The organism is Citrobacter sp. Igbk 17 (assembly GCF_028069775.1).
Lineage (GTDB): Bacteria > Pseudomonadota > Gammaproteobacteria > Enterobacterales > Enterobacteriaceae > Citrobacter.
The window spans coordinates 1-57,249 of the sequence record NZ_JANEWI010000034.1; the positions used below are offsets into that span (position 1 = coordinate 1).

General features: G+C 51.2%; 48 protein-coding genes, 3 tRNA genes and 2 pseudogenes. 20 read left to right on the forward strand and 33 right to left on the reverse strand.

Going from position 1 to position 57,249, the window contains the following annotated elements; translation table 11 throughout:
• Nucleotides 1-43 precede the first annotated feature (43 nt).
• Together NNO08_RS17980 and dkgB are read left to right on the forward strand one after the other, a co-directional pair.
• A tRNA-Asp gene (locus NNO08_RS17980) sits at nt 44-120 on the forward strand.
• A gap of 164 nt (nt 121-284) precedes the next feature.
• Nucleotides 285-1,088 (forward strand): 2,5-didehydrogluconate reductase DkgB, encoded by an 804-nt coding sequence (gene dkgB / locus NNO08_RS17985; protein WP_271442052.1) that lies wholly within the window; start codon nt 285-287, stop codon nt 1,086-1,088.
• Nucleotides 1,089-1,108: 20 nt separating this feature from the next.
• Here dkgB and yafC read toward each other — a convergent pair whose 3' ends face one another.
• Complete coding sequence (yafC, locus tag NNO08_RS17990) at nt 1,109-2,023, reverse strand: DNA-binding transcriptional regulator YafC (RefSeq protein ID WP_271457243.1); 915 nt, start codon at nt 2,021-2,023, stop codon at nt 1,109-1,111.
• A 104-nt stretch (nt 2,024-2,127) separates the two neighbouring features.
• Here yafC and NNO08_RS17995 point away from each other — a divergent pair, with 104 nt between their 5' ends.
• The 3 genes from NNO08_RS17995 (at nt 2,128) to NNO08_RS18005 (ending at nt 5,082) form a co-directional block, all read left to right on the forward strand.
• The gene (locus NNO08_RS17995) at nt 2,128-3,303 is read left to right on the forward strand and encodes an MFS transporter (protein WP_271457244.1); all 1,176 of its coding nucleotides are present in this window, start codon (nt 2,128-2,130) and stop codon (nt 3,301-3,303) included.
• A 131-nt stretch (nt 3,304-3,434) separates the two neighbouring features.
• Nucleotides 3,435-4,235, forward strand: a complete 801-nt coding sequence (locus NNO08_RS18000; RefSeq protein WP_008783770.1) for an endonuclease/exonuclease/phosphatase family protein — start codon at nt 3,435-3,437, stop codon at nt 4,233-4,235.
• Nucleotides 4,236-4,311: 76 nt separating this feature from the next.
• Nucleotides 4,312-5,082: a class I SAM-dependent methyltransferase gene (locus tag NNO08_RS18005; RefSeq protein ID WP_271450284.1), complete on the forward strand. Its 771-nt coding sequence runs from the start codon at nt 4,312-4,314 to the stop codon at nt 5,080-5,082.
• 49 nt (nt 5,083-5,131) lie between these two features.
• On the opposite strand, the gene mltD is transcribed toward NNO08_RS18005, so the two are convergent.
• Both mltD and gloB read right to left on the reverse strand, forming a co-directional pair.
• Nucleotides 5,132-6,490, reverse strand: a complete 1,359-nt coding sequence (mltD, locus tag NNO08_RS18010; protein WP_271450285.1) for a murein transglycosylase D — start codon at nt 6,488-6,490, stop codon at nt 5,132-5,134.
• Nucleotides 6,491-6,561: 71 nt separating this feature from the next.
• On the reverse strand, nt 6,562-7,317 hold the full coding sequence (gene gloB, locus NNO08_RS18015) for a hydroxyacylglutathione hydrolase (RefSeq protein WP_271457245.1): 756 nt from the start codon (nt 7,315-7,317) through the stop codon (nt 6,562-6,564).
• Between the two features lie 33 nt (nt 7,318-7,350).
• Between gloB and NNO08_RS18020 the strand changes: the two genes are divergently transcribed.
• On the forward strand, nt 7,351-8,073 hold the full coding sequence (locus NNO08_RS18020) for a class I SAM-dependent methyltransferase (RefSeq protein WP_271450287.1): 723 nt from the start codon (nt 7,351-7,353) through the stop codon (nt 8,071-8,073).
• Here NNO08_RS18020 and rnhA read toward each other — a convergent pair.
• A pseudogene (rnhA, locus tag NNO08_RS18025) lies at nt 8,070-8,648 on the reverse strand (ribonuclease HI). The gene NNO08_RS18020 and the pseudogene rnhA overlap by 4 nt on opposite strands.
• Here rnhA and dnaQ point away from each other — a divergent pair.
• Nucleotides 8,602-9,330, forward strand: a complete 729-nt coding sequence (gene dnaQ, locus NNO08_RS18030) for a DNA polymerase III subunit epsilon (protein ID WP_170974423.1) — start codon at nt 8,602-8,604, stop codon at nt 9,328-9,330. The pseudogene rnhA and the gene dnaQ overlap by 47 nt on opposite strands.
• A 134-nt stretch (nt 9,331-9,464) precedes the next feature.
• Nucleotides 9,465-9,541: transfer RNA gene (locus NNO08_RS18035), tRNA-Asp, on the forward strand.
• 99 nt (nt 9,542-9,640) lie between these two features.
• On the opposite strand, the gene NNO08_RS18040 is transcribed toward NNO08_RS18035, so the two are convergent.
• The 3 genes from NNO08_RS18040 to fadE form a co-directional block, all read right to left on the reverse strand.
• Nucleotides 9,641-10,051 carry a Spy/CpxP family protein refolding chaperone gene (locus NNO08_RS18040; protein ID WP_271442047.1) on the reverse strand — a complete coding sequence of 137 codons (411 nt, stop codon included), beginning with the start codon at nt 10,049-10,051 and terminating at the stop codon, nt 9,641-9,643.
• A 179-nt stretch (nt 10,052-10,230) separates the two neighbouring features.
• On the reverse strand, nt 10,231-10,998 hold the full coding sequence (locus tag NNO08_RS18045; RefSeq protein ID WP_271450288.1) for an amidohydrolase: 768 nt from the start codon (nt 10,996-10,998) through the stop codon (nt 10,231-10,233).
• A 109-nt stretch (nt 10,999-11,107) separates the two neighbouring features.
• Nucleotides 11,108-13,552, reverse strand: a complete 2,445-nt coding sequence (fadE, locus tag NNO08_RS18050; RefSeq protein WP_137384394.1) for an acyl-CoA dehydrogenase FadE — start codon at nt 13,550-13,552, stop codon at nt 11,108-11,110.
• A 239-nt stretch (nt 13,553-13,791) separates the two neighbouring features.
• On the opposite strand from fadE, the gene lpcA reads away from it, so the two are divergent.
• Together lpcA and NNO08_RS18060 are read left to right on the forward strand one after the other, a co-directional pair.
• Entirely contained in the window at nt 13,792-14,370 is a 579-nt protein-coding gene (lpcA, locus tag NNO08_RS18055; RefSeq protein WP_016151815.1) for a D-sedoheptulose 7-phosphate isomerase, read from the forward strand.
• A 163-nt stretch (nt 14,371-14,533) separates the two neighbouring features.
• Nucleotides 14,534-15,301 (forward strand): class II glutamine amidotransferase, encoded by a 768-nt coding sequence (locus tag NNO08_RS18060; RefSeq protein WP_069323846.1) that lies wholly within the window; start codon nt 14,534-14,536, stop codon nt 15,299-15,301.
• Here NNO08_RS18060 and dpaA read toward each other — a convergent pair.
• Entirely contained in the window at nt 15,272-16,012 is a 741-nt protein-coding gene (gene dpaA, locus NNO08_RS18065; RefSeq protein ID WP_271442044.1) for a peptidoglycan meso-diaminopimelic acid protein amidase, read from the reverse strand. The genes NNO08_RS18060 and dpaA overlap by 30 nt on opposite strands.
• 347 nt (nt 16,013-16,359) lie before the next feature.
• On the opposite strand from dpaA, the gene NNO08_RS18070 reads away from it, so the two are divergent.
• Nucleotides 16,360-17,121 carry a C40 family peptidase gene (locus NNO08_RS18070; protein ID WP_271457246.1) on the forward strand — a complete coding sequence of 254 codons (762 nt, stop codon included), beginning with the start codon at nt 16,360-16,362 and terminating at the stop codon, nt 17,119-17,121.
• Here NNO08_RS18070 and NNO08_RS18075 read toward each other — a convergent pair.
• The gene (locus tag NNO08_RS18075) at nt 17,118-17,369 is read right to left on the reverse strand and encodes a hypothetical protein (RefSeq protein WP_271450290.1); all 252 of its coding nucleotides are present in this window, start codon (nt 17,367-17,369) and stop codon (nt 17,118-17,120) included. The two genes, NNO08_RS18070 and NNO08_RS18075, sit on opposite strands and share 4 nt — an antisense overlap.
• A 113-nt stretch (nt 17,370-17,482) precedes the next feature.
• A pseudogene (locus tag NNO08_RS18080) lies at nt 17,483-19,201 on the reverse strand (flagellar biosynthesis protein FlhA); the annotation flags it as partial.
• On the opposite strand from NNO08_RS18080, the gene lafU reads away from it, so the two are divergent.
• Both lafU and dinB read left to right on the forward strand, forming a co-directional pair.
• Nucleotides 19,113-20,033, forward strand: coding sequence for a putative lateral flagellar export/assembly protein LafU (gene lafU, locus NNO08_RS18085; RefSeq protein ID WP_271455832.1), 921 nt, complete (start codon nt 19,113-19,115; stop codon nt 20,031-20,033). The pseudogene NNO08_RS18080 and the gene lafU sit on opposite strands and share 89 nt — an antisense overlap.
• Nucleotides 20,034-20,171: 138 nt before the next feature.
• Nucleotides 20,172-21,227, forward strand: coding sequence for a DNA polymerase IV (gene dinB, locus NNO08_RS18090; RefSeq protein ID WP_202039388.1), 1,056 nt, complete (start codon nt 20,172-20,174; stop codon nt 21,225-21,227).
• Between the two features lie 151 nt (nt 21,228-21,378).
• Here the strand turns inward: dinB and pepD are convergent, their stop codons facing one another.
• The gene (gene pepD / locus NNO08_RS18095) at nt 21,379-22,836 is read right to left on the reverse strand and encodes a cytosol nonspecific dipeptidase (RefSeq protein ID WP_271442039.1); all 1,458 of its coding nucleotides are present in this window, start codon (nt 22,834-22,836) and stop codon (nt 21,379-21,381) included.
• 261 nt (nt 22,837-23,097) lie between these two features.
• On the opposite strand from pepD, the gene gpt reads away from it, so the two are divergent.
• The 3 genes from gpt (at nt 23,098) to crl (ending at nt 25,358) form a co-directional block, all read left to right on the forward strand.
• On the forward strand, nt 23,098-23,556 hold the full coding sequence (gene gpt, locus NNO08_RS18100) for a xanthine phosphoribosyltransferase (RefSeq protein ID WP_048212530.1): 459 nt from the start codon (nt 23,098-23,100) through the stop codon (nt 23,554-23,556).
• A 98-nt stretch (nt 23,557-23,654) separates the two neighbouring features.
• Complete coding sequence (gene frsA / locus NNO08_RS18105; protein WP_271457247.1) at nt 23,655-24,899, forward strand: esterase FrsA; 1,245 nt, start codon at nt 23,655-23,657, stop codon at nt 24,897-24,899.
• Nucleotides 24,900-24,956: 57 nt separating this feature from the next.
• Nucleotides 24,957-25,358 carry a sigma factor-binding protein Crl gene (gene crl / locus NNO08_RS18110; protein ID WP_005133595.1) on the forward strand — a complete coding sequence of 134 codons (402 nt, stop codon included), beginning with the start codon at nt 24,957-24,959 and terminating at the stop codon, nt 25,356-25,358.
• A 57-nt stretch (nt 25,359-25,415) separates the two neighbouring features.
• Here crl and phoE read toward each other — a convergent pair whose 3' ends face one another.
• Nucleotides 25,416-26,471: a phosphoporin PhoE gene (gene phoE / locus NNO08_RS18115; protein ID WP_137384434.1), complete on the reverse strand. Its 1,056-nt coding sequence runs from the start codon at nt 26,469-26,471 to the stop codon at nt 25,416-25,418.
• Between the two features lie 289 nt (nt 26,472-26,760).
• On the opposite strand from phoE, the gene proB reads away from it, so the two are divergent.
• From proB to NNO08_RS18130, 3 genes are all read left to right on the forward strand, one after another.
• Nucleotides 26,761-27,864, forward strand: a complete 1,104-nt coding sequence (proB, locus tag NNO08_RS18120; protein ID WP_202039385.1) for a glutamate 5-kinase — start codon at nt 26,761-26,763, stop codon at nt 27,862-27,864.
• An 11-nt stretch (nt 27,865-27,875) separates the two neighbouring features.
• The gene (gene proA, locus NNO08_RS18125; protein WP_271457248.1) at nt 27,876-29,129 is read left to right on the forward strand and encodes a glutamate-5-semialdehyde dehydrogenase; all 1,254 of its coding nucleotides are present in this window, start codon (nt 27,876-27,878) and stop codon (nt 29,127-29,129) included.
• Between the two features lie 114 nt (nt 29,130-29,243).
• Nucleotides 29,244-29,319, forward strand: a tRNA-Thr gene (locus tag NNO08_RS18130).
• A gap of 166 nt (nt 29,320-29,485) precedes the next feature.
• Here the strand turns inward: NNO08_RS18130 and NNO08_RS18135 are convergent.
• The 7 genes from NNO08_RS18135 to NNO08_RS18165 form a co-directional block, all read right to left on the reverse strand.
• Nucleotides 29,486-30,556: an ABC transporter ATP-binding protein gene (locus NNO08_RS18135; RefSeq protein WP_271441882.1), complete on the reverse strand. Its 1,071-nt coding sequence runs from the start codon at nt 30,554-30,556 to the stop codon at nt 29,486-29,488.
• The gene (locus NNO08_RS18140) at nt 30,549-32,318 is read right to left on the reverse strand and encodes an ABC transporter permease (protein ID WP_005133551.1); all 1,770 of its coding nucleotides are present in this window, start codon (nt 32,316-32,318) and stop codon (nt 30,549-30,551) included. Before NNO08_RS18140 ends, NNO08_RS18135 begins: the two co-directional genes overlap by 8 nt.
• Before the next feature lie 76 nt (nt 32,319-32,394).
• Entirely contained in the window at nt 32,395-33,483 is a 1,089-nt protein-coding gene (locus tag NNO08_RS18145) for an ABC transporter substrate-binding protein (protein ID WP_202039381.1), read from the reverse strand.
• 220 nt (nt 33,484-33,703) lie between these two features.
• Nucleotides 33,704-34,402 (reverse strand): response regulator, encoded by a 699-nt coding sequence (locus NNO08_RS18150; protein WP_271441880.1) that lies wholly within the window; start codon nt 34,400-34,402, stop codon nt 33,704-33,706.
• The gene (locus NNO08_RS18155; RefSeq protein WP_271457261.1) at nt 34,395-36,047 is read right to left on the reverse strand and encodes an ATP-binding protein; all 1,653 of its coding nucleotides are present in this window, start codon (nt 36,045-36,047) and stop codon (nt 34,395-34,397) included. The genes NNO08_RS18150 and NNO08_RS18155 overlap by 8 nt, the downstream gene beginning before the upstream one ends.
• A gap of 208 nt (nt 36,048-36,255) precedes the next feature.
• Complete coding sequence (locus tag NNO08_RS18160) at nt 36,256-36,786, reverse strand: tetratricopeptide repeat protein (RefSeq protein WP_413595932.1); 531 nt, start codon at nt 36,784-36,786, stop codon at nt 36,256-36,258.
• A 588-nt stretch (nt 36,787-37,374) separates the two neighbouring features.
• A complete protein-coding gene (locus tag NNO08_RS18165) occupies nt 37,375-37,839 on the reverse strand; it encodes a hypothetical protein (protein ID WP_271450303.1) in 465 nt (154 codons plus the stop codon).
• Between the two features lie 223 nt (nt 37,840-38,062).
• On the opposite strand from NNO08_RS18165, the gene NNO08_RS18170 reads away from it, so the two are divergent.
• Nucleotides 38,063-38,515, forward strand: a complete 453-nt coding sequence (locus tag NNO08_RS18170) for an IrmA family protein (RefSeq protein ID WP_271457249.1) — start codon at nt 38,063-38,065, stop codon at nt 38,513-38,515.
• Nucleotides 38,516-38,577: 62 nt separating this feature from the next.
• Here the strand turns inward: NNO08_RS18170 and NNO08_RS18175 are convergent, their stop codons facing one another.
• The 14 genes from NNO08_RS18175 to NNO08_RS18240 form a co-directional block, all read right to left on the reverse strand.
• On the reverse strand, nt 38,578-39,078 hold the full coding sequence (locus tag NNO08_RS18175; RefSeq protein WP_271450527.1) for a hypothetical protein: 501 nt from the start codon (nt 39,076-39,078) through the stop codon (nt 38,578-38,580).
• Between the two features lie 46 nt (nt 39,079-39,124).
• A complete protein-coding gene (locus tag NNO08_RS18180; RefSeq protein WP_271457250.1) occupies nt 39,125-40,693 on the reverse strand; it encodes a formylglycine-generating enzyme family protein in 1,569 nt (522 codons plus the stop codon).
• Nucleotides 40,694-40,741: 48 nt separating this feature from the next.
• Nucleotides 40,742-41,956, reverse strand: a complete 1,215-nt coding sequence (locus NNO08_RS18185) for an ABC transporter permease (protein WP_271457251.1) — start codon at nt 41,954-41,956, stop codon at nt 40,742-40,744.
• Complete coding sequence (locus NNO08_RS18190) at nt 41,946-42,671, reverse strand: ABC transporter ATP-binding protein (RefSeq protein WP_271457252.1); 726 nt, start codon at nt 42,669-42,671, stop codon at nt 41,946-41,948. The genes NNO08_RS18185 and NNO08_RS18190 overlap by 11 nt, the downstream gene beginning before the upstream one ends.
• Nucleotides 42,671-44,632, reverse strand: coding sequence for a vWA domain-containing protein (locus NNO08_RS18195; protein ID WP_271457253.1), 1,962 nt, complete (start codon nt 44,630-44,632; stop codon nt 42,671-42,673). The genes NNO08_RS18190 and NNO08_RS18195 overlap by 1 nt, the downstream gene beginning before the upstream one ends.
• The gene (locus NNO08_RS18200) at nt 44,629-45,642 is read right to left on the reverse strand and encodes a hypothetical protein (protein ID WP_271457254.1); all 1,014 of its coding nucleotides are present in this window, start codon (nt 45,640-45,642) and stop codon (nt 44,629-44,631) included. Before NNO08_RS18200 ends, NNO08_RS18195 begins: the two co-directional genes overlap by 4 nt.
• Nucleotides 45,636-48,350, reverse strand: coding sequence for a virulence factor SrfC family protein (locus tag NNO08_RS18205; protein ID WP_271457255.1), 2,715 nt, complete (start codon nt 48,348-48,350; stop codon nt 45,636-45,638). The genes NNO08_RS18200 and NNO08_RS18205 overlap by 7 nt, the downstream gene beginning before the upstream one ends.
• The gene (locus NNO08_RS18210) at nt 48,350-51,418 is read right to left on the reverse strand and encodes a virulence factor SrfB (RefSeq protein WP_271457256.1); all 3,069 of its coding nucleotides are present in this window, start codon (nt 51,416-51,418) and stop codon (nt 48,350-48,352) included. Before NNO08_RS18210 ends, NNO08_RS18205 begins: the two co-directional genes overlap by 1 nt.
• 17 nt (nt 51,419-51,435) lie before the next feature.
• On the reverse strand, nt 51,436-52,905 hold the full coding sequence (locus NNO08_RS18215; protein WP_271457257.1) for an SrfA family protein: 1,470 nt from the start codon (nt 52,903-52,905) through the stop codon (nt 51,436-51,438).
• 50 nt (nt 52,906-52,955) lie between these two features.
• Complete coding sequence (locus NNO08_RS18220) at nt 52,956-54,101, reverse strand: tellurite resistance domain protein (RefSeq protein ID WP_271457258.1); 1,146 nt, start codon at nt 54,099-54,101, stop codon at nt 52,956-52,958.
• A 127-nt stretch (nt 54,102-54,228) separates the two neighbouring features.
• Nucleotides 54,229-54,711 carry a hypothetical protein gene (locus NNO08_RS18225; protein WP_271450519.1) on the reverse strand — a complete coding sequence of 161 codons (483 nt, stop codon included), beginning with the start codon at nt 54,709-54,711 and terminating at the stop codon, nt 54,229-54,231.
• 88 nt (nt 54,712-54,799) lie between these two features.
• Nucleotides 54,800-55,537, reverse strand: coding sequence for a hypothetical protein (locus NNO08_RS18230; RefSeq protein ID WP_271450518.1), 738 nt, complete (start codon nt 55,535-55,537; stop codon nt 54,800-54,802).
• A gap of 877 nt (nt 55,538-56,414) precedes the next feature.
• Nucleotides 56,415-56,669, reverse strand: coding sequence for an agmatine deiminase family protein (locus tag NNO08_RS18235; protein ID WP_271457259.1), 255 nt, complete (start codon nt 56,667-56,669; stop codon nt 56,415-56,417).
• 16 nt (nt 56,670-56,685) lie between these two features.
• A complete protein-coding gene (locus NNO08_RS18240; protein ID WP_271457260.1) occupies nt 56,686-56,949 on the reverse strand; it encodes an agmatine deiminase family protein in 264 nt (87 codons plus the stop codon).
• Between the last annotated feature and the right edge of the window lie 300 nt (nt 56,950-57,249).

Sequence of the window (57,249 nt, forward strand, 5' to 3'; positions counted from 1 at the left end):
TAAACCGGGATGAATAATCCGGGTGGTGACAAAGAAATTCGGTGGAGCGGTAGTTCAGTTGGTTAGAATACCTGCCTGTCACGCAGGGGGTCGCGGGTTCGAGTCCCGTCCGTTCCGCCACTTATTAAGAGCCCTGAGCATTTGCTCAGGGCTTTTTCTTTGCCTGTAACTTTATTATTGCTAAATTCGCAAAAATCCTCTGCGTTTTTCGCTCTTTTTCTATAAAGAGCAGAAGGTCATAATCCCCTCAGTTAACGAACATTGTGATTAAAAAGAGGAATTCTATGACTATCCCTGCATTTGGTTTAGGTACTTTCCGCCTGAAAGACGACGTGGTTATCGCTTCTGTTAAAACAGCTCTGGAGCTGGGTTACCGCGCAGTCGACACTGCACAAATCTATGATAATGAAGCGGCTGTTGGCCAGGCGATTGCCGAAAGTGGCGTACCGCGTAATGAGTTGTACATCACAACTAAGATCTGGATTGAGAATCTTGGTAAAGACAAGCTGATCCCAAGCCTGAAAGAGAGCCTGAAAAAACTGCGCACAGATTATGTTGATCTGACGCTGATCCACTGGCCATCACCAAATGATGCTGTCTCTGTTGAAGAGTTTATGCAGGCATTGCTCGAAGCCAAAGAGCAAGGGCTGACTCGTGAAATTGGTATCTCTAACTTCACTATCCCATTGATGGAAAAAGCTATTGCTGCTGTGGGTGCAGAGAATATTGCGACTAACCAGATTGAGTTATCTCCGTATCTGCAAAGCCGTAAGGTTGTTGACTGGGCGAAAGAGCACGGTATCCACATCACCTCATACATGACACTGGCCTACGGTAAGGCGCTGAAAGATGAAGTGATTGCTCGCATTGCCGCTAAACATAACGCGACGCCGGCCCAGGTGATTCTGGCATGGGCGATGGGGGAAGGTTACTCTGTGATCCCTTCTTCTACTAAGCGTGAAAACCTGGCAAGCAACCTGCTGGCACTGGAACTGCACCTTGATGCGGAAGACAAAGCGGCAATCGCTGCTCTGGATTGCAACGATCGCCTGGTTAGCCCGGAAGGTCTGGCGCCTGAGTGGGATTAATCGCCTGACCCTCTGTGCCTTTAACCCTCTTTTACAGCTCCTTCGGGAGCTGTTCTTATATATTCACTTAAAAAATCGATAAATGCCCGAATACGGGTACTGACGGCACGATCGCTGTAATACACCGCGCTGAAAGGCATCTCGACTGGCAGCCGTTTATCCGCCATCAATTCGACCAGCTTACCCTGAGCGATCTCTTTATCAATCATATAATCTGAAAGACAAGCAATACCGTTGCCGCTCAGGCAAAGCTGCTTCAGCGTTTCGCCACTGTTCGAAGATAGACCGCAATCAACCTCATGCAATTGTCCGTCACTGCAGGCTATGGGCCAGGTATTGAGCGAAATGGGTTCAGAAAACCCCAGACACAGGTGCTGCTTAAACTCTTCAACAGTCTCTGGTTTACCGAAACGGGCAATATAGTCGGGCGAAGCAATAATCTTACGGTAGCTGGTAAAGAGTGGACGTGCGCGCAGACTTGAGTCAGTTAAGGTACCGGCACGTATCGCAACATCCACTTTTCGTTCAATAAGATTGATAAATGTCTCTGAGGAAACCAGCGACAACGTCATCTCGGGATAGCGCTCACGGAAAGGTTTGATCAGTGGCATCAGGAAATGCAACATCACCGGTGTTGCGGCATCGATACGCAGCAAACCGCGCGGTGTATTACGCGACTCCATGATTTCGGTTTCCGCCGCAGCCATATCCTGCAGTATCTGTTGTACACGCCTGAAGTAGCGTTCACCTTCTTCTGTCAGACTGAGCTGCCGGGTTGTTCGATTGAGCAAACTAACGCCCAGCTTCATCTCCAGCTTCTTTACTGCCCGACTGACCGCGGAATTGGCCTGCCCAAGCTGCTCTGCGGCCCGGCTAAAGCTACCGCTTTCCACGACCGCGACAAAAATTGCCAGTTCTTCGGAGGTTGCTTTCATTTTTGCACCTGAAGCAAAATTATATTGAGATTTTGAATATTTTTGTTATTAAAACATCCCGGCATACTGCCTGTCATCTGATTACTGATGATATGGAGCTATTTATGCCTCTCGCTTTATTTGCACTGACAATAAGTGCCTTCGCTATTGGTACGACTGAATTTGTGATTGTCGGCCTGGTGCCGACCATTGCTGAACAACTGGCGATCTCTTTACCTTCTGCCGGGATGCTGGTTTCAATCTATGCGCTGGGTGTCGCGATCGGAGCGCCAGTATTGACAGCCCTGACCGGACGTCTGCCACGTAAGCAACTGTTGGTGGCGCTGATGGTCCTGTTTACGGCCGGTAACTTGTTGGCATGGCAGGCACCTGGTTATACGACATTAATTGTCGCCCGCCTGCTGACAGGCCTGGCACACGGTGTCTTCTTCTCAATTGGTTCTACGATTGCGACAGGCCTGGTGCCAAAAGAGAAAGCCGCTTCTGCCATCGCTATCATGTTTGGTGGTTTAACGGTTGCACTGGTGACGGGAGTACCGCTGGGTACATTTATCGGACAACATTTTGGCTGGCGTGAGACTTTCCTTGCCGTATCACTGTTGGGTGTGATTGCACTGATTAGCAGCCAACTGCTGATCCCTGCGAATATTCCGGGTCGGGCGGCTGCCAGCATTCGTGATCAGGTAAAAGTGTTAACCCACCCACGCCTGTTGCTTATCTACGCGGTTACGGCGTTGGGGTACGGTGGTGTCTTCACTGCGTTCACCTTCCTGGCACCTATGATGCAGGACCTGGCAGGCTTCTCGCCGGCAGCGGTAAGCTGGATCTTACTGGGCTATGGCGTATCGGTCGCTATCGGTAATATTTGGGGAGGTAAGCTGGCGGATAAACATGGTGCTGTCCCGGCGCTGAAATTTATCTTCGCGGCGCTGTTTGTCCTGCTGATGGTCTTTCAACTGACGGCCTCTACGCAATACGCTGCGTTAGTGACGATTCTGGTGATGGGGATCTTCGCCTTTGGCAATGTTCCAGGTTTGCAGGTTTACGTGGTACAGAAAGCGGAACAATTTACCCCCAATGCGGTGGATGTGGCATCCGGTCTGAACATTGCTGCGTTTAATATTGGTATTGCGCTTGGCTCTGTGATTGGCGGACAAACGGTAGAGCATTATGGTTTAGCACAGACTCCGTGGATTGGTGCGCTGATTGTTCTGGTTGCTTTTTTACTGATGGGTATCAGCGGTCGCCTGGATAAACCGGCGCGGGTAGTATTGGGATAAATCATTGATGTAAGTACCCACTTACAAAACAAACTGCAATTGTTCGTTGAAAGTGAGTGCTAAAGTCCCTATAACAGAAGAACCAGTCCGGCTGCGGACTGGTTGACGTTATAGAGGTTTGAAAGTCTAAAGTGCGAAAAAACACCTATGCCATGCGCTATGTTGCCGGACAGCCCGCTGAGCGGATTTTACCGCCAGGGTCATTTGCGCATATCGGCCAGGCATTACCTGCAGGCGTGCCGTTAAGCAGTGAAGATCGCATTCGCGTGCTGGTATGGAATATTTTTAAACAGCAGCGCGCAGAATGGCAGTCGGTGCTGAAGAATTTTGGCAAAGACGCGCATCTGGTGTTATTGCAGGAAGCACAAACCACGCCTGAACTGGTGCAGTTTGCGACCGCTAACTATCTTGCCGCCGATCAGGTTCCCGCTTTCGTGTTGCCTCAGCATCCTTCTGGCGTCATGACGCTTTCTGCTGCACATCCGGTCTACTGCTGTCCATTGCGCGAGCGTGAGCCAATTTTACGCCTGGCAAAATCGGCTCTGGTCACAGTGTACCCGCTGCCTGACTCGCGTTTATTGATGGTGGTGAATATCCACGCGGTAAACTTCAGCCTCGGCGTCGATGTCTATAGTAAGCAGTTACTTCCCATTGGGGATCAAATCGCCCATCACAGTGGTCCGGTGATTATGGCCGGTGATTTCAATGCCTGGAGCCGCCGACGAATGAATGCGCTGTACCGCTTTGCGCGTGAAATGTCGCTGCGCCAGGTTCGCTTTACCGACGATCAACGCCGGCGTGCGTTTGGTCGCCCACTCGACTTTGTGTTTTATCGTGGTTTGAACGTGAGTGAGGCCTCTGTGCTGGTCACTCGCGCCTCCGACCACAATCCACTACTCGTTGAATTCAGTCCCGGCAAGCCTGAGCAATAAAGGTATGTCAGGTCTGCCGTAGGGCAGGCCTGTGATGGTTGCCCTTCATATTTCACAACAACCGAAGGACAACACAATGACAACACGCTCCCACCATGACAACGTCGAAAAGCAGTTTGGCTCTCAGGCTAACGCCTATTTAACCAGCACCGTACATGCTACTGGTCGTGATTTACAACGACTGGCGGAAAGGCTGTCTGCTTTTCCACAGGCACGGGTACTGGATATGGGATGTGGAGCAGGACACGCCAGCTTTGTGGCTGCGCAAAACGTTCAACAGGTTGTGGCTTATGATTTATCGTCTCAAATGCTTGAGGTGGTCGCAGAGGCTGCAAAAGAGAAGGGCCTGGACAGCATCACCACGCAACAGGGATATGCAGAGAGCCTGCCGTTCGGCGATTGCGCTTTTGATGTAGTGATTAGCCGCTATTCGGCGCATCACTGGCATGATGTCGGACGTGCGCTGCGTGAAGTCAATCGTGTACTGAAACCCGGTGGTGTGGCGATCGTAATGGATGTGATGTCGCCAGGACATCCGGTCCGTGATATCTGGTTGCAAACTGTCGAAGCGTTACGCGACACCTCGCATGTCCGCAATTATTCCAGCGGTGAATGGCTGTCTTTAATCAACGATGCCGGTTTGATTACCAATACCGTGTTGACCGATCGCCTGCCGCTGGAGTTCAGTTCGTGGGTGGCGCGGATGCGTACACCTGCCGCGTTGACAGAAGCGATTCGTTTATATCAGGAGAGCGCATCTGCTGAAGTGAAAGCCTACTTCGCGTTACAGGAGGATGGTTCATTCACCAGTGATACGATAATGGTTGAGGCACATAAAGCGGGATAAATAAAAAAGGCACTGGGGGGAAACCAGTGCCTTCATTTTTACAATGCTATCAGGAGTCAGGCATGCCGTTGTTTTTGACAAACAACGTGAGCTGATCGCCCGGTTGCAGATTGTCCGTATCGCTGTTCCAGCGCATTACATCCTTGATGTTAACCCCGTGGCGTTTGGCAATGCTCGACAGAGAGTCGCCTTTACGCACACGATAGGTGATGCTATCGCTGTTGTTAGCCAGTCGCTGCGCGCTGTTGCCAGCACCTACGGTCAGGCTTTGGCCCACTTTCAGTGATGATCCACGCAGATTATTCCACTGCTGCAGATCCTTCGTGCTCACGCCAAGACGTGCAGCGACGCCAGAAAGCGTATCGCCAGAGCGAACTTTGTAACTACGGCTGTTCAGCGGCGTGTTATCAGCCACCAACGTTGACTGTACGGCTGCAATTTCGCCGGAAGCCAAAGACTCACGCAGCTTCTCTGCATGCTTCTTTGGTACCATCACGTATTGCGGACCGCTGGCACCCAACGTGGAGCCTTTCACACCTGCATTGAAGGTCTTCAGTTTGCTGACGGAAATACCCGCCATATCGGCAACCTGAGCCATCTCAACCGGGCTGTTCAGGCGAACACGTGCCAACGCACGGCTTTCGTCTGTGGTAGGCAGACGCACGCCATAGCGTTTGCTGTTTTTGAGAATATCACTCAATGCCAGCATTTTGGGCACATACTGCTTCGTTTCCTGAGGCAAAGGGAGCGACCAGAAATCGGTGGATTTACCCCGAGATTTGTTCGCTTTGATTGCCTTCATCACGCGACCTTCACCGCTATTATACGCGGCAACGGTCAGCAGCCAGTCGCCATCAAACATCTTGTTCAGACGCTGCATCATGTCCAGCGCGGCAGTGGTGGAAGCCACAATGTCGCGACGTGCATCATAATTGCGGGTCTGTTTTAAACCATAATTGCGCCCCGTGCTCGGAATGATCTGCCAAATACCTGCGGCATTGGCGCCAGACGTTGCGTGAGGATCAAAAGCGCTCTCCACTATGGGTAGTAGTACCAGTTCCATAGGCATGTTACGTTTCTTAACTTGCCCGGCTATCCAGTACATATACGGCTCTGCCCGTAAAGTTACATCGTGGAGATAGCTCTTATTGCGTAAATACTTCTGTTTTTGTTCGCGAATCCGGTTGTTTTCCGGAATTCCCATCTTTAGCTCGTCACCAATGAAAGCCCACAAATCCTGATCAGCAGCGATAGATGTTCCATCGTCCATCCATCGCGCCTGACTTGTAAACTTTCCTGCTTCCCCTTGACCAGCTGCAGAAAGGCTCTGTGCGTGCTGTTGGACGTTACCAGTATTCTGGCACCCAACAAGCAGGACAGAGGCGAGTAATATCGCTTTTGCCTTCATGTGTGTGTCAATAGTTGCTTAAAAGACGACCGATCATAACGGCGAAGTTTTCAAAAGGCAACCCGGAATTGTCAGAACGTATCTTTCTTTGACCTTAACCAGGCAAAACGCTCTTCAGGTTGTTGCAATATTGTTTCTTTGTTTATTTCATTAATTAAATCAATATCTTCCGTTCTTAAAAAAAGATTATTTCGCCGCTCATTTTTCAGAATTACGGGTAGTGTCATTTGTTTTTTTACGCGTAACTCATTAACTTTACGATAATATTCATTTATGCACGAATCGTGCGGCAGAATGCTTAAGGCAAACTTCATGTTTGCTAATGTGTACTCATGAGCGCAGCAGATCAATGTATCATCAGGAAGCGCACTTAATTTATTAAGTGATTGATACATCTGTGAAGCTGTACCTTCAAATAGTCTGCCACAACCGCCTGAAAAGAGTGTATCTCCGCAAAATAGATAAGGTTGGCTAAAGTAACAGATATGTCCTAAAGTGTGACCCGGCGTAGCAATTACCTTAAATTCATGCCCTAAAACGAGTGCAATATCGCCATCTTTGACTATATGGGTCGTTCCCTTATCTTGCGTTTCAGCCGGCCCGTAAACCACTAATTGTGGGAAATGTTGCAAAAGTTCTTTCACACCGCCAACATGATCATGGTGGTGATGGGTCAGGAGAATGGCCTCCGGCACCCAGTGATGTTCTGCAATCGCTTTCAGGACGGGAGCGGCTTCGCCCGGATCAACAATCAGGCAACGGTTTTCATTATTTGTCAGGACCCAGATGTAATTGTCCTGAAATGCGGGAATACTGTTAAGATTCATAAATTACCTCTCAATGCGTAACGGAAGGTTGTGATGAAACCGGCAAGGATCCCTCAAACTGTCGTAGCGCCCGTTAGCTGGGATGATTTACCCTGGGGTGAGCACTATCGTGAGGCGCTGGAACATCAGCTTAACCCGTGGTTCGCAAAAATGTACGGATTTCATCTGCTTAAGATTGGTAATTTAAGCGCAGAAATCAATTCCGAAGCGTGCGCGGTTTCTCATCAGGTAAATGTTTCTTTGCAAGGTTCGCCCATGCAGGTTACGGCCGATCCTTTACACCTTCCTTTTGCCGATAAATCCGTGGATGTCTGTCTGCTGGCTCATACACTACCGTGGTGCGCCGATCCGCATCGTTTATTGCGTGAAGCCGACCGGGTACTGATTGATGATGGCTGGTTAATACTAAGCGGGTTTAACCCGGTTAGCCTGATGGGATTGCGTAAGCTGGTGCCAGTGCTACGTAAAACACCGCCTTACAACAGCCGGATGTTTACCCTGATGCGCCAATTGGATTGGCTCTCTTTGCTGAATTTTGAGGTGCTGCACTATAGCCGGTTCCACGTGCTGCCCTGGGCGAAGCAAGGCGGTAAAATGTTAAGTGCGCATATTCCGGCACTGGGTTGTCTTCAGTTGGTTGTCGCGCGCAAGCGAACCATTCCGCTTACGCTCAATCCGATGAAACAAAGTAAAAGTAAGGCACGCATCCGCCAGGCTGTTGGGGCAACCCGACAATACCGCAAGCCAGACGCTTAAGACTCTGCCTGATACCCAACATCATCCTGGGTGGGACTCATTGCCGCAGCACGTGCAAGTTCATCACAGCGTTCATTTTCCGGATGACCCGCATGCCCTTTAACCCATTCCCATTTGATTTGGTGCGGCCCAAGTGCGGCATCCAGACGTTTCCACAGATCGACGTTCTTCACTGGCTTTTTATCTGCGGTTTTCCAGCCGCGTTTTTTCCAGTTGTGGATCCACTGTGTAATGCCCTGGCGCACGTACTGGCTGTCGGTGCTGAGTACCACTTCACATGGCTCTTTAAGTGCTTCCAGCGCGACGATTGCCGCCATCAACTCCATACGGTTATTGGTGGTGAGGTTGTACCCTTCGGCAAAGGTTTTTTCGCGCCCGCGATAGCGTAAGATAGCCCCATAACCGCCAGGACCTGGGTTTCCCAGGCAAGAACCATCGGTGAAAATTTCTACCTGTTTAAGCATCTCTGGTAGACTTCCTGTTTTAGCAAATCGAAATCAAACGATAAGTCTGACATAAATGACCGCTATGAGCACTGGAATTACACGGCAGATAGTCCTCGATACCGAAACCACCGGTATGAACCAGATTGGTGCCCACTACGAAGGCCATAAGATTATTGAGATCGGCGCGGTTGAAGTGGTTAACCGCCGTTTGACCGGAAATAACTTCCACGTCTACCTGAAGCCGGACCGGCTGGTGGACCCGGAAGCATTTGGCGTACACGGAATCGCCGATGAGTTCTTGCTTGATAAACCCACGTTCGCCGATGTCGCCGATGAGTTTCTTGACTATATCCGTGGCGCGGAGCTGGTCATCCATAACGCATCGTTTGATATCGGCTTTATGGATTACGAGTTCGCGAAACTCAATCGCGATATCCCGAAGACGAACACCTTCTGTAAAGTGACCGACAGTCTGGCGTTGGCGAGGAAAATGTTTCCTGGCAAGCGTAACAGCCTTGACGCGTTATGCTCGCGCTATGAGATAGACAACAGCAAGCGTACTCTGCATGGCGCATTGCTCGATGCCCAGATTCTGGCCGACGTTTATCTGATGATGACCGGCGGGCAGACCACCATGGCATTCTCTATGGAAGGTGACAGCCAGCAGCAGAATGATACGGGGATCCAGCGCATTGTGCGTCAGTCCAGTAAATTACGCGTTGTTTTCGCTACTGATGAAGAGCTGGCAGCCCATGAGTCGCGCCTTGACCTGGTACAGAAGAAGGGCGGAAGTTGCCTCTGGCGGGCCTAGTTCTGGTATTTACAGTACAGAAATGGTCATTCGGGTGATTTTTGCAGCAAACGATTAAAAAACGTGAGAAAAAGCGTTGACGAGGCGCGAGGCAATCCGTAATATTCGCTTCGTTCCCAAGCGGAACACAACGCGGAGTGGTAGTTCAGTTGGTTAGAATACCTGCCTGTCACGCAGGGGGTCGCGGGTTCGAGTCCCGTCCATTCCGCCACTATTCAGAAAGCCTGAATCAGAAATGATTCAGGCTTTCGTCGTTTTAATCCACCCAAAATAAAAGCCTGCAATAATGTTTCATTGCAGGCCGCCGTTGTTACTCGCTCAGCGTCTGGGCGATATCTTTTTGTACCTGTTGGCGCTGCTCTGGGGTGAGCACTTTGCTCAGATCAAAGTAGTATTTCACGCGATAATAACGCGCCTGTTGTTCGATGTTGCTGAACGCGGCAAGCTGTTTCTTAACGGCGGCATCATCCCATTTCCCGGACTTGATGACGTCAATCAGCGCGCCGTCTTTAACATCTTTCACTGAAATCTGGTCAACGTTGTTTTCCAGCTGTTGGTGCAGTTTTTTAATCTGCGCCACCTGGTCGTTGGTCAACTTAAGGTGTTGAACGACCGGATCCTGAGCCGGCGCGGGAACGTTGGATACGTTTGCTGCAAGCGTGCTAAAAGAGGCGCCAGCCAGAGTGGCAGCCAGCAAGGTCATACGTACGAAGTTCTTCATTTAGACATCCTGATAAGGGAATTATTGAAAGTGTAGATCACCCGTTAATGACGCGTGATTATCCCTTGCAGAATACGTTGCCCGATGCATGTCGCCACGCGAATTTGTTTTGCGGTTGGTTACGGAGTGAAACAATCCCGCCGTGGATACCAGGTCCGTGGCGGGAGGGAAGGCGATCTCTACAGGGTGAAAGCGTCAGCATCCTGCCAGGCAGGAAATTTCTCGCGGTACTCGCGTAGCGCCGAAAGCGACAGCTCAGTATCAATTCGCGTTGCCTGATGCGGCTCGGCGGTGGCAATGACTTCACCCTGTGGGTTGATGACCCGGCTGTCACCGCGATAATGATGGCCGTTACCATCGGTTCCCACACGGTTACATCCTGCTACATACGCCTGATTTTCAATTGCCCGTGCGGTGAGCAGAACCTGCCAGTGCAGCGAGCGCGGTGCGGGCCAGTTGGCAACATACAAGGCGAGGTCGTAGTCATTACGGTTACGTGACCACACCGGAAAACGCAGGTCATAACAGACCAGCGGCAGAATACGCCAACCACGCCATTCAAAGATGATGCGTTCTTCACCGGCCTGATAATGCTGATGTTCGTCTGCCATGCGGAACAGATGGCGTTTGTCATAGAGATGCACGGTGCCTTCGGGTTCAACCAGCAAAAAACGATTCACGGGGCCCCGTTCAGACTGTATCGCCGCGCTACCTGCTATCAGGGCATTCGTCTGCTGCGCTTTGCTACGCATCCAGCTTACAACTTCCTCTTGCGGCAACGATTTGTTTGCCGCTTCCATCGCAAATCCACTGGTAAACATCTCAGGCAACACAATAACGTCACGCCCGGTGACGGTTTCCAGTTGTCTGTCGAAATGGCGCAGGTTGGCTGGGCCATCCATCCAGATCAGTGGTTGTTGCAGCAGAGTAATTTTTAAACCTGGCACGGTCGAGGCTCCTCGTTGAACAGCATTTTGACACTGTAGCATGAGCATTAACGAAAATGTGGCAATAAAAAGCCCCGCATTTAGCGGGGCTGAACGTTGTGCGTTAGCGTTATGCTGCTTCGACCTTACGCACTTTCTCTGGCAACTTTACCGGCTGAGTCGCCAGCGCCTCGGGTTCAAAATCATCAACATTGATACTGCGCAGACGGCTTGCTTCGGCTTTCACCAGAATCGCCGCTTCGTCTTTATCAATCAGTCCTTTGGCCAACGCGTTATGTGCCAGCTCGTCCAGGCGGGTAAACGGTAGATTTTTACCCAACTCTTTGCAGATCCGCTGGTGGATTGGGTCGGCTGCAATGACATCCAGCAACGCCTCTTCCAGTAAGCCAACCGGGTTGTGTTCGCTTGGCGTCAGGTACTGACCGCGGCCAAGACGAGAACGGGTGGCGCTTGGAACCTGCAGAATCTTCGCGACTTTATGATCCAGCTTGTCAGACGGTGCATGGTAGTGGCGACCGGTAGGGAAGATGACCACATTCAGCAACCCGGCAACCAGGCGGTTCGGGAAGTTTTTCAGCAAGTCGTCCATCGCCTGTTCAGCTTTGTACAACGCATCCTGTACGCCCCAGTGAACCAGCGGCAGGTCGGCTTCATTTCGGCCTTCATCGTCATAACGCTTCAGCACAGCGGAGGCCAGATACAGCTGACTTAACACATCACCCAGTCGAGCAGAGATACGTTCACGACGCTTCAGGCTACCACCCAATACGGCCATGGACACATCTGAAAGTAATGCCAGGTTGGCACTCAAACGGTTCAGGTGCTGGTAGTAACGCTTGGTGGCATCACCGGTTGGCGTGCTGCTGGTTAACCCGCGAGTCAAACCAAGCCAGAAGCTGCGCACTTTATTACTGCCTACGTGACCAATATGTTTAAACAGCAGTTTGTCGAACGCATTCACGTCGTTATTCTGCGCCGCAGCCATCTCTTCAAGTACATATGGATGGCAGCGAATTGCGCCCTGACCGAAGATCATCATGCTACGCGTCAGGATGTTGGCGCCTTCGACGGTAATGGCGATCGGTGCACCCTGATAAGCACGGGCCAGGAAGTTACTTTCGCCAAGCATGATGCCTTTGCCGCCAGTAATATCCATTGCATCGATGATTGACTGCTGTCCACGGTGAGTACAGTGATATTTCACGATAGCCGACAGCACCGCTGGTTTCTCACCCAGCATAATGCCGTAGGTTATCAGCGACGCTGCGGCATCCATCACATAGGCGTTACCGGCGATACGTGCCAACGGTTCTTCAATACCTTCCATCTTGCCGATAGAGATTTTGAACTGGCGACGGATATGCGCATATGCGCCAGTCGCCATGGCGACGGATTTAACGCCGCCCGTCGAGTTAGACGGCAGGGTAATGCCGCGTCCTACTGACAGACATTCCACCAGCATACGCCAGCCCTGGCCGGCCATTTTCGGGCCACCAATAATGTAATCAATCGGAACGAAGACATCTTTACCCAGCGTAGGTCCGTTCTGGAACGGCACGTTCAGCGGGAAGTGACGACGGCCAATTTGTACGCCCGGTGTTGAGGTTGGGATCAGCGCACAGGTAATGCCGAGATCTTCTTCACCACCCAGCAGTTTTTCCGGGTCAGAGAGTTTAAACGCCAGACCCAGAACGGTAGCAATAGGAGCCAGCGTGATATAGCGTTTGTTCCAGGTCAGGCGCATACCCAGCACCTGCTGGCCCTGCCAGTCGCCCATACAAACCACGCCGGTATCAGGGATCGCACCGGCATCGGAGCCGGCTTCCGGGCTGGTCAGTGCAAAGCACGGGATTTCCTGACCACGTGCCAGACGCGGCAGATAGTGGTTTTTCTGTTCTTCGGTGCCGTAATGCTGCAGCAGTTCACCAGGGCCTAATGAGTTAGGTACGCCGACGGTGATCGCCAGGATCCCAGAAACACCGGAGAGCTTTTGCAGTACTCGAGCCTGAGCATACGCAGAGAATTCCAGTCCGCCGTACTCTTTCTTAATGATCATCGCGAAGAAGCGGTGTTCTTTCAGATACGCCCACAGTTCCGGCGGCAGATCCGCGAGTTCATGGGTTATCTGGAAGTCGTTCGCCATGCGGCACGCTTCTTCCACCGGGCCGTCAATAAACGCTTGTTCTTCAGCAGTCAGATGCGGCTGCGGATAGTTATGCAGTTTTTTCCAGTCAGGTTTGCCCTGGAACAGGTCACCTTCCCACCAGGTTGTACCGGCATCGATCGCTTCTTTTTCAGTACGCGACATTGGCGGCATGACTTTACGGAAACCGCGGAACACGGGAGCGGAAATCATGGATTTACGCATCGGGGTAAAGTTAAACGGTACGAGAATAATGGCCAGAGGAACCAGCAGCCAGACTGACCACAGGCCAGCCACGCCGAGCGCAGCCGTCCAGGCGAGCAAAATTAAGCTGCTGAGGAATAAGCTCACGCGGTGATAAAACAGAACGCTGAGCAGAACAACCGTAGCGATAATACTCAAAATCATCATAACGAAAAGCTCCCTTGCTTGTAGGAGGTCTGACCACTTGTGATGATATGGTTGTAGTGTATGTAAATTCTTTTAGCAATGTGTTTACAAAATAATTACAACAAAGCTCACATTGTTGTTGTTTTAACCGGCACAAAAAATCAAAAGCAGCAGCCATTCCTGTGGCTTGTACTTCTCGCTGGTAGCGCTATCCGGTACACTGCATCTTGTCATTTACATTCATGCTGAAGGATATCCTCATGTACCAGGATCTTATTCGTAACGAACTGAGCGAAGCGGCGGAAACGCTGGCTAATTTTCTTAAAGATGACGCCAATATTCACGCCATTCAACGCGCGGCGGTCCTGTTGGCAGATAGCTTCAAAGCCGGTGGGAAGGTACTTTCCTGTGGTAATGGCGGCTCCCATTGCGATGCGATGCATTTCGCCGAAGAGCTGACTGGACGCTATCGTGAAAACCGCCCGGGCTACCCGGCTATCGCTATCTCTGACGTCAGCCACATCTCCTGCGTCAGCAACGATTTTGGTTACGATTATGTATTCTCCCGCTACGTTGAAGCGGTTGGCCGTGAAGGCGATGTCCTGTTAGGCATCTCGACTTCGGGTAACTCCGGTAACGTGATTAAAGCGATTGCTGCGGCGCGTGAGAAGGGAATGAAAGTCATCACCCTGACCGGCAAAGATGGCGGTAAAATGGCCGGTAGCGCAGATATTGAAATTCGCGTGCCGCACTTTGGCTATGCCGACCGTATCCAGGAAATTCATATCAAAGTGATCCATATCCTGATCCAGTTGATCGAAAAAGAGATGGTTAAGTAAGCGGGTAATTTTTGCTGGTCTTATCGGGCCTGGAACGTGTAGGCCCGATAAGCGCAGCGCCATCGGGCATTGTGCCGGATGGCGACGCAAGCGTCTTATCCGGCCTACGAGCTGTGCTTTGCTGGTCTTATCAGGCAATTAACCGTTTTAAGGTAGGTGATGTATGTGCGAACTGCTCGGGATGAGCGCCAATGTGCCAACCGATATTTGCTTTAGCTTCACCGGGCTGGTTCAGCGCGGCGGAGGTACCGGGCCGCACAAAGACGGCTGGGGTATTACATTTTACGAGGGTAAGGGCTGCCGTACGTTTAAAGATCCGCAACCCAGCTTTAATTCGCCTATCGCCAAACTGGTTCAAGACTATCCCATTAAATCCTGTTCCGTGATTGCCCATATTCGTCAGGCGAATCGGGGTGAAGTGGCGCTGGAAAATACCCACCCGTTTACGCGTGAACTGTGGGGACGCAACTGGACCTATGCCCATAACGGACAGCTGAGCGGCTATAAATCGCTGGAAACCGGTAATTTCCGTCCGGTCGGCGAAACCGACAGTGAAAAAGCCTTCTGCTGGCTGCTGCATAAGCTGACCGAGCGTTATCCGCGCACGCCGGGTAATATGACGGCGGTGTTTAAATATATCGCGGCGCTGGCAGGAGAACTGCGAGAGAAGGGCGTCTTCAACATGCTATTGTCTGACGGGCGCTATGTGATGGCCTTCTGTTCGACCAACCTGTTTTGGATCACGCGTCGTGCGCCGTTTGGCGTGGCGACATTGCTGGATCAGGATGTGGAAATTGATTTTAGCTCAGAGACCACACCCAATGATGTGGTCACTGTTATTGCTACTCAGCCACTGACGGGCAACGAAACCTGGCAAAAGATTATGCCAGGCGAGTGGGCGCTATTTTGTCTCGGGGAGCGTGTAGTTTGATGCCAGCTGTGGCTGAATGACTTCGTGACTCAACGGCTTGCTGACGATATAACGGCCATCGACAACGGAAACGGTCGGTGGCTTACGCGTTTGTTCAAAGTAATCGTATCCCGGTTTTAGCTGCGACCAGAAATCTTTGTAATACGAAAACTTATGGCGCTGCATGTTCGCGTCAGTCATGCGGAACGGGTAAATGCTCACCTGAACGCTGGACTGGCCGAATACCAGAGCGCCGGTCACAAACTGGAAAATCTCATCAATACCGTTGTCGGTCATCGCATAGCAACCGACAGAAACGCAAGCACCGTGGATCATCAGGTACTTACCTTCGTAGCCGTGCGCACGATCGTAGGCGTTAGGGAAGCCAATGTTAATGGCTTTATAAAAGCGACTGTCTGGTTTGAGTTGCCCGCGCTGAACGCTGTAGAACCCTTCCGGACTTTTGAAATCACCCTGACGCTGTTTGGGCCCTAAGCCACCGGAGTAGTTACAGATCTTATAGCTGTCGAGCAGCTGATACTGTTCGCCCATCTTGACGTACAGATCGAGCGTCCGCTCTTCTTTAAAGATCTGAATATAGACAGGGGACCCCATCAATTGCTGCTTATATTCTTTGCTGATTGGCGTGGTTGGGCTGCCGCTGCTCAGCAAACCGGCAAATGAAACGCACGGCAATAAAAGCATCGCAAGAAAAAATGCGATTTTACGCATACTGCTTATTCCTTGATAAAACGATTACACACGCCAGGACGGCAAAAAGAGTCCCCAAATCAGAAAAGTCTGTATTTGGAGCGCTCACATTAGCACCAAGAGAGTTTTTCGCAAGTCTCTCGTGCGCCGTTTACACTTTAGTTTCTCTTTATACGGAAAATCGCGCAGAAAGGCAGTCAGACAGTGGCGTATTTTTTCATCGGCCTTTTGTCGTAATGCCTGATGAGTGTGCTAGTTCTAATGCATTGAATTTAAAAAATAATTATTTAATAATCGAATATTAAAACGGATTGTCAGGCCATCGCGCTAGACTGCGCTGAACGTGTTTGCCTCGGTACTCTTTTTTCATGTCTTTTGTCTCTGCGTCCCGACGTATTTTGCCGGGCCTGCTGTCTTTGTGTGTTGTGTTTTCATCGCCGTCGCTCGCCAAAGTTCAGCCCCTCTTATCTGACGCCCATTTAAGCTATGCGGCGCAAATGCGCATGCGTAACCGCGCCCGGCTGCTGAAGCTGTACCACGCGCAGGTAAAAAAGCAGGCAAGTTATGTGGTGGAAGGCAATGCGCAAAGTAAAAGCGCGCTGCGCCAGCAGAATCGGGCGCTGATTAAGCAGCACCCGGAATGGTTTCCCGGGCCGCTTAAAGCCAGCGATCACCATTGGCAGGCGCTCGCCGAGAACGCACATTTTCTTAGCAGCGATCATTTGCACAACATCACTGAAGTGGCTATCCATCGTCTCGAGCAGCAACTGGGTAAACCTTATTTGTGGGGCGGGACCAGCCCGGATCAGGGCTTTGACTGCAGTGGGCTGATTTTTTACGCCTACAACAAAATACTGGCAGCAAAGTTGCCCCGTACGGCGAACGAAATGTATCACTATCGACGGGCAACGATTGTGGCTGATCGCGATCTTCGTCGTGGTGATCTCGTGTTCTTTCACATTCACAGTCGGGATATTGCCGATCATATGGGCGTCTATTTGGGGCAGGATCAGTTTATTGAATCACCACGCACGGGAGAAAGTATTCGGGTAAGTCATTTATCTGATGCGTTTTGGCAAGACCATTACCTCGGCGCCCGGCGTATTCTTACGGAGAATACGATTCTTTAATTCATAATCAGCAGGAGTAGCGTCATAAAAGCAAAGATCAGTACGCCGACGAAGAGCAACTCGCACAGTTCAAACAGTAAATACGTGGCGGAAGCCTGCTCTTTACGTTTCGGTCGATGTTTTTGGCGGGGGGATGTGCTCGCCTCCTCCTGCCGATGGACAAACTCCATAAACGTTAGCCATTGTCGGGAATAACGACGATGCCCCGGTTCGTGAGGCACCATTTTTTCAGCCTGCTTCCGTGCCATTACATTTCAGTCCCTGTAAGTGTAATGCGATCCCATCAATTGCCTGTATTTCTTACGTAATGTAATAAAGCGACAAAGTAAGTTAAGACTTAAGTTGCCGCCCTGGGTTTACGTTAGCTCAACGCTCCCATAATGTTTAATTCCAGTTCGTCCGGTACTTCGTTATACGACAGTACTTGCAGTCCGGGTGCAAACAGCCGCGCATAGCGCGCGAGCAGAGGACGTAGCTGCGGTGCGACCAGCAGTACCGGCTCTTTACCCGCGGCTTTCATCTGTTCTTTAATCTGCGGCATAGTGGTCTGGAATTGATTGAGCATATTCGGATCGACCGGTACGCTATCGAGCACCACTTTGCCGCTTTGCTGAGCCTGATTCACCACATTCGCCAGCAAGTTCTCCAGCTCATTATTCAGCGTGTATACCGCCAGCTCATCTTTGCGCACAAACGGGTGGGTAATACTACGGCGCAGCGCGAGACGGATATCAGCGGTTAACAAAATATGATCCTTGGTAACGGCACTACTGGCGACCAGTACAGTGGCGATCGTGACGATATCGCGCAATGAAACACCGTCAATAAGCAGTGCCCGGTACACCTTCAACAGCTGGCTATAGTTCAATGCAGCACTGAGATCTTCAGCCAGCCGCGGTGCCATCGAGGAGAGGCGATTATGCAATTGTGTAATATCGTCGTAGTTAAACAGGTCAGGGATGTAGTTGCGGATGACTTTATTCACATGTGTCGCAATCACACTGGCGCTATCGATAACCTGATAACCCATATTGAGCGCTTTTGCTTTCTGCGCCGGTTGAATCCAGGTGACGGGCATCCCGTAAGCCGGATCGTTACCTAACACACCATCAATCTCGCCATAGGTCTCACTGGAGGGGAGCGCCATCAGCTTATCTGCGGGGATATCTGCTTCATCGGCTTTGATTCCGTTGATAAAAATGGCGTACTGCGTGGGTTTCAGCCTGAAGTTTTCGCGAATACGAATTTCTGGTAGCAACACGCCGTTGTTATCGGAGATAACTTGCCGTACGCCGCGAATGCGCTGGGTCAGCGGATTGCCTTTCGATTTATCCACCAGCGACACCAGCTTGTAGCCCAGACTCAGGCTAATGGGTTCAATCAGCGGAATAGTCTCCCAACTGACCTGCAGTTCGCTGGTTTCGGCGATGGCTTTGCTCAGCGTTTCGAGACTCTTCTCTTCAGTTTCTGCGACTTTCGGTCGTTTGCTCATACGCCAGGCGGTAAACCCGAGCAGCCCGCTGAAAATCAGAAACGGGAAGTGCGGCATCCCTGGTACCACCGCCAGCACGAACATAATGCTGGTGGCGGTATACAGCACGGAAGGGCTGGCCAACAGTTGTGTGCGAACGTCGGAAGCAATATCGCCATTATCGCTGACGCGCGTCACGATGATTGCCGCAGCCGTCGATAGCAGCAGAGACGGGATTTGCGCAACCAGGCCGTCACCGATGGTCATCAACACGTATTGCTGGAAGGCCGCCTCGGCACTTAAATCGTATTTAAAGATTCCGATGCAGACACCGCCAATCAGGTTGATCGCCAGTATCATCATCCCGGCGATGGCATCCCCGCGTACGAATTTTGATGCGCCGTCCATTGCACCGTAGAAATCGGCCTCGCTGGCGACATCTTTACGGCGAGTCTGCGCCTGTTGCTGGTTGATAAGCCCGGCATTCAGATCGGCATCGATCGCCATCTGCTTACCGGGCATGGCGTCCAGCGTAAAGCGGGCAGAAACCTCGGAGATTCGCTCTGCGCCTTTGGTTACCACAATGAAGTTGATTGTAAACAGCGTCAGTAAATCAGAACGAGAAAACATCGTGGCGGCCTTGCATGGTCAATCCATCTTTAACGGCGGTGGGCTTGCGCCACTGAATAAGATTGGCAAGCAACCTCTACCTTCTACGACGAAAAATCAAAGTATCACCCGCGCGAATCTGGATAAAGAGAAGACCGCTGCACCGAAAGAGACGGCAACGGTGAGCGCAGAAACAGAAAAGAAAGCGCGTGATGTGAATGAGAAAACGGCCCTGTTAAAGAAAAAATCGGCGAGCGAGTTGGGTGAGTTGGCAACCGACATTAGCGTGATTGCCAGGAATGCGCATATGGAAGCCAACCTGGAGATGGAGATTGTGCCCCAGGGGCTACGCGTATTGATTAAAGACGACCAGAACCGGAATATGTTTGAACGGGGTAGCGCCAGAATTACGCCCTTTTTTAACGCGCTGCTGGTTGAACTGGCCCCGGTGTTTGATTCGCTGGACAACAAACTCATCATCACCGGGCATACGGACGCGATGAGTTACAAGAGCAATGTCTATAACAACTGGAATCTCTCCGGCGACCGTGCACTGTCGGCCCGTCGTGTGCTGGAGGATGCCGGAATGCCTCAGAGTAAAGTGATGCAGGTTAGCGCAATGGCCGATCAAATGCTGCTGGATGCCAAGAATCCTGAAAGTGCAGGTAACCGACGCATTGAAATCATGGTGTTGACGCAAAGTGCCTCTGACACGCTGTATCAATATTTTGGCCAGCACGGAGAGAAAATTGTGCAGCCGCTGGTGAACAAACTGGATAAACAGAAGAAGGTGACGTCTTTGCGCCAACAACCTGCTCCCGTCGTTCATTAAGGGGGTTTTCGCCCTTCACATTAGGGGGGCATAATCCCGTCTGGCATTCATCATGGATTTGTCATTTTGCGGGTCGGGTGCAGGCTTCTCATATCATAAAAATACTGTATACTTAAACAGTATTATGGGAGGCGAGCGATGCGCAAAATCATACATGTCGATATGGACTGCTTTTTCGCGGCGGTGGAAATGCGTGATAACCCGGCCCTGCGCGACATCCCCATTGCTATTGGTGGCAGTCGCGAACGCCGGGGTGTCATCAGCACCGCCAATTACCCGGCACGAAAGTTTGGTGTGCGTAGCGCAATGCCTACAGGAATGGCGCTAAAACTGTGCCCGCATCTCACCTTATTACCCGGCCGTTACGACGCTTATAAAGAGGCCTCTCGCCAGATTCAGGCCATCTTCTCTCGCTATACCTCGCTCATCGAACCCCTTTCGCTGGATGAAGCCTATCTTGATGTGACCGACAGTCCCCACTGCCACGGCTCGGCCACGTTGATGGCACAAGAGATCCGTCAGACGATTTTCAACGAACTACAGCTAACCGCTTCTGCGGGGGTTGCTCCGGTTAAATTTCTGGCCAAAATCGCCTCCGACCTGAATAAACCCAACGGGCAATATGTGATTACTCCCGCGGATGTTCCCGAATTCCTCAGAACGTTACCGTTGGGGAAAATACCCGGCGTCGGCAAAGTCTCTGCCGCGAAACTGGAATCGATGGGATTGCGGACCTGTGAAGATGTTCAAAAATACGATCTGGCCCTGCTGCTTAAGCGGTTTGGTAAGTTTGGTCGTGTGCTGTGGGAACGTAGTCAGGGTATTGATGAACGCGATGTGAATAACGACAGGCTGCGAAAGTCAGTCGGTGTCGAGCGCACGCTGGCGGAAGATATTCATGAATGGTCGGAGTGTGAGGCGATTATTGAGCGACTCTACCCGGAACTGGAGCGGCGGCTGGCAAAGGTTAAACCTGATCTCTTCATCGCCCGTCAGGGGGTGAAGTTAAAGTTTAATGATTTTCAGCAGACGACGCAGGAACACGTCTGGCCGCGCTTAAATAAAGAGGATCTGATCGCGACGGCGCGCAATACCTGGAATGAACGTCGGGGAGGGCGCGGGGTAAGGCTGGTGGGATTACACGTAACGCTGCTGGATCCGCAGATGGAAAGACAGCTACTGTTGGGGATTTGACGCTAACGTATTGCCGGATGGCGGCGTAAATGCCTTATCCGGCCTACAAATCAGCGTGCAGGCCGGATGGCGACGTAAATGCCTTATCCAGCCTACAAACCAGCGCGTAGGCCGGATAAGCGCAGCGCCATCCGGCATTTATTGCAGAGACTTACTTCGCGGGAATAGACTTCAGCAGCTCGGTCAGAAGCGTCCAGTAATGACCGACGCTTTCAATATGAACCTGCTCATCCGGAGAGTGCGGGCCGGTGATAGTCGGCCCAATGGAAACCATGTCCATATCCGGATACGGTTTCTTGAACAGACCGCATTCCAGACCTGCGTGGATAATCTGGATATTCGGCGTCTTGTTGAACAGACGCTGATAGGTTTCACGCACCAGGTGCATAACCGGTGAGTTTGCATCCGGCTGCCAGCCAGGATACGCACCTTTGGCTTCCGTTTTCGCGCCAGCCAGCTTGCCCAGGGAATCCAGCATGCTTACCACGTAGTCTTTACCGCTGTCGATCAGCGAACGAACCAGGCAGTGAATCTGTACATTATCGTCAGTCATGGTCACAACGCCAACGTTCAGCGAGGTTTCTACAACGCCTTTTGCCACGTCGGAATTGCGGATTACACCGTTTGGCGTCGCGTTCAGCAGACGAATGAAGCTATCGCGAGACTGGGTAGTCAGTGCGGCTTTGTCGTTGCTGACGGCATCCAGCAGCAGCGCCAGATTCTTCTCTTTTGCTTCCAGCTCGTTTTTCAGGATCTCCTGATACGTGCTGACCAACGCTTTTAACGCATCAACTTTATCGGCAGCAACGGCGAGGGTCGCAAAGGCTTCGCGCGGAATAGCGTTACGCAGCGTACCGCCGTTGAAGTCAACCAGACGCAGATCCAGTTCCTGGGCGTGGCCTGCCAGGAAGCGTACCAGCAGCTTGTTGGCATTACCGAGGCCAACGTGGATTTCGCCACCGGAGTGACCGCCTTTCAGGCCTTTTAAGGTCAGCTTAAAGTTCTGGAAGCCAGCAGGAATAGCTTCACGGGACAGCGGCAGGTTAGAGGTGAAGTCGATACCCCCTGCGCAACCCATGTAGATCTCACCTTCTTCTTCAGAGTCGGTGTTGATCAGGATATCAGCCTGCAGCCAGTTCGCCTGCAGACCAAATGCGCCGTCCATGCCCGCTTCTTCGGTCATGGTCAGCAGCACTTCCAGCGGACCGTGTACCACGTTGTCATCAGCCAGTACCGCCAGCGCAGACGCCATACCGATACCGTTATCTGCACCCAGCGTGGTACCACGGGCTTTTACCCATTCGCCATCAATATACGGCTGGATCGGATCTTTGGTGAAGTCGTGCACGGTGTCGTTATTTTTTTGCGGGACCATATCCAGGTGCGCCTGCAAAACAACCGGCTTGCGATTTTCCATTCCTGCGGTAGCGGGTTTACGAATCAGGATATTACCAACCTGATCGCGCTCGACGTGGAAACCTTTCTCCTGGGCCCAGCTCAGAATGTGTTCAGCGAGTTGCTCTTCATGGTAGGACGGATGAGGAATAGAACAGATTTTGGCAAAAATATCCCACAGCGGTTGCGGGGATAACTGAGACAGTTCAGACACGTTGAGTCTCCTTGGCGATGTCCTACAAAATTGACTTGCAGGCCACGGGGTTAGCGGAATTAAAAACACCACAAGTCAGGCTTGCGCGATGCGATTGAGAATACCACTTTCTTCGCTGACGGCTAGTATAAAGCATGTAAAAAGAGGCGCGGATTCCGCGAAACACTGGTTTTTAGTGCGTCAGGTCTCTATAATCTCGCGCAACCTGGTTCACCCTCAATTTATTAATTAGCCGTAGATAAACAGGCTGGGACACTTCACATGAGCGAAAAATACGTCGTCACCTGGGACATGTTGCAAGTCCATGCACGTAAACTGGCAAGCCGCCTGATGCCTTCTGAACAATGGAAAGGCATTATTGCCGTTAGCCGTGGTGGTCTGGTGCCGGGCGCATTGCTGGCGCGTGAATTGGGCATTCGTCATGTCGATACCGTATGCATCTCCAGCTACGATCACGACAATCAGCGCGAACTGAAAGTGCTGAAGCGTGCGGAAGGTGACGGTGAAGGTTTCATCGTGATCGATGACCTGGTAGACACCGGTGGTACCGCTGTTGCTATCCGCGAAATGTATCCTAAAGCGCATTTCGTCACTATCTTCGCTAAGCCGGCAGGTCGTCCGCTGGTGAATGACTATGTGGTTGATATCCCGCAGGATACCTGGATTGAGCAGCCGTGGGATATGGGCGTGGTATTTGTTCCGCCGATCTCTGGTCGCTAATCTAAAAAGTTTTCAACGCCCGCACTGCCGGGCGTTGTTCTTTTTGTGCGGTGTCAGGTTACACTATGCCTTAGTGAGTACTCATGGAGGCCGTAATCATGTCGCAGGCTAACCTCAGCGAAGTTCTGTTTAAACCCCGCTTCAAACATCCTGAAACGTCAACGTTGGTTCGTCGTTTTAACCACGGCGCGCAACCGTCTGTGCAGTCCGCTCTGGATGGCAAAACAATCCCGCACTGGTATCGCATGGTGAATCGCCTGATGTGGATCTGGCGTGGGGTCGATCCGCGTGAAATCCTTGAAGTGCAGGCGCGTATCGTCATGAGCGAAGCCGAACGCACGGATAAAGAGCTCTACGATACGGTCATTGGCTATCGTGGTGGAAACTGGATCTACGAGTGGGCGAAGCAGGCGATGGACTGGCAACAGAAAGCGTCTATGGAAGAGGACCCGCAGGTGAGTGGTCGCCACTGGCTGCATGCCTCCACGCTGTACAACATTGCAGCATACCCGCATTTAAAAGGTGATGAGCTGGCAGAACAGGCGCAGGCCCTGGCCAACCGCGCTTACGAAGAGGCGGCCCAACGACTGCCAGGTACGCTGCGCGAGATGGAATTTGCCGTTGCCGGCGGTGCGCCGGTAACCGGTTTCCTGCACATGCCAAAAGGCGACGGCCCGTTCCCGACAGTGCTGATGTGCGGCGGCCTGGATTCCATGCAAACCGACTACTACACCCTGTATGAGCGCTATTTCGCTCCGCGTGGTATTGCCATGCTGACGCTGGATATGCCTTCGGTCGGATTCTCGTCAAAATGGAAATTGACCCAGGATTCCAGCCTGCTGCATCAACATGTATTAAAAGCGCTGCCAAATATTCCCTGGGTTGATCATACCCGTGTGGCAGCATTCGGTTTTCGCTTTGGCGCTAACGTCGCAGTACGCCTGGCCTATCTTGAATCGTCGCGCCTGAAAGCTGTGGCCTGTCTGGGACCGGTGGTCCATGCGCTGCTTAGCGACCCAGAGCGTCAGGCTTCAGTACCGGAAATGTATCTTGACGTTCTGGCCAGCCGTCTGGGGATGCACGATGCGTCCGATGAAGCGCTGCGCGTCGAGCTAAACCGCTATTCATTAAAGGTACAAGGGCTGCTGGGCCGTCGCTGTCCAACGCCAATGCTCTCGGGGTTCTGGAAAAACGATCCGTTTAGTCCGGAAGAGGAGTCTCGCTTAATTACTTCGTCATCTTCTGACGGTAAGCTGCTGGAGGTTCCGTTCAACCCGGTGTATCGCAATTTTGACAAAGCGCTGCAAGAAATTACCGGGTGGATCAATCATAGATTGTGTTAATAGATTGCTAAATTTTATTGGTTTGGTAAAACAGTTGCTTCACCTAAGGAGATCGCAATGACGTTACCGAGTGGACACCCGAAAAGCAGATTGATCAAAAAATTCACCGCGCTTGGCCCATACATCCGCGAAGGGCAGTGCGAAGATAATCGATTCTTTTTCGATTGTCTGGCTGTTTGCGTCAACGTGAAACCGGCACCAGAGAAACGTGAATTTTGGGGCTGGTGGATGGAGCTGGAAGCGCAGGAGAAACGCTTTACGTACAGCTACCAGTTTGGTTTGTTCGATAAAGACGGCAACTGGACCGCCGTGCCGATTAAAGAGACTGAAGTGGTAGAGCGACTGGAATACACCTTACGCGAGTTTCATGAAAAGTTGCGTGGGTTGTTAACGACACTGAATCTGGCGCTGGAGCCTGCTGACGACTTTAAGGATGAGCCGGTTAAATTAACGGCATAATGAACAGAAAAAAAGCCGGATGGTGGAGCAACCCCATCCGGCTTTTTTTATGCTATATCAAAACTGGTAGACCATACCCACCGCGACGATATCATCATCGTTGATGCCCAGCTTATTATTGCTATCCAGTTGGTTGATTTTATAATCAACAAAGGCTGACATATTTTTGTTGAAATAATAGGTCGCGCCCACGTCGATATAATTCACCAGATCTTCATCGCCTACGCCTTCAATATCTTTACCTTTTGACAGCACATAACCCAGGGATGGACGCAGACCAAAGTCAAACTGGTACTGAGCGACCACTTCGAAGTTCTGAGTTTTGTTAGCAAAGCCACCGGAAATAGGTGTCATATTGCGTGTTTCAGAATAGAACGTTGCCAGATAAATATCATTGGCATCATATTTTAAACCTGTTGCCCAGGATTCTGCTTTATCGCCGGTACCCCGGTTTTGCAGGTTCTGCTGATTGGTACGGTCGGAGTTGGTATATGCACCACTGATGGCGAAATCGCTGCCGCCAAAGTCATACGTCACGGAGGTACCAAAGCCGTCGCCGTTCTGTTTTTTCACATCGCGATCCTGGTTTTTGCCCTGATATTGCAGGGTAAGATCCAGACCATCAACAACGCCGAAGAAGTCGGTATTACGGTAAGTGGCCAGGCCGCTGGCACGTTTGGTCATAAAGTTATCGGTCTGTGCGGAAGAGTCACCGCCGAATTCCGGGAACATATCCGTCCACGCTTCCACGTCATACAGCGCACCCAGGTTACGACCATAATCAAACGAGCCAAAATCTTTTAATTTCACACCGGCGAAAGCCAGACGTGTTTTTTGCTGATTGGTTTCGTTTTCCGCTTTATTTCCTGCGAACTCAGCTTCCCAACGACCATAACCGGTCAGTTGATCGTTAATTTGCGTTTCGCCTTTAAAACCTAAGCGGATATAGCTCTGGTCGCCGTCTTTGCTGTCATAATCAGTCATGTAGTGCATCGCTTTGACTTTGCCATACAAGTCCAGTTTATTACTGTTCTTGTTATAGACTTCTGCCGCCTGTACGGACGCCGATGCAACAATTCCCATCACCACTAATGCCAGAGTGCTCTTTTTCATTTTCATTCCTGATTTAAAGTACGCGCTAATATTTACTGGGTGTGATCCCCGTTAAAAGACAGGAAGGTTTTTAACGTCTGGCAATGAACGTTTTATGACAAAGTAAGAATATTTTTAAAAAAGAATGTTTTTTTGTGTCTGTAATAAATGCGTCAAAATCTGCCGCTACGCTTGCTGATCCTGCGCAATAAAATTTCATGCTTTGTGCGCTGGCTGTTGGCAACCGGAGCCAGTCCTGCTAAAACGTTCGTTTGATATCATTTTCCCCAATTTTGAATGGCAGAGAATCATGAGTGACAGCCAGACGCTGGTGGTAAAACTTGGCACCAGTGTGTTAACGGGCGGATCGCGCCGCCTGAACCGCGCCCATATCGTCGAACTGGTTCGCCAGTGCGCGCAGCTCCATGCCGCAGGGCATCGTATTGTTATCGTTACCTCGGGCGCGATTGCAGCCGGGCGCGAGCATCTTGGTTACCCTGAACTCCCGGCGACGATAGCGTCGAAACAACTGTTGGCGGCGGTAGGGCAGAGTCGATTGATTCAATTATGGGAACAGCTGTTCTCAATTTACGGTATTCATATCGGCCAGATGCTGCTGACGCGTGCGGATATGGAAGACAGAGAGCGCTTCCTTAATGCCCGCGATACGTTGCGTGCGCTGCTGGATAACAACATTGTTCCCGTCATCAATGAGAACGACGCAGTGGCGACTGCTGAAATTAAAGTCGGTGATAACGACAACCTTTCGGCGCTGGCGGCGATCCTGGCGGGTGCCGATAAGCTGCTGCTGTTGACCGATCAACAGGGTCTGTTTACTGCCGATCCGCGTACTAACCCGCAGGCGGAACTGATCAAAGATGTTCACGGTATTGATGATGCGCTGCGCGCCATTGCCGGGGACAGCGTCTCTGGTCTGGGAACCGGGGGGATGGGAACTAAATTACAGGCTGCCGACGTGGCCTGCCGCGCGGGTATCGACACCATTATCGCCGCAGGCAGCAAGCCGGGCGTCATTGGCGATGTGATGGAAGGTGTTTCCGTTGGGACGCGTTTTCATGCGCAGGCTTCTCCGTTGGAAAACCGTAAACGCTGGATTTTCGGTGCTCCGCCTGCCGGGGAGATTACCGTCGATGAGGGTGCTACCGCGGCGATTCTGGAGCGCGGCAGTTCATTGCTGCCAAAAGGCATTAAAAGCGTGACAGGCGACTTTTCTCGTGGTGAAGTGATCCGCATCTGCAACCTCGAAGGGCGTGATATTGCCCACGGCGTCACGCGCTATAATAGTGACGCGTTACGCCGTATTGCCGGGCACCACTCACAACAGATTGACACTATTCTTGGCTATGAATATGGCCCGGTTGCTGTCCATCGCGACGATATGATTACCCGTTAAGGAACAGGCATATGCTGGAACAAATGGGCATTGCTGCCAAAGCTGCGTCGTATAAGCTGGCGCTACTCTCCAGTCGCGAAAAAAACCGCGTGCTGGAAACCATTGCTGATGAGCTGGAAGCGCAAACGGAAAGTATCCTCAGCGCGAACGCACAGGATGTTGAACAGGCGCGTGAAAATGGCCTGAGCGAAGCGATGCTTGATCGCCTCGCGCTGACTCCTGCGCGTTTGAAAGCGATTGCTGACGACGTGCGTCAGGTGTGTAATCTCGCTGACCCGGTCGGGCAGGTGATTGACGGCGGTCTGCTGGATAGCGGTCTGCGTCTGGAGCGTCGTCGCGTCCCGCTGGGCGTGATTGGCGTGATTTATGAAGCGCGTCCTAACGTCACCGTTGATGTGGCTTCGCTGTGCCTGAAAACGGGCAATGCGGCGATTCTGCGCGGTGGAAAAGAGACGTACCGGACGAACGCCGCCACTGTGGCGGTGATCCAGCATGCGCTACAAGCCTGCGGTTTACCGGCCGCTGCGGTGCAGTCGATTGATAACCCGGATCGTGCGCTGGTCACTGAAATGCTGCGGATGGATAAGTACATCGATATGCTGATCCCTCGCGGTGGCGCAGGGCTGCACAAGCTGTGTCGTGAACAGTCGACTATCCCGGTTATCACCGGTGGTATTGGCGTATGTCATATCTATGTAGATGATACGGCTGAGATCGCCCCGGCGCTGAAGATTATCGCCAACGCCAAAACGCAGCGTCCAAGCACCTGTAACACTGTCGAGACACTGTTGGTGAATCAGAGTATCGCTGAGCGCTTCCTGCCTGCACTAAGCCAGCAAATGGCAGAAAGCGGCGTGACGCTTCATGCAGATGATGCCGCACTAGCCGTGTTGCAGGCCGGACCGGCAAACGTCGTGGCGGTAAAAGCGGAACAGTATGACGATGAGTTTTTGTCGCTGGATCTGAACGTGAAGATTGTTGCCGACCTGGATGATGCCATTGCTCATATTCGTGAGCATGGTACTCAGCATTCCGATGCGATTCTGACGCGTACGCTGCGCAACGCCGATCGTTTTGTGAATGAAGTCGATTCTTCCGCCGTGTACGTAAACGCCTCGACCCGTTTTACCGATGGCGGTCAGTTTGGGCTCGGTGCGGAAGTCGCCGTGAGCACGCAAAAATTACACGCGCGTGGCCCAATGGGGCTGGAAGCACTGACCACTTACAAGTGGATTGGCTTTGGTGACGACACGATTCGTGCGTAATTGAAACCGGGTGATGCAAAAATAGGCGTTTGATTCACAAGGCCATTGACGCATCGCCCGGTTAGTTTTAACCTTCTACCCCGTGTTCGCATTCATGGACATGTCCTTATCAGGGCCGATATAGCTCAGTTGGTAGAGCAGCGCATTCGTAATGCGAAGGTCGTAGGTTCGACTCCTATTATCGGCACCATTTCTCTATTTCTTCGGACTGATTTTTACCCTTTTCTGTACCAGGCCCAGCCCGTTTGATGCCATCAGCACGATGAGCAGCATCTCATTGTACGCAAAAATATCTTCTGTATTACCGCTATCCTTCCTGCAGAAAAAGGAGCAGCGACAGCCGCTCCCTTCTGGCATCAGGATTTTGGGAACACCCAAACATGTTTTTCGGGTAAGGCCAGGTGGCAGTGCTGCGGATCGCGTACTTCGTTGCCGTAGGCGCGGATGACAAAATCATCAGCCACGGTGCGGAACAGGTACTCCCAGCGGTCACCGAGATACATGCTGGTGAGCAACGGGAGAGCCAACTGGTTTTCGCCTGGCCCGTCGGCCAGCACCACACGTTCAACGCGGATCACCGCGGTGCCCTCATGGCCAACCTGAACGCCGTCACCCGCCTGACCCCACAGAACCCAGTCACGTCCTTCAATACGTGCTTTGCCGTCACGCACTTCTGTGACTTTGCCATGCAGACGGTTGTTGCTGCCCATAAATTCAGCGGTGAACAGCGTTTTTGGGGAACCATACATCTCTTGCGGCGTACCCTGTTGTTCAATTTTGCCGTTGTTGAGTAGCAGAATGCGGTCAGAAATCGACATCGCTTCTCCCTGGTCATGCGTCACCATCAGCGCGGACAACCCGAGATTAATAATCAACTCACGCAGGAATACGCGCGCTTCTTCCCGCAGTTTTGCATCAAGGTTGGATAACGGCTCATCGAGCAGGATCACGGGTGGGTTATAAACCAGTGCCCGGCCAATCGCTACACGCTGTTGCTGACCGCCAGAAAGTTGATGCGGATGGCGCTTACCCAGATGTCCCAGGCCCAGTTGATCCAACACACCCTGTACCCGTTGGTTGATCTCTGCGGTGGAGACTTTGCGCAACTTCAGCGGGTAGGCCACATTCTCAAATACGGTTTTATGCGGCCACAAGGCATAGGACTGGAACACCAGCCCCAGGTTACGCTCCTCGGCTGGGATTTCGCTGCGCGGGGTGCCGTCGTAGACTTTGTTGTTGCCGATGGTAATTGACCCTTGTGTCGGTTTTTCCAGCCCAGCCACGGCGCGCAGGAGGGTGGTTTTACCGCTCCCGGACGGCCCCAGTAACGAAACCACTTCGCCCCGTTTGAGGTCCATGGTCACGCCCTTTAGCACCGGGTTATCACCGTAGGTTAAGTGCAGGTTCTCGACCGATAATTCAATCATGTAATTTCACTCCAAAACGTAGGGCAATACCCAGGCCCACCACCACCAACAGAATATTGATAAACGAGAGTGCGGCGACGATGTCGATAGCACCTGCCGCCCACAGAGATACCAGCATCGAGCCGATGGTTTCCGTGCCCGGCGACAGCAGATAGACGCCCGTTGAATACTCACGCTCAAAGATCAGGAACATCAGCAGCCATGAGCCAATCAGCCCATAACGTGAAAGCGGAATGGTAACGTGGCGGGTAATCTGCCCACGCGTCGCACCGGTGCTGCGTGCCGCTTCCTCCAGTTCTGGCCCCACTTGCAGCAACGTTGAGGAGATGAGGCGCAGGCCGTAGGCCATCCACACCACCGTATACGCCAGCCAGACGCTGAAAATGGTGCTCCGTAGCGAGCGCAGCCAGACAATCAAAGTGTCTCGCAACCACTGCGACCACGGCATACCTGATAACCAGCCGGATTTCAGCGCGTTATCGAGCCACATTGGTAAGAACAGGAATACCCACAGAAATGCCAGACCCGCGAGCAGGCCCGGCACTGCACGGGGCACCAGTACGCTGTAGTCGAGAAAACGCGTGGTGTTATCCGGCTTGCGGTGCATCGCGATACCGATAAACAGATAGCAACCTACCGCCAGCGCGCCGCCGATCACGCCAATCGCCATGGAGTTGACGATGGCCCGCAACAGATTCGGCTGTTCCCAGATGGTACGGAAGGTGCTGAGGGACAGCTCATCCCACAGCGACACACCCACCCCCCAGTTGGAGATAAACGCACGCAGCACCACGCCCATCAACGGTACGCCAATGGTGATGGTCAGCCAAAACGCGACCACAGCACCCGCTATCCAGCGCCATTTACCCAGCGGTAACGCGCGGGCCTGTGAGGCTTTACCCTTCATGGTCACGAAGCGGTTAGCGGTACGCATCAGGCGACGCTGTAGCATGACCAGTGGGATGGTCAGGCAGATCAGTACCACGGCAACTGCCGCCATCAGGTGATACGACGGCGTACCCAGTTTATTGGTCAACTGATACAGGTAGGTTGCCAGCACCATGTTGCCTTCAGGGTCGCCCAATACCAGCATCAGACCAAAGACTTCCAGACCGAGGAAAAACAGCAACACCACGGCGTACAGAATAGATGGGCGAACCATCGGCAGGCTGACTGATGTCATGACCTGCAGCGGGGATGCGCCGGAGATACGCGCGGCTTCCTCCACGTCTGAGCTCACGCTGCGCAGCGCTGACGAGATATACAGATAAGCGTGCGGTACGTGTGTCAGGCCTGCAATGACCACGATGCTGGACATGTCGTAGATATTCCACGGCACGAAGCCAATCAGCGATTGTGCCCACAGTGACAGGAAGCCCACCGGGCCTGCGGCCACCACATAGCCAAAACCCAGCACCATCGGTGAAACAAAAATAGGCACCAGGATCAGCGGCTCAATCAACCGTCTACCCGGTAAGTCGGTACGTACCATCAGGAAGGCCAGTATACCGCCCAGAGGAATGGCGATAATGACCAGCCCGAATGCGAGAATAAAGCCACTTTTCAGCGCTTTATAGAAGTCGGGGTCGGTAAAAATAAAGCCAAAGGATTCAAGGCTCCAGTCCTTTGCCGGCGAGAAGAACGGCGCGGACAAAAAGCTTTGTATCACGATGAACGACAACGGCGTGTAGATAACCAGCGCGGTTAACAGCACGACGATGCCACGCGGCAAGCTTTGCCACTTTCTGCGTAATGCATTCATAAGCGGAGATCCGGTAACACGTATTCAGGAAACGAGCACCAGGCGCACCAGTGAACCGTGCGCCCGGTTCTGGCTCTTATTTGGCCGCGGCTTCACGCCACTGTTTGATGTAATCCAGACGTTTTTTCGGTTGCAGGTATTCAAGTAATGACTCATCAACTGGGATCGGCTTCAGCGCGCTACCCAGCATTTTGGTCATACCGTCGATGTCATTTTTACCTTCGATATCGTTGCGAATAGACGGAATATCGGCCTGGTTGGCGAGGATGTTTTGCCCTTTCTCAGACAGCACATAGTCCAGCCACAGTTTGGCGGCATTGCTATGCTCTGCCTGCTGGCTGATGAAAGAAACTCGTGACAGCACCAGGGTGTAGTCCTTCGGATAGGAAATGCCCAGTGACGGGTCGTTTTTGGCACGTGCTTCGGCGTAAGAGCCGAGGATATTATAACCAATCAGGTTTTCACCCGATGAAACCCGCTCCATCATCGTACCGGTGGACGATTGCACGGCTAACCCGCCTTTCGCCACGTCGGCCAATGTTTTGAAGTAGTTCGGATCGGCCTTGTAATCCAGCACCGATAGCATGAAGCCAACCCCGGATTTTTCGATATCGTAGGTGGTGACTTTGCTTTTGAATTTATCCACCTGGCCTGCAATCAGCTTGGCCAGTGCGGCGTGAGAATCCGGAACCTCGTTCGCCGGGATGAGGCGCTTGTTGTAAATAAACACCACCGGCTCGTAGGTGGTGCCGTAGGCTTTGTTGTGCCAAACAGCCCATTTCGGTAGCTGGTTCTGCTCTGCTGAAACATACTCCATGGCATAGTCGGTCGCGAGCTTCATCGCGGTATCCATGGAGGAGCTCCAGATGACGTCACCGCTGCCGCCGCCAGCAGCCTGTTCGCTGATATAACGGTTATACAGCTCGGTGCTGTTCATATCGTTATATTCAACTTTGATGCCCGGATAGGTGGCTTCAAAGCCCTGAATCAGCGGCCCAGCCGCTTTGGTATCCGTTGTGGAGTAAACCACGACTTTGCCTTCTTTGGTGGCGGCATCAACCACCTTTTGGTAGTCAGCCGGATACCCCTGCGGCAGTGCGGACAGAGCAGAAAACGACATGAAAACAGCAGCAGAGATCAGAGAGATGCGGAATGTGTTCGCCATTATTATTAACCTTCTAGTTACATTTGAGGAACTAAAAGTCAACATAGCGGATGGGAGGGGAGAGACAAGAGGGGGGAGAGAGCCGGCTGGTGGAAATGTGATTGTTGGCGTTGTTTCGGTAATTAACACCATAGAAACCGTGAGGGCGATGGGTTGAGAGAATAGAATACTCGCCGTTGTAGGCCGGATGGCGCTTCGTTTATCCGGCCTACAGTGATTGTTACTCCTGAGCCACCCTCCGGTACAGCCGCCTCGGATGCCCAATACTCCCATACTGAATCTCAATCACCACAAACCCAATTTCCACGCAATACTCCAGATAGCGGCGACCCGTGGTCTTGCTGATCCCCGCGTCTTCTACTACCTGTTCGACTGACCAGCTGGTGTCAGGATGCTCGCTGAAAATACGCTTCACCCGCTCGAGCGTTGCCGGTTCAATGCCCTTTGTTGATGGCTGGGTTGATGCCTCACCCGCGGGTAAATTGAACAGTTTATCCAGTGCATGTTGGTCAACAACTTTCACCTGGCGCAGAGTGTGTACCAGCAACATAAAGCGCTCCAGCGAGGCCCGCAGACGGTGGGAGAACACGGGTTTTAGCAGGTAGTCAAACGCGCCGCTGCGCATAGCATGACTGCAGGTTTGCATATCGCTGGCGGCGGTGATGAATATCACCGAGCATTCAAACTGTTTGAGCAGCGGGCTATCAATAAGCTCAACGCCCTGACCGTCAGGCAAATAGTTGTCCAGCAGCAGCAGGCGCGGCCGATGACGGAGGATCAGCTCGCGGGCCTGTTCCAGCGATCCCGCGATCCCCACGATGCGCAGATGGAAGTTTTGCTCAATAAACTCCCGATGCAACTGTGCCAGATGTGGCTCATCTTCAACAATAACAACCTCAAGAGGGCGGATATCAGTCATGGGAAGGTCCTGTCGAAAGTGAAATCTGGAACGGGATGAAAACCGAAAATACGGTACCCTGCGGGATGTTATCGCTCATTTCGATGCTGCCACCGGCCCGACGAACATAGCCCGCGACCAGGTACAGGCCAATACCATGTTCTGCACCGGTGAGTTCGCTGCTGTCAGTGGGTTTACTGGTAAAGCCTTGCTCAAAAATATGCGGCTTCATGGCTTCATCAACGCCACAGCCCCGGTCAGCCACTTCAATCACCAGTTCGTGGTTGCGATCCGATATATACACTTCCACCGGCGCGGTACGTGCTGGCGTTTTCAGCGTGGCATCGACAGCATTGTCCACCAGATTACCTATTACTGACATCAGCTCCGTTTCGCTCAGCCCTTCCGGCAGGCGCGAGAGCTGGCAGGCGGGGTCGAAAATCAGTTCAACACCTTTCTCGCGAGCACCGACATATTTCCCCAGCAGCAGGCCGCACAGCGCCGGAGAGACAAACTGCCTGGAGAGGAAATCCAGCACCTGCTGGGCCCCCTCTGACTGTACCTGGATATAACGCAGCGCGTCGTCATAGCGCTGCATCTGCAGCAGGCCGACGAGCGTAGCCGTCCAGTTGAGCTGCTCGTGGCGCATGATACGCAGGTTATCGGCATAGCGGGTCACCTGGCTGAGTTGGCTGCTGAGCGTATTGATATCGTTCTTATCGCGGAAGCTGAATACCCAACCGCTTTGGGTGCCCGGCTCAACTTCAATAGCCACGCGGTTGACGATGGTTTCCCGTTGATTCAGGACGGTAATATGATCGTGATGGCGGCTGTCATAAGCGGTATTGCCTGGCGCAAAAAACGACGGTGGTAGCTGAATCACCTCATCCAGCGGTTTGCCGAGCAACGCTTGTTCACTCTGGCGAATATTGAGCATCTCCCTGGCGGCGCGGTTGATGAGTATTAGCTGCTTATCGGCATTCACCGCAAACACACCTTCATACATGGCCTCCAGTAACGCCTTTTGCTGTAGCACCAACTGGGCGATATCTTTAGGTTCCAGGCCGAACATCTGCTTTTTCAGCGTGCGGGTCAGTAACCAGGAAAAAATAAACAGCAGCAGCAGCAGGGCAAGGCCGTACATTCCGGTGCGCCACAGCAGGCGGGCGTTGATATTGGCGATGTAGGAGGTGAGGTAACCGACGGAGACAATGCCGATTACCTGATGGTGGCTATCAAAAATAGGTGCCTTACTGCGTAACGAGACACCGATCCCGCCCTTACGCACTGTGATAATGGTTTTTCCCTTCAGTACGTCAGCATTATCGCCGCCGATCATCGGCAGGTTAAGGCGCTCCGGGGATTCTGAGTGGTAAAGATGCTGTTCATGCGCATCGCCAATCACAATATAGCTGGCATCGCTTTCGGCGCGCAGCGGCTGAATCAGTTGTGCGATACCGGGAATATCCCGCTGCTGAACTTTTTCTGCCAGACCGGGAATCAGGGCAATTTCGCTGGCCTGTACCCGCGCACGTTGGCCTAAATCGTGGTGCAACTGGCGGTCGATAAAGTGAAACAGCAATACGCCAAGCAGCGCCAGCAGAAGGCAGGAAAAAGCCACCAGTGAGAGGAACAGCTTTACCTGAAAGGACAATCTAAGTTTCATGTAGTCCGCAGCGGCCAGAGCAGAAAGGGTCATCTGAAAAGCCTATCATGCGAAAATACGAACCGTAATCGAGGGACGACAGAGTTGTGAACTGCCTACATTCTCCGCGAATTTCTGAGACAATAAACGGTATGTCGACGATGCGATCCAACGGTTGTATCCATTGAAAATGCGCATCGTTGACGGTGATTTTTTGGGATCTTCCGGTCTATGACTCTGGGTGTCCGTCGATCGCGGCTTTCAGATCGCGATATTCTTCGCATTGGGTGCCGCAGATAGTCTTAATGGTGGCCAGCTCCGCTTTCGCCAGGTCAGGGCGGCCTTTAACCATCCATGCTTCCCCAAGATATTCGCGCACTTTCGCATAGTGCGGATCAAGGGCAATCGATCGTTGGTAGTAACTTATCCCTTCATCCGTACGCCCTAACTTGCGCGTCGCATAGCCTCGATAGTTCCAGGCTTCACGCGTATTGGGCTGCTGTAAGGTATCGAGTAAATTGATGGCATCCTGATAATGGCCGGTTTTTGCCAGGTGATACGCATACTGCGTTTTATCCTGATCGTCGATCATGCTGCTTTTTTCGGGCAAACATTTTTGGGTTTTGTTGTCGTAAACCTGACCCTTCGGGCATGTTGGTGTGGTGGTATCGTCATTTCCCATGGCGCTGGCTGCAGCGGAGTAGAGCAGCCCGCCTGAGATCAGGCAAATCAACGGCAGTATTTTCGTCATGGCGTGCATCTTCATGATCCTGTCCTCTCGGTATGAGTGAAGGTTCTTGCATGCTGTAAACCGCGCAGACCATGCTTTACTCATTATCGATGCCTATAAATTGACCTGCCGTTTATTTTTAAAATACCGCTTTATTAGCAAAGAGAGAGGCACCTATTTAATCGCAGCGCGTGGTTCCAAATGAGTCTGTGCGACAGGTTGTCGTGTTTCCTTGGGCGTCAGTTGTTCGGGTTGTACCAAAGCTGTCTGTACGAGATACGGAACCATCGCTACCGCGGGTCGTGCCAAATGAATCGGTTCGATAACTGGTCGTATTTCCGTTAGCACTGGTTACCCTTGTTGTTCCGAATGAGTCAGTGCGTGAGACGCTCCCATCGCTGCCACGCGTTGTTCCAAAACTGTCCGTGCGCCAGCTATTTCCTTGATCATCACGTGTCGTTCCAAAGCTGTCTGTTCTGTAGGTGGTGGCACTCGCAACAGAGGATAACAACATCAAAATGAAAAAACTGAAAACTGCTTTTCCCGACATCATGATATTCACCTTATGTGTATTATTTGTTTTTGGGATTAGGGCAGGTATGCTGGCCTCATTCCTGGTCAGATTTTACGCCCTTCCAGATGGCACTGGTAAGAAATACCGCCATGCTCGCCAATTAACCAATCAACAGCTTGTCCTGACAGTCGATTGATAGATACATGGGATACCAGCCCCCATGTTTTATTGTCTCGTGACCCTTCGATTTTGTATTCGATGGTCTTATCGGTGATTATCGGGTGTACGACTCTGAACCAGGTATCATCACGTCCTTGAGGCTGCCCATCAATATCTACAATGACTGCCTCTGTAAACCAATTCGTACTTTGACCATTGCTTACGCATGTGTCTCCCGAATCAGCACGAATATCAAGGCAGAGTTTATCTTTTGATAAATAAGGGGCTGGCCAGATTCCGGTTGCTGACTGATCGTTAGTATTTTGCGGTTCGCATACAATTAAGGATGGTTCGGATGCGAGAACAGGCAGACTGCATAGCAAAGTAAAGGCAAAAAATGTGTTTCTCATGTGGCGAGTTATCCGTGTCTAAAGTTAAATTTACAGAATTATCTACATCTCTAATACTTAGAACAAATTTAAAACAAATCGATGATGCCTGGTTTACGTTGAGATAATATTAATATGTTTAACGTTTTTAACGCATAATTATGAGCTCGTTTCAATTTTTAAATATCTAGATAAGATACACTATTTGTATGTCTTTGGAAAATCACAACAGAGAAATATAAAAATGAAACATGCATTGGCCGGTTTATTTTTGGTAGGTGGGTTTTGTGGAACGATCAATCCAGTTATGAGCGCAGAAAGTGAGAGTCGCTATATCAATATTCGCAATACTGACAGCGGCTGGGTTCAGGGGGTTTGTTCGTTGGTATTTGCTCTGGATAACGGGGGGAATGGCGCGTTTAATGACCTTACTATTACCCTTCAGCTCACCGATAAATCAGGTGCGACCCTGGAAACGGGGGCGCTTCACGTTCAGGCATTTGGTGATAGTGATGCGACTCGCTCAATTAATGCAGCAACAGAATTTAGCTGTGATTCAGTTGAAAATACGGTCAGTATTATCATTACTAAAGTTGATGAAGCCTCGCAGGATGGCTCATGGCATGCACTTCCATTATCAGTTTTTGACCCTCAATATTATCAACCGCTGAAAATTAGCGTAGGACACGGTAAGTAACTCGTCTGTATTTCTACAGGGGATATCTTGCGATATCCCCTGTCTGATCTGGCGCACGTATATTACTTATTGATTAAGTCGATAATACGATCGCCTTCAGCATCTTCCTGTGCCACCCGGCTAAAGATACTACTGTCGCTTTGTGTACCTACCTTGATTGGTTCTTTACAATCTTTATGGAATACTTTTTTTCCATTTTTTGTGACGACGACGCCAGACATATCACCGTGTTGCTCTTTGTCGTAAACAATATATTCATAGACCCCTTTTACGATGCGAATCCAGTATAAAGATCCTCCGGCGATCGTTTCTGCGCTGTAATACGCTGTGACTCCCGGCTGATTAGTGACAAGATTCAGCTCCGCAATAGGAGAAGATGCTGTTCCCAGAGCATATCCGGCAGCATCCTGGGCAATAAAAGCGCTGGCAAATTTATTATTGGTTAACAGACACTCAAGAGTTAATTGTTCCTGATCCTCTGAACTATAGGTCTCGGCAAAAGATGTCTGGGTGGCGGCAATACAGCCTAAGACTATTGCCGCAATTTTTAAGCTAAACTTCACGTTCTTCACTCCTTAATAAACATGTGTGTTTAATCGTTGTGTGAGATTAATTTCCGCTTTTAATTTGCTTACAAGTATCCAGCCACCCGGCGGCATCAATTTTCCCGTTTGCCAGATATTTTTGCTGATTCTGCCAGTGCGCGGCGAGAAATGGCTTAAGACCTGCAAGACGTTTGTTCAGGGTGAGCATTTGATCGAAAACCGTCACTTCATGTTTCAGACCTTCCTGACCATAAAGCGTGGCTGAATCAACCAGACTACTGGCGTAGTAACTCGTCAGTTGTTGCAGGCGATCTGTTTGCTCACCCAGTTTTGTTTTTCGGATCGCGCAATTTTTATCACTGTCATCTTTATCCTTACACAGCAATTCATAGTTGTGATTGAGGAAGTCAAGAAAGCGGCCATCATCCTGCAATTTTGTGCAAAGGAAGGAGCCGAGGTTAAGGCTGGCGCGGATCGATTGTGCCCGTTCTTCCTGCTGTTGCTGATTACTGGCGCGGAGCTGATTTTCCAGATCCTTCAGTTTCTTTTTCAGCTCTGTGTCTTCAACGCCTGATGCCAGGCTTCCCAGCGCTTTTGCGGTGTCTGTGGGGGCGTCTTTGCTCTTATCTATGCCCGGTTTATCTGCACCGAGAGTAGCCCAATTTTTCTCCAGCTGTTTCACTCGGTCTGTTGATGTAATGGTTGGAGAGACCAGAACCAGACGCAATCCGGTGGTTTTGCTGGTGAAAGGATGGGCTTCATCGTAGTAGTTAATTTCTTTACGGGTCGCGCTACGGATCTCTGATTCATTCGAGATGACGCTGCCTCCGCGAACCACAAAACCACCAGCCTGGCCGTGAAGTCTGTTGATTTTATTGAGATAGAACGGGGTGAACATCATCTCAGAGACGTTGCCCAGCATATCGTGTAGGCCGAGGGGGTTAGGGTTCAACAGCCCAATAAGCTGTACTTTGCCGTTAGAGGACTGCGAACCGGAATACCACTCGTAATTTTTCATGTCATCCATCGGGTAGTGGGAATCACGGAATTCCGCACTGTTTACCTTGAGGCCGCCGCGTGCTGCAAATTCCCATTCTACTTCAGTGGGCAGGCGTAAAAATCCAGGGTTGCCATCCTCTTTCGGTAATTTGTCGAGAGCATTCGTGCGTAACCACTGGTTATATTTATCGGCAAAATTTACCGCATCGAACCAACTGATATTGGTTTCTGCGATGCTTAACTTACGTGATGGCGTGGGGCAGGTACCGCTGGTTAATGCCTGGTATTGCAATGCTGTCAGTTCATATTTGGCCATCAAATAGTAACGACCTTTGCTTTTTTTGCTTTCGGTAAAGCTACCGGCGATAAAGGTTGGATAACTGTGTTCAACAAACCCCCATTCTCCGCCATCTTCTCCTAAGGTGATCGGCATATCATCCAGAGGGCCCGAGACAGGGATCTCTACCTGACGGAATACCATGGCACCTTCACAGGGCATGGGCAAAATAATATCGTCGCTATCCGGTTTGGGGTTATAGATTTTCTCTGCCCACGGTTCGGCCAGCACGGGCGACATCTTCACCAGCAGAGCCAGCGCCAGCCAGCGTGATAATGTGGAAGGGGTAAGGGTCATGAACGTTCTCCGCAAATGATAAATGCCTTGGGCAAGTAGGAATATGGGTTATGCCTCGCGCAGGCTCTGCGCAGGTTCAATATTAATGGCGCGCCAGGCACCAATGCCGGCGACCAGTGTTGCCACGACAATGGTGAGTATTAGAGCGACGAGGCCGTGCAACGGGGTGATCTTACAAATCATCTGACCTGTTGCCTGACTGCCCGCTAACGCCTGGTTAAAGACCTGACTGGCTAAAAGGTAGATCGCAAAGCCGCCGATATAAGCCACCAGACTAAGCAGACAGCCTTGAAAAATCACATAGGCACCCACTGCGGGACGGGTAAAACCGAGCAGGCGGAGGACAGCAATATGTTTACGTTTGCGGTCAACATTCGCGATAAATGAGCCAATAAGTGAGGCAATACAGCCAACCAGTGCAGTGGCGGCAATGGTATTAAAAATAATGCCCAAAACCCGATTGATGCTTTTCACATTTTCTATATCAGCCAGACGGCTGGTGGTTTCGATGCGCTGTTCCCGGAGATCGCGCTCAAGGCTGGCAACCTGATCAATATCGCGGGCGTATAATCTGGCGCGTGCGTAGAGCGGTGGTTTACCGTCAAACTGCGCACCGCTGGCCATCCCCAACCCGGTTACCGCAAAGCCATCGCGGAAATGTTCAAGCGCCAGCAATAACGAAGGCTGGGTAAAGATCGCGGCACGATTAAAATAGGTCGCAGGCAAAATCCCCACGACGGTAACGCTTTTTCGTCCCCACTCCCGGCGTTCATCAAGCATTCTGCTTACTCGCAAAGAGAGCGAATCACCGACACTGACCGCTAATTTACGTGCGGCTTCCTGGGTAATGACAACCTCGTTTTCCTGATGGAGTTCAAGGGACTTGAGTAAAGGGTCCCCTGAGTCTGTTGGAATAACTTCAGCGTTCTCAATGAAATGTGTGCTGTCTGTTTGCAGGTCAGCAAGCGTATTTAGCGAACGCGTTTGCCCGATGGCGAAACCCACATCGGGTCGCTGCCGTAACTCTTCGATCCAGTTTTGGTTGTAGCTGCCGCTACTCAGCATACGGATTTCCAGGTTGCGAGGGTCACTGGCCAGATCTTCTTGCAGCTGGTTCACAATCCCAAAACGCAAACCGAAAAGAAGTAATAAAGGTGCGATGACAGCGACAAGAGAAGAGACGATGCAAAAAGAAATGATGCGATCGTGCCACAGGTCTTGCATAGCCAGGCGGCCCAGCAGTCTGGCTCGGTTAAAGGACAAAATAGGTTCCTCCCTGTTCGTGCTTCGACGATGCCACTAACGGTTCAGGCTGGGCAGTTAAACAGGGTAAATTGAAATGTTGTACCAGTGGCCAGTCGTGGCAAACAATCAGCGCCATCATGCCTTCCTGGCGGACCAACTCAATAAACAGGCTAAATAATTTCTTTGCGTTGTAGGGATCAAGTGCGGCTGTTGGTTCATCCGCCAGTACCAGTTTTGGGCGGTGCAATATCGCACGTGCGAAAGCGGTTCTCTGTCGTTCACCAAACGACAACTGCGTTGGATATTTAGCCAATAATGGCGCAAGTTTGAGAGCATCGATCACTCTGTCCAGCAGCGCGTTGTCGGGGCGTAATCCCAGCAACTGGCACGGCAGAAGGATGTTATCTTTGACGCTCAGATAGGGAAGCAACCCCCCATTTTGCAACACAAAGCCAAGCTGGCGGGCGCGAATACCCGCCAGTTCATTATGTTGTGCATCCTTTATCAGCGTTGCGATATCAAATTGCTGTGCACCTTCGTCCAGCTCAAAGCACCCGATTTTACTGGGCTGCAGTAATAAGCCGATGGCTTCCAGTAGCGTGCTTTTACCACATCCACTTTCACCTGTGACCGCGACCACCTGGCCTGACCGCAGCGTGAGCTGCGGCAGGTAAACCCGGTGAGCATGACTGCCCTGACCACGAACAACGCACAACTCTTCTATGCGCAGCATCAGGGCATCATTTCCAGCGGGATGGGATAAACGCGATCGCGCGGATCGCTTCCTTTTGCCAGCTCAACCCAGCGATCAACATCGGCGTTATATTTTTGGTAATGACGCAGTTTGGATGACAGCGTGCGGATAAATTTCTCCTGTGACAATCCGTCCCAGCTTTTCCAGGTCTCTTCGTCGAGGTTCAGGACATCGCTCTTATAGGGAAGATCGGCCAGATATTCTCCCAGTACCCCCAGATCGCCAATGCGGGCATTGTCCTGTTGTTTCAGCTGGTTAGGATCAGCACCCATGGTTGCCGCAACAGTACGCAGTTGCTCAAACATTTTGGTTGGTGAGATCATCCCCTCATTTGCTGCTTTAAGGATCTGGCTGACAGCATCGCTTAAGTCGCTTAGCTGACCTTTGGTCAAGAGAACACGAACGTCGGTGGTAGGAATGTTTTGCTTAATCAGGTCGCGGTCGCTAATCCATGCCTGAAAGACTAACGGGGCTTGTGTGCTGTTACGCTTACCCAGATAGGCCAACTGCATGGCATGTCCAATTAATGCCGTATCCTGAAGCAGCTTTTGTTCCGGTGTCAGTTTCTGTCCATCGTCTTTCGCGTAAAGCGCACTACCAATCGCAGCATCACCCATGTAAGCCGATTTAACCTGCTCAGTAATGGCGGAGGCTAGCGCATCTACCTGCTGGCCAAACATCTTGATATCACCAGCATTTACGGCCTGGTAAAGGTTGGACTGGGTGCTGTCAAAATTGGAGAGATCGCGGTACTGGCTTTCGGCTTTGGCATGATTATCTTTGCCGCCTGATGTTTTTAGGTGCAGCGTATAGATAGCAATACCGCGGTTACCCGCCTCAAGGCGAAGCTGGCTGGCATCAAGACCGGTACCTGACAGCTTGTTGCTACCGTCAATAGCACCTGCATCGGTAATCAGGACCATGTAACGAGCGCCAAACGGGCTCCAGTCAATGTCATCAATAGCTGATAGCACGCCGGAATACGCATCCTCGTCATACAGAGAACTGGAGACTTTCGCTTCTTTTAAATCAGCGACTTTCTTCAGGAAATCCGTACCATCTTTCACATGGTTAGGATCTGCGTAAATCTTTGTACGGTACTCAAGGCCCGGAACGGCTTTGGTATTTGAGCGAAATGAGATCAACCCAAACTTAACCTGCCCATCCAGATGCTCTTGTTTGATCTTGCCATAGATCTTATTAACCGCTTCTTTGGTGCGCTCAATGTAAGGCCCCATTGAAATGGTTGAGTCAATAACGAAGACCACCGAGGCGTTAAACCCTTTCAATTGATTTACGTTATCTTCTTGTTTTTTAGCCGTTTCAGCTTTACTGACGGAGGCTACGTTAAGCAGGCGAGTATAGAAGCCATCTTCGGTCATGACCTCTTCGCCGCTCAGGATTGGCAGCAGATAAAACTGCTTTTGCAGATCGACAAAATATTCGGGCTCTTCAGCCTGAATACCTTCGGCGTGGCCATCCCGTTTTAACTTGGCGCGAAGTGGGGCAACCAGCGATACGGGATCGGGGGCAGAGAGAATATCATCAAGGCTTTTTCTCTCTTTAAAGAACAGCAAACGGTCACGGTTTGCCGGGTTGGTAAATGCCAATGTGAGTTGCATTTTCCAGTCGACAGTACATGACTTTGGTAACCAGCCAATAGTTTTACCAAAGCTATCCGGCCCGACCTTAAGCCAGCTCTGGCCGTTTGCATCTTCTTTTTGATAAACATACAGGCTGCTGAAGGCCGGCTGTAGCTGACCTTTATCATCACCTGCGGCAGTCCCAAGTTTGCAGCCGGGGGTAGTGAGAACACGTTGATATAACGTTTTCTTACCTTCCTGGAGCAGAGGTTTGTCGCCATCAGCGGCAAATACATGCCCGCTGAGCAACAGACCACATAATGGCAGAACCAGACGACTCATCGGATTCCAGGTCATTTTCCTAGCTCCTCAAGACGCTGTTTGGCTGTTTGGTTGTCAGGCTCTGTTTGCAGAACTGTTTCGTACCAATATGCTGCAGTATCTTTATCCGGTGCTTTGAAACATTCACTTGGCTGGTGGTATTTCGGGTCGTATTCACCTGCGTACACGAGCGCGATTTTGGTATCGCCACCCTGGGCACGGTTAGCATACAGACGCTGTGCAACACCACATTTTTTAGCCTCTTTTGCGGCCTGGATAATGGTCAGCAGTTTGTCACTGTCGAGTTTTTCCTGAACGCAGCTCTGGACGAAATCAAGCTCGTTCTGGCTGTTCAAACCCTGTGCAGAACAGGTGCTATGAGCGACAGGCTCTGGTGCGGCGGCGGGTGCAGACGCCGGTGTTTCTTGCTGTGTTTGTTCGACAGGAGGGGCTTCCGGTGATTTATCCCGGCCTAAAAACCACCACAGCGCACCAGCAATCACGACTAATGCCAGTATTGCCGCGCCTATAACAGGAAGGCGGGAGGACCCCGATTTCGCCGGAGTTCTCGCTTCAGTATGAATTACCGGCTCTACAGGTTCAGGGGCAACAACGGTTTCTGTCGCAATGACGGGCTCAGAAGGAACTTCTGGAGTAGCCAGCATGCTGCTGCCGCTATAGTTACCTGTTTCACCTCTTGCTTCAGAAGAGAGCAGTTCGTCGCGCACCAGCTGTAACGTGGTATTGCGTGTTTCTCCAGAATCCAGCTTGATCTGAATTTGTACCTGGCTTGCCGTCGCCAGCAATGGATCAAGCAATGTTGGGCCAATACGAAAACCGCTACCATTATTTAACGCATAACCACCGTTCATGGTAAACCAGTGTTGCGCCGGGCTCCAACTGCCATCGGGTTGCAGGTAGTTCTGCTCGTTATTGCACAGAGTAAAGGTCAGATTAGTCAATATTGCGGTTTCACCACGCAGGCGGACCATCAATTGTGCAGTACCTGGCTCTGCCGGCTGGCAGGCAATGATTTTAGCTAGCATGGCATGTTCTCTTGTTTCAATTGGCTGATAATCTGACCAAGTTGACGATTCTGTTCGAAGGAAATATCCCGTGTGGCGCTATGACCCGCATTGTCCAGGACAACGCTCATCAAAGCAGAAAGCCAGTCACCCAGATAGGAAACGCCGGGCTGTGGTGCAACGGCGGCGAGTTGTGGCAACTCATCGTTAGCGAGCTGCTTCTGACGCAGAAACACTTTGTTTTTCTCGCCAACATAGCTGTTGGGTACCTTGTCTGCTGGCAGGGTGAGATAACCAAACCAGGCAATAAAATCACGTATGGTCAGTTGAGCGCGTAAAACCTGACGTGCTCGCATGTGTACGCGAGTGGTTTCAGCCTGCTCTTGACCCGCCAGGGCATGTTTCAATGTCCCTTCCAAATCCAAACGTGTGGCGGCGGTGATTAGCTCTTCGCTGAGTTGATTAATCAGCTCACTGCTCATGCCCAGTTGACGCCACTGCAACGGTTGCTGCGGCAACTCCCGTAGATGGGCTACCCAGGCTTTAAAGGCCTGATGCGCGAAATCGTCATCCTGGCCTACGCGTTCCGCTGCAGCAGTTGCTGGCGCATCAACAACGGCGATTTCAACAGGTGTAGTCGCAAAGGGATCGCTGGCAAAGGGGTTATCAGCGAATGGATTACCACCAAACGGACTGGTTGCGAAAGCATTGATGGTCGGGCTTTCGCCTTCAGTTTGCGGCGCCTGCTCGAGGTCGCGAATACTCAAATAAATGTTGTTGAGCTCCTGAGTCGGCAGAACCAGGCGTTCGATAAGTTCCCCCATACTGTGGGAACATGCAGACAAGCCCTGCCATAACTCTTTGGCAATTGCTTGTTTTTTCACAATCTGCCCATCACCGTCTTTTTCGTACCACCGGCCAAGACGTTGATCGCCGGTTTCCATGCGACATTGCAGCAGTTGTTGCTGTAAACGTTTTAGCTTGAAGTCGAGATGGGCGACGCCGCGCAGTGCTTTCGTCAGGCGCGACATTCCACCGTCGTTGAGTTCGAGCATTGCCTGCCAGGCTGCTTTCGGTTCCGCAACGTGCATATTCACATTTTTTCCGCAGACGAAGGTGCTGCCCATGGTATCGAGTACATCGCGGTAACGATCGCTGATACCCACTTCCTGGAGTCTCTCCTGCCCGGCATCACCTTCAAGCCTCAGGAAAGGGTTATCAAGCCCGGGTTTGCGTACCAGGAAACAGTTGTTGAAAGGCTGGTTGGGTGCCCATTGTGAAAGCCATTCATAGTGCGAGAAACGCTCCAGTAAAGTCATGTGCATCATACCTTCCCAGCCTTCTTTTAACTGGCTTTCGGTATGTTGCAGGCTGTTGACGATACGCATATCACACATGGTGATTGCCCAGAACAAACCCGGGTTGCGACCCCCGCGCTCTTCGGCACTCTTACCCTGGGTTTTCTCTACCCAGCGGTTTAATACCGGGCCCACATCAGCAACGTCGCTCTGTTTGGCTGAGCTGGCGCATACGACAAGCGCATTCATTTCCTGGTTATCGGTATAGCGTTCGAACAGGTAAGCAACTTTTCCGCGAAGCAGGAGCTGCGAAATCGCGTTAAGTCCATCCCGGCCAGCCTGTTCAAGTGCGGTGATCTTGAGACGACCGCGATAGCCAGGGAAGTCGAGCAGATCAACCTGTTCTACAACGCTGTTGGTTTCAACTTCTGCCAGAGGGAATATCAGCTCTGTGGTTAAGGCCGCCAGTTCCGCCTGCGTTAAGTTGGCGCTACCAATTTGTTGTTCTTCTTTCCAATAACGGATCTCAACGTTGCGATCCTGGTTGGAGCCCAACCTGTTCAGGCTATCTACGTTCATGATGCTGCCGCTGCTATGGTCAGTCAGCGTTTCCAGCGGGGCAAATACCATACGGGTATGGTTCAGTTTCGCCAGTACATTGGCTAGTGAACGGTAGGTTTCGGTGAGAGCTGGCTGTTCTCCCCATAACAGGGAAAAGAGCTCTGCACGATCATTTGGGCTCAACGTCGGGGCAATTTTCAACACCTGCGGCCACCAGGCGTGTTCAAGCTTCTCAACTGACTTTTTAAAGGAGGCGTTAAGGTAATCCCACAAGGCGACGACATCTTCCTGGCTGACGCCGTTATATTCCTGAACCTGCACAGCCCGCTGCAGGAATGGGCGCAGGCGCTCTTCAACCCGGCTTTGGTCAAGCTGATAGCTCAATTGCTCATGGTTGAAGTCGTTAAACCAGGCGTTGGCCAGAATCTTAGCCAAATCGATTTCACTGAACAGGCGCAACGGCACGGGGTATCCAGCCGGCGCGGCAGGCGCCTGACGGGTAAAGCGAGTGACCAACCCCGTCGCTTCTTTACCTCCGCCGACAGGGTTTACCTCTTTGATAAAGTCAACACGCCTTTCGCCGTAGAGTGCTTCCAGCGACCCATTGCTACCAGCAGCGAGCGCTGAAATGAGGTACGATTTCCCTGCCTGAGAAATACCGAAAAAACCGACAGTCATCGGTGTTTTGGCAACCTGAGTCAGGCTATTGGCCAGATTCCTCGTACGCAGCAAACTCAAGTTGAGTTTGTCTGCTTCGTTGTCTAAACGACGTGAACCGGGGCGTACGTTGTCGACCCATCCGAGTGCGTCCAGGCATCCCTGAGCGATAGCAGCCCAACCCTGAGTGAGAGATTTTTGTTCGCTATTCATTATTTTTTAACACTCCCGCTATCGAGCCAGTGACGGCTATCAATGAGCCCTCTGTCGGGCATCGTATTGAGTTCCAGATCCAAATCACGTTTGCTAAATGACTTATCGGTGTTGCTGCTGACATCGGCGATCGTCAGGCGATCGCTAATCAGTCCAAGCTGACGAGCTCGCTTACCCTTATCGATCGTCAGTCTGACTTTGAGATACGGGGAGCCATTATCCGTGGACTGAGCCGAAGAGAATTTTTTACGTCCTTCTTCGCTAAAACGGAGGGTATACAGCGGTGCTGCAGTCCAGCGTTCTGCATCCAATTGGCGATAGCCTAAGCGCAGGTCGCCACGCATAACGATGCTTTGTGTGGTTTTCTCGCCATTTTCATCGGTGATGGCCGGAAGCTTGATCTGCCCGTTTTCAGACTCGATATGTTGATAAACGATGTCGGCATCGCGAATCAGGTTATCCATATCAATGGTGCCGATATGGCGAATCGTTGAATACGGTTTCAGCTCTGAGGTGCGGAAATGGAAGTTAGGGATGCTGTGGTTTGCACACAACTGCGTGAGCATGGCACCCACTGAAGCCGTACTTTTCGGATCGTCGATATGACCGTTTTTATGGAACGGGTACCAGGTACCCGTCTGATAACCATGTAACGGCAGAATACGCCCTGGCGGTAACGGAAGGTTGCGACGAATAATCGCCTGAATCCCAGGTAACTGAGACGGCCGGCCGGTGAGTAGCAGCAGATCGCAATGATAATAAGACAGCACTTCACAGAGTGCAGTCAGGACTTTATCGATGCTGAACTTACCTGCACAGAGATCGCCATGGAGTTTGGCGAGTGGCAGATTAAGCATGATATCCGCGAGCTTAAAGTCGGTCGGACCTCCCGCTTTCTGAACTTCCCGGCGTACGAATCCTTCGACTTCATCACGAATACAACCCACCGGTAGCAAATCGCCGACACGTTGGTTAATCAGGGTATGCGTTTGTTCATCAAGCGGATCGTAATGTTCGTATGTTCCCAGGATATGTAATGCGAGCGGGACGAACAGTTGCAGGCTCAGTTGTTGGCGAAGCACGGCTTCGGCGGCGCTAATATTCTGCGATCCGCACAACTGGGACATCAATGTTTCAGTGGACATCACACCGGCTTCACGCAGGGCTTGCTCAAAAGCGGGGAGAACGTATGACTGAATAACATCCAGCAAAATGTCATCACCTGCGATCTTAAAACTGTCGCGAAAGCGCTGGTGCGGGATGATATGTACGTTAGTACCACCACCAGTGTGCCCATTATGATCGAGGCGGTAATCGGTGATCACCAGATCGGTGGTCCCGCCGCCAATATCAATTGACGCGATAGTGATACTTTCACGATCGGTACGGTCTGGTCGGCCAATTGCGTCGAAAAACTCTTCCGGATGACCGGCAAAGTTCTGATTAATCTCGGTGTACAGGTAAACCAACTGTGCACAGGAGGCTTCGTCCCACTCCACCCTGATTTTAGGTAATGGGATCTTGATGTTTGCTTCCGTATGCTCTTCTTGTACGTCCTCATACGGATCGTTCTCGCCGTTGTGCCAGCGTAACGATTTCCACACCAGGCCGACAGCCTGACGCATGCGTTCATCCAGCACACAGCGTTCAGCCATGGGCATACCAGGCGGAACCGTCAGAATAATATGGCGTAGCTGACGCGGGATCCCAGCGTGTCCCTGACGAATACGCTGCTCCGGGCTGTTAATCTGACTAATGGCCTGGGTCAGAACTTCTGCCAGCATAAAGGTCATCAGCGAACTGCGTGAGTAGCGTGGCGTAAAGACGGGGATGCGATCCATCTCATCTTCAATGGTGTGCAGGGCTTCGCCTCTTTCATCGATCAGGTTGGCAAACGGTGCTGCCGTTGCCAATGGATTGCTGTCCTGCACATAGCTGCCATTAAAACGCCAACCCTGACCATAAAACTTCTCATCCCACAGATAGCGTTTAGGGCTGGATAGGCCTGTTGAACCTTCGCTGCCTTTACGACGAGCCGCCAGACGGCTGGCTTCACCACCAATACGTGCGATAGTCGGCCACTGGAACGCGTCGTGGCGACCGCTGCGTACAGAGCAGTGATCTTTGCCGAAGAAGGCTTGCGAAAATTCGACCCGGCTTTCAAAAGGATCGGTATAGATATGTTCGGGGGCACTGAGATCACGTAGTTTCAGCACATAGTTATGCCTCATGCCTGAACCTGATTGCCCGTGATCTTCAATAAGAATGCCACAGGTGCGCGAGTTGCCCACGTCGAGTATCAGGTCGACGGCGATGGGTTTGATCGCATTGGTTTCCCGATTGGCGATCACCCTGAACTGCGGCAGTTCAATGACGGGTTCAGTCTGGGTTTGCAGACCTTCGACTGGAATCGCCATCAATGACAGAAGGTTCAGGTAATGTGCCAGCGGGTATTGCTGTGCAAGTTCCTGTTCACGCTCGTCGATATCCCGGCCTTTGCTCGCTTCTTTGAATACTTCTTTGAGCCAGTCGGTTATCCAGTCCTGCGTCAGGTACCAATTTAGGGCATAGGTTGCAGTTGCGACGGCGAAGGTTGCCCCGGCATTCACATCTTCCTGGTTCGGGCTGAGGTCAGCGGCAGCCTGCTGTTTAGCCATAATACGGGTGTCGATCGCCAGCGTCATGCGATGGCTATGACCATCTAAATCGGGTTCTGGTAGTTTGACTAAACGAAAACGAGCCCAGTTTAGCGGTCCCTCCTGGTACACATTCGGTGGGCTAAAGCGAAACAAAGGAAGCGGTAACCAGATGCCGTCGAACAACTTCAGGCTCTGTTCAACAGGGATATCGTACTGGCTTTTTGCCTTCTCGATGTTATCGGGGGTCGGCTGATAGAAATAGTAATCGCGCTGCTCGTTGTAAATTAAACGGGTGAGTACACCGTTTGCTAATTTGACAAACTCGCCAGCAGGCAGGCGGCCAAGGGACAATCCGAAATCCATAAATTGGATCCCAGAGTCACCCACGAGGGTAATTTGACGATCGAAAGATACAATCTCAGGCAACATAGTTATCTCGTCCCTGTTCAGGAATTAGGTTGAAGCATGCGAATAGGGAATGTTTTTTCCCCATTATTGCTGCCAATACAATCGGCGTGGCCAGCAGCGGGTGATTTGCACTCGATTGTCGGCACAATAAAGTTTGAACCGTCGCTACATTTCATCTGCTCAGGATTGGTGATACTCAGCGCCCCTTGCTGCACATTGCCGCTGGCAGGGCCACGACAGGTAACACCGCTGGACTGACGTATGCTGACGGTGCCATTGCCCTGGGCAAAGTTATATTGCAGTTGCAACGGTCGCCCGGTGAGCTTGTCCTGAATACCACCATTCACGCGCCATTCGCCGTTAAGAAACTGCGCTGGGCCATCGGGAAGGGCCGGAGGAAGCGTCAACGGAGTGCCCTGTGCCGGGATGACTGGCGGCGTGGTGACGGGTTGAACTGCGGGTGGCGTTTGAGCGTCTGCGGCGCCAGGTACAGCAGGAGGTGCCGGAGTAGTCGACGCATCGGTGTTGGCATCACTTGCAGGAACGGCTGGCGGAATTGTGTCGTCACCGACCTGTGCGGTTGTTGTCGCTGCCGGAACGGCTGGCGATGTTGGTTCGAGTGCTTGCTGCGCATCGACTGGAGTACTCTTAGATATGCCAGGGACGACAGCTGAACCCACGACGGTTTCTGAACCTGTGCGGGAAACCTGCGTTGTTACATCGGAAACGCCTACGGCTGGACGTTCGATGGCAGGAGTCGTATCGATCGCCGTTTTATCCGTGGCGATGGCAGGGAGCCCCGGAATGGAGAGTGATGGCACACATCCGCGTAGTAGACCTAATAATAATGCCAGCAGCAGCAACGCAAGTAGCAACCAGAGTAACCAACGCCAGCTCCAGCGTCTGCGCACAACGGTATCTACAACAGGTGTAACAGCCGGGGTTACGGCGGCGTCTACAGGAGCCAGAGGGGTTGAGGCCGCGAGAGGGGTTGCTGGTAGTGATGCCGGACTCAGCCAATGCATAGGATTACGTTGTTCGCCTTCCGGATGGACAAATCCCCAAAAGGTAATCACCAGGATCCCGTTTACGAGATACACAAATTCGTAATCCGGGAAATGTGTGACTGACTTCAGCAACTGCGCGAAGACGCGGCGATCGCCTCCGGTCCCGTTTTGCTCAGCATTGAGTAACTGTTCACTTAACGCCTGCACTGACATTTGAAACGCAGTAAATTGCTGGCGCGCTGATTCCCGCTCCGCTTCACTCGCACCGCTCCATGGGATGACATCGCCAGGGAAACTGCTGTACCAATCGGTTCTGTCACCACCCTGATCGTTTTGTGGGATAGCTAAATGACGAGCCAAATCGCGCCCTGCATCAAGACGGTAGATTGCTTCACGTAACTGAAACGCCATCTTAAAAACGGGATAGCCCGTTTCACCCAGAGCCTTAAATGAGGAATTATGCCCGGTACGCAGCAGTGGTCCCTGAATCGAATTTCGCATTGTCTAAACCTTGTAAGGCTGTGATTTAACAAAAGCCACAGTGATGCAGGCTATTTTTTACTCGCACCAGGCGTCCATTCAAAACCCCAGCCATAGTGCTTATCCAGCGACTTCCGGTCAGGGAAGAAACGGTCCAGACGTTCAACGTTGATATTGCCATCGACGTTTTTGAGTCTGGCTATCGCCGCAACGTTATTGCGCTGATTGCTGTCAGTCAGCGTGGATATAATGGGGGGTTGATCGGGCACATAAATCGTGATGGTGGCATTGGTCCCTTGCCAGTTGTCGGCACCGCCGTAAATGAAGCTATAAATCAGAACCTCATCTATATCCTGCCAGTGGCTGCCATTAATGAAGAGCCATTCACCATCTTGATCGTTACCCTCACGAAGATCTTGTTGCAGCAACAGATATGGCGGTTTGTCATAGTTACCCAGGAACTTACTCAACGCTTCGGCACCACTGATCTTGCCGTTTTTAAAACGAATAAAAGCGGCGATATCGAGGTCGATAGGCTCTTTATGGCTTCCCTGTTGCCAGGTCAGGTTGATTTTAATCCGCCCAAAATCTTTGCGTTTCTCCAGATTTATGCTGGGGTTTGCCTGGGTTAAGTTCGTGCTGGCGGGGGCGACAGCAGGCGTAGCAGCAGGCACATCGTGATGTACCGGAGGAGGGGGCGGGGTTAAGGCATTTTTATGCCACCACCACCAGGCGCAAGCGATCAGTAGCAACAATAACAGCAACAATAGCCATGGCAGGAAGCGTCGCCACCACGGGATAACGATCACGGGAGGTAGGGGGGCTTCACTGACAATGGCCCAGTTGATTAGCACAGGTTCGCCACCTACGCTATAGCAGTTAAGATCGCGCGAATGCGTTAGCAGTCTTTGTAAGGCATGCGCTGAATGTTCTTCGCCGCGTGCGAGTAGCTGCTCAATCAAACCGGCCAGAATATCCTGATACTGCTGGCGTTTACTCTGGACGACGGATTGTTCCGCATCGCTTAGTGCAGAAAAGGGCTTTGCCAGCCCCTGGCGCTCAGTCCACCATTCCAGATGTCCTTGTGAACCACGACGGGCAGTGGCGTAGAGTAGTGCCAGAGATGGTGGAAGATGACGGTGTATGATTGCAACCGTCTCCTCGTAGATTGTCAGAGTCGCTTCATCAATAGGCGCAGCAGTTGTTAATCGTTGCATAACCGAAATCATTATTGTTGTGAGTTATATGCGTGGTATGCATGCAGCTGCATATCAGCAAGCCAGAGCCGTTTTCTTCACCAGCAGAAAAAGTGGCCAGGTGACCAGCGCCACTTTTAGTGCATCCTTAGCGAAGGGTATTTGCTTCTTCCAGAACTTTGATTTTCTGCTTGGCTTCTGCGACTTTCTTTTCAATTGCAGCAATTTCACTTGCGCCACTGGCATGCTGAGACTGCCGTTGCAAGTCCTGCAATTGTTGAATTTCCTTCTGGCGTTCACTGCTTTTTATTTTGCTGGACTTCAGCTGTGCAAGGGTCTGTGACAGGTCTGAACGCACGGTATTTAACCTTGCTTGTTCATCGGCCAGCTTCTGATTGACGTTCTGCTGTCGGTTTTGGGTATAAGCCTGCTGTTGCTTCGCCGACTCATTTTCATACTGGCTGAGTCGAACCTGCTGCTCTTTTTGATCAACTTGCTGACGATAACCGCCGGATGTGGCGCAGCTTAGTTTGGTAATAAAACTCGGATCTTGTGCGTGTAAATCACAGTCCTGTGGCGATGTGGTACAGCCGGTAAGCACAATAGTGGCGAGAAGCAGATATTTTCTCATCAAATAATCCATAAATTGAGTCAAATAACGATGCTTTACATGTCAAAGCGGTCTAAAAAAGGCCGATAATCCTATCGGCCTAAAGTTGTTAGCCCAGAGAAATAGCCTGGCGTTGTTCGTAAAACTCGTTAGTTTCTTTTTCCAGGTCACTAATCTTGCTATTCAGGCTGCTGTACTCTTTGTTCAAATTAGCAAGCTTGGTTTTCTCTGCAGATGTGGCAGTAGTTTGACCTTGCAAAGCGACCTTATAGGCAGACTCTTTGTCTTTCATACCTTTCACGGTCTCTTTCATCTTGCTGATGTTGGCATCAATTTGTGCTAATTGCGTTTTAGCACCTGCTTTATCAAAGCCAGCCTTATCTTTTTGGATGCTAATTTTGGTTAAGGTTGCCTGGTTTTCACTGATAACCTGTTTCATTGCAAGGGTAGATTTTTCTACTGCAGCGGTATCTTTACTGATATCCGTATCCATTGCCTGCAGGCGATCGGCTGTGGAGGCATAATCTTTTTTCAGGCCATCAAGATAGTAGTTAGCCGTCATACCCGCTGCGCACCCAGCAGCACCACCAATGGCAGCACCTGCAATTGCTTTCTTGGTGTCGCCAGCCAGAGCACCAACCACAGCGCCAAGTGCAGCACCTGATACCGCACCAATGCCACAACCTTGCGCGCCAGAAGCGCTAAAAAATTGGGCTTGCTCGGTGGTTGTCAGGCGTGGATCCGGTTTTGCTCCTGACAGCAGTGTGCTTCCAGTATTGGCGCAACCGCTCAGCAGTAATGTTGCGGAAATTAGCAGACAAGCAGTAGTTCGGTTAAAAGAGTTCACTTTTGTTTTTCCTTAAATCATAAATTAGCAACGATAAAAAGCTGTGTGGTGATTAAATTTCGCATAAGTAGCGATTTCATATAGGGCAAAATGAAATTCTGTATTTTTTATAACGTGATAACTTTTACCCCGGTAATACAATAAATCCACAATACTAAGTGGTGTATTAATTTCATTGCGTTACTATTGGTGATGGAATAACAATTACTAACTTTGTTTTATTATTGTTTTAATGTGAACTATTTGATTTTTATATAATTTATGCTGTTTGCGTAAACGAAGTTGTTGAGCCTTCATGCGACGAAAGTCATGCTGAAATGAGCAACAGTGCGGTTACCAGAGGGGGTTACCCTTCTCACAGAACATAAAAAAGTTCGTCCTGAGTATACCTGATTTATTCACAATGTGAATTTATCTTAACTTTATATGCTTGTTTTCATACAGGGATGAAATAGTGAACATATAGATTGATCTGAGTCAATAATTAAATCACCATCAAGATTGGTAGTTGCGGTAAGTGCTATCCGTAGGGTGCTGTTTTTACGTTTTTACTACGAGAACTTATCTATGACTTAACGGTTTTTCTTTTTTAAAGCATATTAGAGCAGAATCTTTCACTTATGTGATGTGAGTATTATTTTGGGATAACTTTGCTTTTCTTCATTCGAAATGTCTAATTTTCGGATAATAAAAGTATACTTTTATTTATCTTCTCCAAAATTACCTTCAGGCTGGAAAAAATAAATGATGATAAGAGTTGTACCTTGTTTGCATTTTCCCTCACGTTGTGAGGTTGCAAAACAGAATACATCCGGTAGGTATGCTATCACATGTCTTACATGTAACCCGCCTGAACCCAGGCGGGTATAACCAGCCGCTAACGAGGCTGTTGCTGGGTCGCACAGTGAATACCGCCGCCACCGGCCGCGATACCGTCGATATTCAATTGAATAATTTCACGACCGGTAAATTGCTCCTGCAAAATATCGCGCGCGTTACGGTCCGTGCGTTTATCGCCAAACTCCGGCGCAATGACGGCATCATTGCACAGATAGAAATTGATATAACCGGCGGCAAAATCACTGTTCGCATAGCTCTGGCGAATAGTTGATGGTCCTTCCAGCGTGATCACGTTCCTGCTTCTCACCTCAGCCGTTGAAGTTAAATCCAACGCCGCCGGGCACGCGGTGGGGGCTTTTCACAAGTACCGGTATCCACAGGTCGTCAATCCGATGAACCAGCAGGTTAACTGATGGCCCGCATAGCTTTGCCGCGAGCGCGTGCTCTTCTTCGCGCATCAGCATATTCACGGGGTCAAAGGCCGCAATGGTGTTTGCGACCAGCGCCAGATTTTTCCGCACCACCGGAAGTCGGTGAGATTCCCAGATCGCCGCGCTGGCACCAAACGCCATCCAGGTGACAGTATGAGCTGTACTTTCCAGAAGCCCCGGCGTTGGCTGCGCTCACTCACCCCAGTCACGTACTTATGTCCGCTCCAGGGATTCGTTCACTTACCGCCTCAATGCAACTTGAATGATTATGCGTATAGAAAATAAATAATATGGGGGGGTTACTTATTCAATAATAAATAAAAAGCCTCCTGAATTCCAGGGGGGAATATAACACAGAGATTATATGTTGCAATTGATGATATTCAATGTGATACGTAAAATTTGCCGATATTAGAATTTCTCAACTATATATTTATAGAT

What these genes read in the sequence shown, in the direction of transcription:
- NNO08_RS18135 (WP_271441882.1), bottom strand. Translation starts at nt 30,556, where the DNA reads ATGATTGAATTATCGGTCGAGAACCTGCACTTAACCTACGGTGATAAC.
- dkgB (WP_271442052.1), top strand. Translation starts at nt 285, where the DNA reads ATGACTATCCCTGCATTTGGTTTAGGTACTTTCCGCCTGAAAGACGAC.
- NNO08_RS18060 (WP_069323846.1), top strand. Translation starts at nt 14,534, where the DNA reads ATGTGCGAACTGCTCGGGATGAGCGCCAATGTGCCAACCGATATTTGC.
- phoE (WP_137384434.1), bottom strand. Translation starts at nt 26,471, where the DNA reads ATGAAAAAGAGCACTCTGGCATTAGTGGTGATGGGAATTGTTGCATCG.
- lafU (WP_271455832.1), top strand. Translation starts at nt 19,113, where the DNA reads ATGGCGTCCAGCGTAAAGCGGGCAGAAACCTCGGAGATTCGCTCTGCG.
- dnaQ (WP_170974423.1), top strand. Translation starts at nt 8,602, where the DNA reads ATGAGCACTGGAATTACACGGCAGATAGTCCTCGATACCGAAACCACC.
- frsA (WP_271457247.1), top strand. Translation starts at nt 23,655, where the DNA reads ATGTCGCAGGCTAACCTCAGCGAAGTTCTGTTTAAACCCCGCTTCAAA.
- NNO08_RS18160 (WP_413595932.1), bottom strand. Translation starts at nt 36,786, where the DNA reads ATGCACGCCATGACGAAAATACTGCCGTTGATTTGCCTGATCTCAGGC.
- NNO08_RS18150 (WP_271441880.1), bottom strand. Translation starts at nt 34,402, where the DNA reads ATGACTGATATCCGCCCTCTTGAGGTTGTTATTGTTGAAGATGAGCCA.
- NNO08_RS18240 (WP_271457260.1), bottom strand. Translation starts at nt 56,949, where the DNA reads ATGGCGTTTGGTGCCAGCGCGGCGATCTGGGAATCTCACCGACTTCCG.
- NNO08_RS18220 (WP_271457258.1), bottom strand. Translation starts at nt 54,101, where the DNA reads ATGCAACGATTAACAACTGCTGCGCCTATTGATGAAGCGACTCTGACA.
- fadE (WP_137384394.1), bottom strand. Translation starts at nt 13,552, where the DNA reads ATGATGATTTTGAGTATTATCGCTACGGTTGTTCTGCTCAGCGTTCTG.
- proB (WP_202039385.1), top strand. Translation starts at nt 26,761, where the DNA reads ATGAGTGACAGCCAGACGCTGGTGGTAAAACTTGGCACCAGTGTGTTA.
- NNO08_RS18170 (WP_271457249.1), top strand. Translation starts at nt 38,063, where the DNA reads ATGAAACATGCATTGGCCGGTTTATTTTTGGTAGGTGGGTTTTGTGGA.
- NNO08_RS18215 (WP_271457257.1), bottom strand. Translation starts at nt 52,905, where the DNA reads ATGCGAAATTCGATTCAGGGACCACTGCTGCGTACCGGGCATAATTCC.
- mltD (WP_271450285.1), bottom strand. Translation starts at nt 6,490, where the DNA reads ATGAAGGCAAAAGCGATATTACTCGCCTCTGTCCTGCTTGTTGGGTGC.
- NNO08_RS18200 (WP_271457254.1), bottom strand. Translation starts at nt 45,642, where the DNA reads ATGCTAGCTAAAATCATTGCCTGCCAGCCGGCAGAGCCAGGTACTGCA.
- dpaA (WP_271442044.1), bottom strand. Translation starts at nt 16,012, where the DNA reads ATGCGTAAAATCGCATTTTTTCTTGCGATGCTTTTATTGCCGTGCGTT.
- NNO08_RS18145 (WP_202039381.1), bottom strand. Translation starts at nt 33,483, where the DNA reads ATGGCGAACACATTCCGCATCTCTCTGATCTCTGCTGCTGTTTTCATG.
- NNO08_RS18195 (WP_271457253.1), bottom strand. Translation starts at nt 44,632, where the DNA reads ATGACCTGGAATCCGATGAGTCGTCTGGTTCTGCCATTATGTGGTCTG.
- yafC (WP_271457243.1), bottom strand. Translation starts at nt 2,023, where the DNA reads ATGAAAGCAACCTCCGAAGAACTGGCAATTTTTGTCGCGGTCGTGGAA.
- NNO08_RS18205 (WP_271457255.1), bottom strand. Translation starts at nt 48,350, where the DNA reads ATGAATAGCGAACAAAAATCTCTCACTCAGGGTTGGGCTGCTATCGCT.
- gpt (WP_048212530.1), top strand. Translation starts at nt 23,098, where the DNA reads ATGAGCGAAAAATACGTCGTCACCTGGGACATGTTGCAAGTCCATGCA.
- crl (WP_005133595.1), top strand. Translation starts at nt 24,957, where the DNA reads ATGACGTTACCGAGTGGACACCCGAAAAGCAGATTGATCAAAAAATTC.
- NNO08_RS18190 (WP_271457252.1), bottom strand. Translation starts at nt 42,671, where the DNA reads ATGCTGCGCATAGAAGAGTTGTGCGTTGTTCGTGGTCAGGGCAGTCAT.
- NNO08_RS17995 (WP_271457244.1), top strand. Translation starts at nt 2,128, where the DNA reads ATGCCTCTCGCTTTATTTGCACTGACAATAAGTGCCTTCGCTATTGGT.
- gloB (WP_271457245.1), bottom strand. Translation starts at nt 7,317, where the DNA reads ATGAATCTTAACAGTATTCCCGCATTTCAGGACAATTACATCTGGGTC.
- NNO08_RS18165 (WP_271450303.1), bottom strand. Translation starts at nt 37,839, where the DNA reads ATGAGAAACACATTTTTTGCCTTTACTTTGCTATGCAGTCTGCCTGTT.
- NNO08_RS18155 (WP_271457261.1), bottom strand. Translation starts at nt 36,047, where the DNA reads ATGAAACTTAGATTGTCCTTTCAGGTAAAGCTGTTCCTCTCACTGGTG.
- dinB (WP_202039388.1), top strand. Translation starts at nt 20,172, where the DNA reads ATGCGCAAAATCATACATGTCGATATGGACTGCTTTTTCGCGGCGGTG.
- NNO08_RS18070 (WP_271457246.1), top strand. Translation starts at nt 16,360, where the DNA reads ATGTCTTTTGTCTCTGCGTCCCGACGTATTTTGCCGGGCCTGCTGTCT.
- NNO08_RS18210 (WP_271457256.1), bottom strand. Translation starts at nt 51,418, where the DNA reads ATGTTGCCTGAGATTGTATCTTTCGATCGTCAAATTACCCTCGTGGGT.
- NNO08_RS18020 (WP_271450287.1), top strand. Translation starts at nt 7,351, where the DNA reads ATGAAACCGGCAAGGATCCCTCAAACTGTCGTAGCGCCCGTTAGCTGG.
- NNO08_RS18005 (WP_271450284.1), top strand. Translation starts at nt 4,312, where the DNA reads ATGACAACACGCTCCCACCATGACAACGTCGAAAAGCAGTTTGGCTCT.
- NNO08_RS18075 (WP_271450290.1), bottom strand. Translation starts at nt 17,369, where the DNA reads ATGGCACGGAAGCAGGCTGAAAAAATGGTGCCTCACGAACCGGGGCAT.
- NNO08_RS18140 (WP_005133551.1), bottom strand. Translation starts at nt 32,318, where the DNA reads ATGAATGCATTACGCAGAAAGTGGCAAAGCTTGCCGCGTGGCATCGTC.
- NNO08_RS18040 (WP_271442047.1), bottom strand. Translation starts at nt 10,051, where the DNA reads ATGAAGAACTTCGTACGTATGACCTTGCTGGCTGCCACTCTGGCTGGC.
- lpcA (WP_016151815.1), top strand. Translation starts at nt 13,792, where the DNA reads ATGTACCAGGATCTTATTCGTAACGAACTGAGCGAAGCGGCGGAAACG.
- proA (WP_271457248.1), top strand. Translation starts at nt 27,876, where the DNA reads ATGCTGGAACAAATGGGCATTGCTGCCAAAGCTGCGTCGTATAAGCTG.
- NNO08_RS18225 (WP_271450519.1), bottom strand. Translation starts at nt 54,711, where the DNA reads ATGAGAAAATATCTGCTTCTCGCCACTATTGTGCTTACCGGCTGTACC.
- NNO08_RS18180 (WP_271457250.1), bottom strand. Translation starts at nt 40,693, where the DNA reads ATGACCCTTACCCCTTCCACATTATCACGCTGGCTGGCGCTGGCTCTG.